General features: G+C 56.9%; 53 protein-coding genes, 2 tRNA genes and 1 pseudogene (2 of these 56 running past the window's edge). 27 read left to right on the top strand and 29 right to left on the bottom strand.

Translation table 11 applies throughout. The features are described 5' to 3' along the window. The 3 genes from ABWV79_RS01440 to fabI all read right to left on the bottom strand — a co-directional run. Positions 1 to 868, bottom strand: partial view of an aminotransferase gene (locus ABWV79_RS01440; RefSeq protein ID WP_353389957.1) — the 5' portion only. It extends 308 nt beyond the left edge of the window; 868 of the gene's 1,176 nt are visible here — the first part of the coding sequence; its start codon is at positions 866 to 868; the stop codon falls past the left edge of the window. A gap of 67 nt (positions 869 to 935) precedes the next feature. After that, the gene (gpt, locus tag ABWV79_RS01435) at positions 936 to 1,445 is read right to left on the bottom strand and encodes a xanthine phosphoribosyltransferase (RefSeq protein WP_170354285.1); all 510 of its coding nucleotides are present in this window, start codon (positions 1,443 to 1,445) and stop codon (positions 936 to 938) included. A gap of 5 nt (positions 1,446 to 1,450) precedes the next feature. Then, the gene (fabI, locus tag ABWV79_RS01430) at positions 1,451 to 2,257 is read right to left on the bottom strand and encodes an enoyl-ACP reductase FabI (protein ID WP_170354284.1); all 807 of its coding nucleotides are present in this window, start codon (positions 2,255 to 2,257) and stop codon (positions 1,451 to 1,453) included. Positions 2,258 to 2,393: 136 nt separating this feature from the next. On the opposite strand from fabI, the gene pdxH reads away from it, so the two are divergent. From pdxH to ABWV79_RS01410, 4 genes are all read left to right on the top strand, one after another. Beyond that, the gene (gene pdxH, locus ABWV79_RS01425; protein WP_170354283.1) at positions 2,394 to 2,999 is read left to right on the top strand and encodes a pyridoxamine 5'-phosphate oxidase; all 606 of its coding nucleotides are present in this window, start codon (positions 2,394 to 2,396) and stop codon (positions 2,997 to 2,999) included. Between the two features lie 142 nt (positions 3,000 to 3,141). Next, a complete protein-coding gene (locus tag ABWV79_RS01420; RefSeq protein WP_174821856.1) occupies positions 3,142 to 3,648 on the top strand; it encodes a cold-shock protein in 507 nt (168 codons plus the stop codon). A 6-nt stretch (positions 3,649 to 3,654) separates the two neighbouring features. Further along, on the top strand, positions 3,655 to 4,122 hold the full coding sequence (locus ABWV79_RS01415; RefSeq protein ID WP_353389952.1) for a DUF192 domain-containing protein: 468 nt from the start codon (positions 3,655 to 3,657) through the stop codon (positions 4,120 to 4,122). Between the two features lie 43 nt (positions 4,123 to 4,165). Further along, positions 4,166 to 4,242, top strand: a tRNA-Pro gene (locus tag ABWV79_RS01410). Between the two features lie 7 nt (positions 4,243 to 4,249). Here ABWV79_RS01410 and ABWV79_RS01405 read toward each other — a convergent pair. Continuing rightward, on the bottom strand, positions 4,250 to 4,660 hold the full coding sequence (locus tag ABWV79_RS01405; RefSeq protein WP_353389949.1) for a hypothetical protein: 411 nt from the start codon (positions 4,658 to 4,660) through the stop codon (positions 4,250 to 4,252). Positions 4,661 to 5,220: 560 nt separating this feature from the next. On the opposite strand from ABWV79_RS01405, the gene ABWV79_RS01400 reads away from it, so the two are divergent. Continuing rightward, complete coding sequence (locus tag ABWV79_RS01400; RefSeq protein ID WP_353389947.1) at positions 5,221 to 8,835, top strand: vitamin B12-dependent ribonucleotide reductase; 3,615 nt, start codon at positions 5,221 to 5,223, stop codon at positions 8,833 to 8,835. 300 nt (positions 8,836 to 9,135) lie between these two features. Here ABWV79_RS01400 and ABWV79_RS01395 read toward each other — a convergent pair whose 3' ends face one another. Further along, positions 9,136 to 10,680, bottom strand: a complete 1,545-nt coding sequence (locus ABWV79_RS01395) for a trimethylamine methyltransferase family protein (RefSeq protein ID WP_353389944.1) — start codon at positions 10,678 to 10,680, stop codon at positions 9,136 to 9,138. 414 nt (positions 10,681 to 11,094) lie between these two features. Here ABWV79_RS01395 and ABWV79_RS01390 point away from each other — a divergent pair, with 414 nt between their 5' ends. Continuing rightward, on the top strand, positions 11,095 to 11,613 hold the full coding sequence (locus ABWV79_RS01390; RefSeq protein ID WP_353389941.1) for an outer membrane protein: 519 nt from the start codon (positions 11,095 to 11,097) through the stop codon (positions 11,611 to 11,613). Between the two features lie 6 nt (positions 11,614 to 11,619). On the opposite strand, the pseudogene ABWV79_RS01385 reads toward ABWV79_RS01390, so the two are convergent. Next, a pseudogene (locus ABWV79_RS01385) lies at positions 11,620 to 12,807 on the bottom strand (pyridoxal phosphate-dependent aminotransferase). A gap of 258 nt (positions 12,808 to 13,065) precedes the next feature. Between ABWV79_RS01385 and cysS the strand changes: the two are divergent. The 3 genes from cysS to ABWV79_RS01370 are packed head-to-tail and all read left to right on the top strand — an operon-like array spanning position 13,066 to position 16,876. Continuing rightward, on the top strand, positions 13,066 to 14,463 hold the full coding sequence (gene cysS / locus ABWV79_RS01380; RefSeq protein ID WP_353389938.1) for a cysteine--tRNA ligase: 1,398 nt from the start codon (positions 13,066 to 13,068) through the stop codon (positions 14,461 to 14,463). Further along, complete coding sequence (gene cimA / locus ABWV79_RS01375; RefSeq protein WP_353389935.1) at positions 14,463 to 16,097, top strand: citramalate synthase; 1,635 nt, start codon at positions 14,463 to 14,465, stop codon at positions 16,095 to 16,097. The genes cysS and cimA overlap by 1 nt, the downstream gene beginning before the upstream one ends. Next, the gene (locus ABWV79_RS01370) at positions 16,094 to 16,876 is read left to right on the top strand and encodes a squalene/phytoene synthase family protein (protein ID WP_353389932.1); all 783 of its coding nucleotides are present in this window, start codon (positions 16,094 to 16,096) and stop codon (positions 16,874 to 16,876) included. The genes cimA and ABWV79_RS01370 overlap by 4 nt, the downstream gene beginning before the upstream one ends. Positions 16,877 to 16,880: 4 nt before the next feature. Here ABWV79_RS01370 and ABWV79_RS01365 read toward each other — a convergent pair whose 3' ends face one another. Next, positions 16,881 to 18,107: an MFS transporter gene (locus tag ABWV79_RS01365; RefSeq protein WP_353390780.1), complete on the bottom strand. Its 1,227-nt coding sequence runs from the start codon at positions 18,105 to 18,107 to the stop codon at positions 16,881 to 16,883. Between the two features lie 97 nt (positions 18,108 to 18,204). Between ABWV79_RS01365 and ABWV79_RS01360 the strand changes: the two genes are divergently transcribed. Genes ABWV79_RS01360 through ABWV79_RS01345 form a run of 4 tightly spaced genes read left to right on the top strand, consistent with a single transcriptional unit; the run spans position 18,205 to position 20,303 of the window. After that, on the top strand, positions 18,205 to 18,837 hold the full coding sequence (locus tag ABWV79_RS01360; protein ID WP_353389929.1) for a DNA-3-methyladenine glycosylase family protein: 633 nt from the start codon (positions 18,205 to 18,207) through the stop codon (positions 18,835 to 18,837). After that, a complete protein-coding gene (locus tag ABWV79_RS01355; RefSeq protein WP_353389926.1) occupies positions 18,834 to 19,499 on the top strand; it encodes an alpha/beta hydrolase in 666 nt (221 codons plus the stop codon). Before ABWV79_RS01360 ends, ABWV79_RS01355 begins: the two co-directional genes overlap by 4 nt. Positions 19,500 to 19,503: 4 nt before the next feature. Beyond that, positions 19,504 to 19,998 carry a GNAT family N-acetyltransferase gene (locus tag ABWV79_RS01350; protein WP_353389923.1) on the top strand — a complete coding sequence of 165 codons (495 nt, stop codon included), beginning with the start codon at positions 19,504 to 19,506 and terminating at the stop codon, positions 19,996 to 19,998. A 2-nt stretch (positions 19,999 to 20,000) separates the two neighbouring features. Beyond that, positions 20,001 to 20,303 (top strand): putative quinol monooxygenase, encoded by a 303-nt coding sequence (locus tag ABWV79_RS01345; protein ID WP_353389920.1) that lies wholly within the window; start codon positions 20,001 to 20,003, stop codon positions 20,301 to 20,303. Here the strand turns inward: ABWV79_RS01345 and ABWV79_RS01340 are convergent, their stop codons facing one another. Both ABWV79_RS01340 and ABWV79_RS01335 read right to left on the bottom strand, forming a co-directional pair. Then, positions 20,304 to 20,729, bottom strand: a complete 426-nt coding sequence (locus tag ABWV79_RS01340; protein WP_353389917.1) for a VOC family protein — start codon at positions 20,727 to 20,729, stop codon at positions 20,304 to 20,306. Between the two features lie 31 nt (positions 20,730 to 20,760). Then, positions 20,761 to 21,366 carry a pseudouridine synthase gene (locus tag ABWV79_RS01335; protein WP_353389914.1) on the bottom strand — a complete coding sequence of 202 codons (606 nt, stop codon included), beginning with the start codon at positions 21,364 to 21,366 and terminating at the stop codon, positions 20,761 to 20,763. 211 nt (positions 21,367 to 21,577) lie between these two features. Here ABWV79_RS01335 and ABWV79_RS01330 point away from each other — a divergent pair, with 211 nt between their 5' ends. Beyond that, a complete protein-coding gene (locus tag ABWV79_RS01330) occupies positions 21,578 to 22,165 on the top strand; it encodes an HNH endonuclease (RefSeq protein ID WP_170354266.1) in 588 nt (195 codons plus the stop codon). Here ABWV79_RS01330 and ABWV79_RS01325 read toward each other — a convergent pair. After that, entirely contained in the window at positions 22,135 to 22,620 is a 486-nt protein-coding gene (locus tag ABWV79_RS01325) for a disulfide bond formation protein B (RefSeq protein ID WP_209194561.1), read from the bottom strand. The two genes, ABWV79_RS01330 and ABWV79_RS01325, sit on opposite strands and share 31 nt — an antisense overlap. After that, positions 22,617 to 23,195, bottom strand: a complete 579-nt coding sequence (locus tag ABWV79_RS01320; protein WP_170752970.1) for a YqaA family protein — start codon at positions 23,193 to 23,195, stop codon at positions 22,617 to 22,619. The genes ABWV79_RS01325 and ABWV79_RS01320 overlap by 4 nt, the downstream gene beginning before the upstream one ends. A gap of 144 nt (positions 23,196 to 23,339) precedes the next feature. Here ABWV79_RS01320 and ABWV79_RS01315 point away from each other — a divergent pair. Next, positions 23,340 to 23,425, top strand: a tRNA-Leu gene (locus ABWV79_RS01315). 122 nt (positions 23,426 to 23,547) lie between these two features. On the opposite strand, the gene ABWV79_RS01310 is transcribed toward ABWV79_RS01315, so the two are convergent. Further along, positions 23,548 to 25,041, bottom strand: a complete 1,494-nt coding sequence (locus ABWV79_RS01310) for a BCCT family transporter (protein WP_353389910.1) — start codon at positions 25,039 to 25,041, stop codon at positions 23,548 to 23,550. A gap of 336 nt (positions 25,042 to 25,377) precedes the next feature. Between ABWV79_RS01310 and ABWV79_RS01305 the strand changes: the two genes are divergently transcribed. The 3 genes from ABWV79_RS01305 (at position 25,378) to ABWV79_RS01295 (ending at position 29,487) form a co-directional block, all read left to right on the top strand. After that, positions 25,378 to 26,346 carry a TAXI family TRAP transporter solute-binding subunit gene (locus ABWV79_RS01305; RefSeq protein WP_353389907.1) on the top strand — a complete coding sequence of 323 codons (969 nt, stop codon included), beginning with the start codon at positions 25,378 to 25,380 and terminating at the stop codon, positions 26,344 to 26,346. A gap of 103 nt (positions 26,347 to 26,449) precedes the next feature. After that, entirely contained in the window at positions 26,450 to 29,059 is a 2,610-nt protein-coding gene (locus tag ABWV79_RS01300; RefSeq protein ID WP_170354261.1) for a TRAP transporter permease, read from the top strand. Then, positions 29,056 to 29,487, top strand: a complete 432-nt coding sequence (locus ABWV79_RS01295) for a universal stress protein (protein WP_170354260.1) — start codon at positions 29,056 to 29,058, stop codon at positions 29,485 to 29,487. The genes ABWV79_RS01300 and ABWV79_RS01295 overlap by 4 nt, the downstream gene beginning before the upstream one ends. Here ABWV79_RS01295 and ABWV79_RS01290 read toward each other — a convergent pair whose 3' ends face one another. Genes ABWV79_RS01290 through ABWV79_RS01280 form a run of 3 tightly spaced genes read right to left on the bottom strand, consistent with a single transcriptional unit; the run spans position 29,488 to position 33,576 of the window. Then, positions 29,488 to 30,528, bottom strand: a complete 1,041-nt coding sequence (locus ABWV79_RS01290; RefSeq protein WP_353389903.1) for a lipocalin-like domain-containing protein — start codon at positions 30,526 to 30,528, stop codon at positions 29,488 to 29,490. Continuing rightward, positions 30,518 to 32,932: an ABC transporter permease gene (locus ABWV79_RS01285; protein WP_353389900.1), complete on the bottom strand. Its 2,415-nt coding sequence runs from the start codon at positions 32,930 to 32,932 to the stop codon at positions 30,518 to 30,520. The genes ABWV79_RS01290 and ABWV79_RS01285 overlap by 11 nt, the downstream gene beginning before the upstream one ends. Then, positions 32,929 to 33,576: an ABC transporter ATP-binding protein gene (locus ABWV79_RS01280; RefSeq protein ID WP_353389897.1), complete on the bottom strand. Its 648-nt coding sequence runs from the start codon at positions 33,574 to 33,576 to the stop codon at positions 32,929 to 32,931. The genes ABWV79_RS01285 and ABWV79_RS01280 overlap by 4 nt, the downstream gene beginning before the upstream one ends. 170 nt (positions 33,577 to 33,746) lie before the next feature. Between ABWV79_RS01280 and ABWV79_RS01275 the strand changes: the two genes are divergently transcribed. Beyond that, positions 33,747 to 34,181 (top strand): ion channel, encoded by a 435-nt coding sequence (locus ABWV79_RS01275; protein WP_170354256.1) that lies wholly within the window; start codon positions 33,747 to 33,749, stop codon positions 34,179 to 34,181. On the opposite strand, the gene cls is transcribed toward ABWV79_RS01275, so the two are convergent. From cls to ABWV79_RS01260, 3 genes are all read right to left on the bottom strand, one after another. Beyond that, complete coding sequence (cls, locus tag ABWV79_RS01270) at positions 34,178 to 35,590, bottom strand: cardiolipin synthase (protein ID WP_353389895.1); 1,413 nt, start codon at positions 35,588 to 35,590, stop codon at positions 34,178 to 34,180. The genes ABWV79_RS01275 and cls overlap by 4 nt on opposite strands. Positions 35,591 to 35,613: 23 nt before the next feature. Beyond that, positions 35,614 to 36,588 (bottom strand): HAD family hydrolase, encoded by a 975-nt coding sequence (locus ABWV79_RS01265; RefSeq protein ID WP_353389892.1) that lies wholly within the window; start codon positions 36,586 to 36,588, stop codon positions 35,614 to 35,616. A gap of 75 nt (positions 36,589 to 36,663) precedes the next feature. Next, entirely contained in the window at positions 36,664 to 38,250 is a 1,587-nt protein-coding gene (locus tag ABWV79_RS01260; protein ID WP_502949846.1) for an arylsulfatase, read from the bottom strand. A 221-nt stretch (positions 38,251 to 38,471) separates the two neighbouring features. On the opposite strand from ABWV79_RS01260, the gene ABWV79_RS01255 reads away from it, so the two are divergent. Beyond that, the gene (locus tag ABWV79_RS01255; protein WP_353389887.1) at positions 38,472 to 39,152 is read left to right on the top strand and encodes a Crp/Fnr family transcriptional regulator; all 681 of its coding nucleotides are present in this window, start codon (positions 38,472 to 38,474) and stop codon (positions 39,150 to 39,152) included. Positions 39,153 to 39,154: 2 nt separating this feature from the next. Here the strand turns inward: ABWV79_RS01255 and ABWV79_RS01250 are convergent, their stop codons facing one another. The 8 genes from ABWV79_RS01250 to ABWV79_RS01215 form a co-directional block, all read right to left on the bottom strand. Continuing rightward, positions 39,155 to 40,306 (bottom strand): hypothetical protein, encoded by a 1,152-nt coding sequence (locus ABWV79_RS01250; RefSeq protein ID WP_353389885.1) that lies wholly within the window; start codon positions 40,304 to 40,306, stop codon positions 39,155 to 39,157. Between the two features lie 77 nt (positions 40,307 to 40,383). Continuing rightward, positions 40,384 to 41,889 (bottom strand): VWA domain-containing protein, encoded by a 1,506-nt coding sequence (locus tag ABWV79_RS01245; RefSeq protein WP_353389882.1) that lies wholly within the window; start codon positions 41,887 to 41,889, stop codon positions 40,384 to 40,386. Next, positions 41,886 to 42,872, bottom strand: coding sequence for a vWA domain-containing protein (locus ABWV79_RS01240; RefSeq protein ID WP_353389880.1), 987 nt, complete (start codon positions 42,870 to 42,872; stop codon positions 41,886 to 41,888). Before ABWV79_RS01240 ends, ABWV79_RS01245 begins: the two co-directional genes overlap by 4 nt. Further along, positions 42,866 to 43,339: a DUF4381 domain-containing protein gene (locus ABWV79_RS01235; RefSeq protein WP_353389877.1), complete on the bottom strand. Its 474-nt coding sequence runs from the start codon at positions 43,337 to 43,339 to the stop codon at positions 42,866 to 42,868. Before ABWV79_RS01235 ends, ABWV79_RS01240 begins: the two co-directional genes overlap by 7 nt. Next, complete coding sequence (locus ABWV79_RS01230) at positions 43,336 to 44,283, bottom strand: DUF58 domain-containing protein (RefSeq protein ID WP_353389874.1); 948 nt, start codon at positions 44,281 to 44,283, stop codon at positions 43,336 to 43,338. The genes ABWV79_RS01235 and ABWV79_RS01230 overlap by 4 nt, the downstream gene beginning before the upstream one ends. Positions 44,284 to 44,292: 9 nt before the next feature. After that, positions 44,293 to 45,270 (bottom strand): AAA family ATPase, encoded by a 978-nt coding sequence (locus ABWV79_RS01225; protein ID WP_353389871.1) that lies wholly within the window; start codon positions 45,268 to 45,270, stop codon positions 44,293 to 44,295. A 111-nt stretch (positions 45,271 to 45,381) separates the two neighbouring features. Beyond that, complete coding sequence (locus ABWV79_RS01220) at positions 45,382 to 46,521, bottom strand: acetoin utilization protein AcuC (RefSeq protein WP_353389869.1); 1,140 nt, start codon at positions 46,519 to 46,521, stop codon at positions 45,382 to 45,384. Beyond that, positions 46,496 to 47,578: an AI-2E family transporter gene (locus ABWV79_RS01215; RefSeq protein WP_170751318.1), complete on the bottom strand. Its 1,083-nt coding sequence runs from the start codon at positions 47,576 to 47,578 to the stop codon at positions 46,496 to 46,498. Before ABWV79_RS01215 ends, ABWV79_RS01220 begins: the two co-directional genes overlap by 26 nt. A gap of 150 nt (positions 47,579 to 47,728) precedes the next feature. Between ABWV79_RS01215 and ABWV79_RS01210 the strand changes: the two genes are divergently transcribed. From ABWV79_RS01210 to ABWV79_RS01200, 3 genes are all read left to right on the top strand, one after another. Next, on the top strand, positions 47,729 to 48,595 hold the full coding sequence (locus ABWV79_RS01210; RefSeq protein WP_170354245.1) for a YihY/virulence factor BrkB family protein: 867 nt from the start codon (positions 47,729 to 47,731) through the stop codon (positions 48,593 to 48,595). After that, positions 48,592 to 50,490 (top strand): cytochrome c3 family protein, encoded by a 1,899-nt coding sequence (locus ABWV79_RS01205; RefSeq protein ID WP_353389865.1) that lies wholly within the window; start codon positions 48,592 to 48,594, stop codon positions 50,488 to 50,490. The genes ABWV79_RS01210 and ABWV79_RS01205 overlap by 4 nt, the downstream gene beginning before the upstream one ends. A 98-nt stretch (positions 50,491 to 50,588) precedes the next feature. Continuing rightward, complete coding sequence (locus tag ABWV79_RS01200; RefSeq protein ID WP_170751314.1) at positions 50,589 to 50,777, top strand: hypothetical protein; 189 nt, start codon at positions 50,589 to 50,591, stop codon at positions 50,775 to 50,777. A 2-nt stretch (positions 50,778 to 50,779) separates the two neighbouring features. Here ABWV79_RS01200 and ABWV79_RS01195 read toward each other — a convergent pair whose 3' ends face one another. From ABWV79_RS01195 to ABWV79_RS01185, 3 genes are read right to left on the bottom strand one after another with little or no spacing between them, the layout of a single operon-like run. Further along, positions 50,780 to 51,496: an RlmE family RNA methyltransferase gene (locus tag ABWV79_RS01195; protein ID WP_353389861.1), complete on the bottom strand. Its 717-nt coding sequence runs from the start codon at positions 51,494 to 51,496 to the stop codon at positions 50,780 to 50,782. Between the two features lie 49 nt (positions 51,497 to 51,545). Then, entirely contained in the window at positions 51,546 to 51,881 is a 336-nt protein-coding gene (locus ABWV79_RS01190; protein ID WP_353389858.1) for a hypothetical protein, read from the bottom strand. A 13-nt stretch (positions 51,882 to 51,894) separates the two neighbouring features. Then, the gene (locus ABWV79_RS01185) at positions 51,895 to 53,007 is read right to left on the bottom strand and encodes a Ppx/GppA phosphatase family protein (RefSeq protein WP_353389856.1); all 1,113 of its coding nucleotides are present in this window, start codon (positions 53,005 to 53,007) and stop codon (positions 51,895 to 51,897) included. A 241-nt stretch (positions 53,008 to 53,248) separates the two neighbouring features. Here ABWV79_RS01185 and ABWV79_RS01180 point away from each other — a divergent pair, with 241 nt between their 5' ends. The 4 genes from ABWV79_RS01180 to ABWV79_RS01165 all read left to right on the top strand — a co-directional run. Further along, the gene (locus tag ABWV79_RS01180; protein WP_170354240.1) at positions 53,249 to 53,545 is read left to right on the top strand and encodes a virulence factor; all 297 of its coding nucleotides are present in this window, start codon (positions 53,249 to 53,251) and stop codon (positions 53,543 to 53,545) included. Between the two features lie 26 nt (positions 53,546 to 53,571). Continuing rightward, a complete protein-coding gene (locus tag ABWV79_RS01175; protein ID WP_353389851.1) occupies positions 53,572 to 54,498 on the top strand; it encodes a methylenetetrahydrofolate reductase in 927 nt (308 codons plus the stop codon). Between the two features lie 9 nt (positions 54,499 to 54,507). Continuing rightward, the gene (locus ABWV79_RS01170) at positions 54,508 to 55,569 is read left to right on the top strand and encodes a methyltetrahydrofolate cobalamin methyltransferase (RefSeq protein WP_353389848.1); all 1,062 of its coding nucleotides are present in this window, start codon (positions 54,508 to 54,510) and stop codon (positions 55,567 to 55,569) included. 125 nt (positions 55,570 to 55,694) lie between these two features. Beyond that, positions 55,695 to 55,981: the beginning of a polyphosphate kinase 2 family protein gene (locus tag ABWV79_RS01165; protein WP_353389845.1), read on the top strand. The gene runs 541 nt beyond the window's last position; only the first 287 of its 828 coding nucleotides appear in the window; it begins with the start codon at positions 55,695 to 55,697; the stop codon falls past the right edge of the window.

Genomic DNA, 55,981 nt, shown 5'->3' with positions numbered 1-55,981 from the left:
CCGCAACCCACTGGGACAGGTTTTGCATCCCCCAGAGCGCCGCAAACTGTCCCATCTGGCCAGGGCAGATGGCGACTGTATCCAGAAACTTTTCGATTTCGGCCAAAAGGTCGGGGCTGGTCGCGATGGCACCGACGCGGTGGCCGGTCAGCCGATAGGCTTTGGAAAAGGAATACAGGTGAACCAGCGTTTTATCCCAGTCGGGTTGGCTGAACAGGCGATGCGGCGGACCGCTGCGGCTGTCGAAGTCGCGGTATGTTTCGTCGACCAGCAGCCGGATGCCGGTTTCGCGGGCGAGATCGTAAAAGGCTTGGACCAGATCGGATGGATATTCCACACCGCCGGGGTTGTTCGGAGTAACCAATGATATTGCGCGTGTTCGATCCGTGATCAGCGCTCGGGCGGCGTCGGGGTCAGGCAAAAGGTCGTCATTGGTTTGCAAGTCGACCGCCGTCACCCCGGCCATATCAAGCCACATTTTATGATTGAAATACCATGGGGTTGGCAGGATAACCTCATCCCCTTCATCAGTCAGCGCCGAGATTGCCGCGGCGAAAGCCTGATTGCACCCCGAGGTGATCGCCACCTGGGATGGTTGTACTTCGGCGTCATAGTGCTGGCTGATTTGTGTAGCCAGCGCCTCGCGCAGGTCAGGATTACCCAGAACGGGGCCATATAAATGCGCTGCATCTGTATTGACCGCGAAATCCGCCATTGCCTGACGCAAGGCCAGTGGCGGCGGGTCAACAGGGGCCGCTTGGCTGACATTGATCAGGGAGCGGTTTTCGGGGAAGTCCACGCCTTCAAGCCAGCGACGCGCCTCCATCACCGGAGGAGGAAAAGTGGCGCTGGTGCGGGTTCGTGTCATGGCGTGGCTGTTGTTTGCGAGGCATTGCCTCGCATTCCCAAGTGTTTTCGGCGGAAAAGGCTACGGATCAGTCCGTGCCTCGATATGGCTCGACATATTGTAGGGCCATATCCCAAGGGAAGAAGATCCAGGTATCCTGGCTAACCTCGGTGATGAATGTATCCACCATCGGGCGGCCCTTGGGCTTAGCGTAAACGGTGGCAAAATGTGCGTTGGGGTACATTGCACGCACCAATTCCAGCGTTTTTCCACTGTCGACCAGATCGTCAACGATCAGCACACCGGTACCATCGCCCATCAACTGAGCATCGGGGGCTTTCAAAACCTCCGCCTCGCCTTGTTCCTGGTGGTGGTAGGAGCGAACACTGATTGTATCGACGGTGCGTATATCAAGCTCGCGGCTGACGATCATAGCAGGCGCCATGCCGCCGCGGGTGATTGCGACCACAGCGCGCCACGCGCCGTCATCGGGGCCTTGCCCGTCCAGACGCCAGGCTAAAGCGCGGGAATCACGGTGAATCTGATCCCAACTGATATGAAAGCCTTTTTCGTGGGGTAGGCGGTCTTTGGCGCTCATCGGTGTTAACCCTTCTCAACGTCTGGTGCATCGACGGCCTTCATACCGACAATATGATAGCCCGAATCCACGTGCAGGTTTTCACCGGTCACGCCACTGCTGAGGTCGGACAACAGGTACAAGGCCGAATTGCCAACATCGTCGATGGAGACATTGCGACGCAGGGGCGAGTTATACTCGTTCCACTTCATGATGTAGCGGAAATCGCCGATGCCGCTGGCGGCCAGCGTCTTGATCGGGCCGGCCGAGATTGCGTTGACGCGGATACCGTCTTTGCCCAGATCTTCGGCAAGGTACTTGACCGACGCTTCCAGTGCCGCCTTGGCCACACCCATGACGTTATAATGCGGCATGACCTGCTCGGCCCCGTAATACGTCAGTGTGATCGCGCTGCCGCCGTCGGTCATCATCTTCTCGGCGCGTTGCATCACCGCTGTGAAAGAATAGACCGAAACGTCCATGGTGAGTTTGAAGTTGGCACGAGACGTATCCACGTACCGACCGCGAAGCTCGTTCTTATCCGAGAATCCGATCGCGTGAACTACAAAGTCCAGTTTGCCCCACTTTTCTTCAAGCGCCGCAAACAGCGCGTCAATCGACTCTTCGTCACTGACGTCGCAAGGCAGCACAATCTCACTACCAAGCTGAGCGGCCAGAGGGTCAACTCGTTTCTTCAGCGCGTCGCCCTGATATGAGAATGCAAGATCGGCCCCCGCGTCGGACAATGCGCGGGCAATCCCCCATGCGATTGATTTGTCATTGGCCAGTCCCATGATGAGGCCGCGCTTGCCGGCCATCAACTGATTTGACATGTTCGGTTCTCCGCCTGTCCTTCGCATTATGTCTGGATGGTTTATGCCATTGGATGGCCTGCATCAAGGCCGTGTGCTCTTGCTCGTGGCGGGTTCTGGCCGTAGTGTGGTTAGCAAGAGTTTCCAGGGGATGGAAATGAGTGAAAGAGACGGCATTTTTGCTGGCACCGATCCGTTTGAAATCGCGACTCGGTGGCTGGAGGACGCCAAGGGCAGTGAACCAAATGATCCTAATGCGATTGCCTTGGCGACCGTAGACTCTGAAGGGTTGCCCAATGTGCGGATGGTCCTTCTCAAAGAGATCGAGCGGGATGCGTTTGTGTTTTATACAAACTATGAAAGTGCAAAGGCAGCAGAGCTGGACAGCGCTGGCAAGGCAGCTTTCGTGATGCATTGGAAATCTTTGCGGCGTCAAATCCGAGTTCGTGGTACAATTACGCGTGAAACCGGGCCGCAGGCTGACGAGTACTATGCGTCCCGCTCACTCAAAAGTCGTCTTGGGGCCTGGGCTTCGAAACAGTCACGCCCCCTGAGCAGCCGATCGGCCTTGATGGCCGAAGTTGCAAAAGTTACGGCAAAACTGGGTCCGAACCCTCCGCGTCCGCCGTTTTGGGGCGGATATAGGCTGGAACCAAACGAAATAGAATTCTGGGCCGACGGTGCGTTTCGGCTGCATGACAGGTTCCAATGGCGGCGCGATCAAGCGGGCTCTGGGTGGCAAGTGCAAAGGTTGAATCCATGACTTTCGCGTATCGTGAAATGCAACACTCAGAGATCAAAGGGTTTTTTCGGCTTGAATTTGTGTGCCAATCCCATACACATCGGACCCTTAACAAATTGAAAAAACTCGCGATGGAAACACCGTGCCAGAAGATCTGAACAACATGTACCGCGTTCGCGGGCACGTAAAATGGTTCGACCCCGCCAAAGGTTACGGGTTCGTTGTGTCTGACGAAGGCGGTCCTGATATTCTGTTGCATGTGAACGTGTTGCGCAATTTCGGTCAAAGTTCGGTGGCTGATGGCGCCGGGATCGAGATCATGACGCATCGCACGGATCGGGGTGTCCAGGCAGTTGAAGTGATTAGCGTTGATCCGCCTGCGCGAGCCGACTCGATGTTGTTGGCGGACTTCGCGGAACTTGACCCGGTTGAGATCGCCCAAGCCCCACTTGAGGCGGCACGGGTAAAATGGTTCGACAAAGGCAAGGGATTCGGGTTTGCCAACGTCTTTGGTCGCGGTGAGGATGTGTTTCTGCATATCGAGGTATTGCGTCGGTCAGGTTTGGCCGACCTTCAACCCGGAGAAGCGCTTGCGATGCGTGTCATTGATGGAAAACGCGGACGTATGGCGGCTCAGGTCATGGCCTGGGAAGCGGCGCTGGACGACTGAATCACCATGAAAGGGCGGCTGGCGGTTCTGACGACTATTGCAGTTCTTTGGACGAGTTCAGCGTTTGCCGCATGCAGCCCCGACCGGGTTACACTAAAAAATGACAAATCCCAGGTCAGTTTCGATATCGAGCTGGCTGTAAGCCCTCAGGAAAGAGCGCGGGGTCTTATGTTCCGCGAGTCTTTGCCCCAACGGGCAGGGATGATGTTTATTTTCGATCCGCCTCAGCCCGTCGCGTTCTGGATGAAAAACACGCTGATTCCATTGGATATGATTTTTTTGGATCGCAGTGGGTCGGTCGTACATGTCCACAGCAACGCCATTCCTGGCGACCTGACTCCGATTGAGGGGGGAGATTCGGTCTATGCGGTCTTGGAAATCAATGCAGGGCTGGCCGAACGTTACCTGATCATGCCCGGAACTCAGATGCGGCACGAAGTTTTTTCACAAGGTCCTGCAATTTGGCCCTGTTAGGGCTTTTCAAATCAGAACAGCGCGTTTAGGAAGGCGCACGGTCCGGGGCGTGGCGCAGTCTGGTAGCGCACCTGTTTTGGGTACAGGGGGTCGTAGGTTCGAATCCTGCCGCCCCGACCACTTCTTCTTACAATGTTGGTGATCCCCCCATTGCCTGGTAGAGCGCACTTAGCGCTTTATCCAGAGTCTTGCTTTCGACTGGCACCTGCACAGGCGGGCCTGTCCTTTGGGGGACATTAAAAAACACCTCGGCATCGATCCGATAACCAGCAGTGTTTTTGGTCGATGTCAGGCGCATGACACTTTGAGGCAAGTCCTGCGGATATCCCTCGTAGTTGAGAATCAGATAAGCAGTCGTGTCCGGAGGCAAAAGCTCGGTGCATTCAAACACTTGATTCCCGACCCGTTCGAACTGCTCTCCTGGACCGCTACAGCTGACTTCAAACGTATCGAACAGACGCTTTGGATAGTCTTGAAACTGTGCGCTGCGGGTTGGAGTGGGCACATCTTGTGCTGTGCACGCCACGATCAGGCCCATTAGGGATAGGATTCCAAGCCTCGGTATCAATTCCTGTACCCTCGATCTGTCGTTTGGCGCGGTATGCCCGGATGTGCTTGTCCGATATGGGCCGTGCTGATTCTGTTTCAGTTTAAATACCTTAACGTAGGTTTATCAAATGCCGATAACTGTGCCGGAAATCACAGTTAATTGCGCGTTAGATTTAGTCGGCGGCTGACCAATACCGGTGGATGAACTTGTGGAGGAATCGGGAAACACCTCGTTTCACGAAGGCGTTACAATCCGGTCAACAAAAAAGATTTCAAAAATGACGGAAAAATGACGTTGACGATCTATGGCTGAATACGCCAGATTGTATAGGCCGAATGTGGTGCCACTAAATCTGGTAGAAAAACCGGTGTTGGGCACAGGGCGAGGGTCGGAAAGCACATAATAGTAACGTGCAGCCGTTTGGACGGGTTTGCGCTGCCGCAGGTAGCGCAGGGTTCGTTGCGCCCGAATTTTTTTGGCAGGTGGGCGATCCTTGATTTGGGGGTCAATCACTAAGGGACAAGTTGATTGAATCTAGGGCGGCGGACATGCAGATTGACAGGAAATTCACTAAATCGGGACAAGATGCCTACGCGGATTTGGACTTTGTGTCCGCAACGTCTGAGATTCGGAATCCTGATGGCACTATAGTCTTCCGGCTGGATGGTATCGAAGTGCCGTCAAGCTGGAGTCAGGTGGCCAGTGACGTCATCGCTCAGAAATACTTCCGCAAAGCCGGTGTGCCCACCAAGCTGAAGAAAGTTAAGGAAAAAGACGTGCCCGAATTCCTGTGGCGCTCGGTCCCGGCCGAGGGTGCAGAATTCGACGGAGAAACGTCCTCGAAACAGGTGTTTGACCGACTGGCTGGCGCCTGGGCTTATTGGGGCTGGAAGGGTGGCTATTTCTCGACCGAGGAAGACGCACGCTCCTACTTTGACGAGATGCGCTATATGCTGGCGACCCAACGCGCCGCGCCGAACTCGCCACAGTGGTTCAATACGGGCCTTCACTGGGCTTACGGTATAGACGGTCCTGCGCAGGGTCACCACTATGTCGACTATAAAACCGGCAAACTGACCAAGTCGAAATCCGCTTACGAACATCCGCAGCCGCACGCGTGCTTCATCCAGTCCGTCGATGATGATCTGGTGAACGAAGGCGGCATCATGGATCTGTGGGTGCGCGAGGCGCGCCTGTTTAAATATGGCTCGGGCACCGGGACCAACTTCAGCCATCTGCGCGCGGAAGGCGAGGCGCTGTCAGGCGGCGGCAAGTCCTCGGGTCTTATGGGCTTTCTCAAGATCGGCGACCGCGCCGCTGGCGCGATCAAATCAGGCGGTACAACCCGTCGAGCAGCAAAGATGGTAATCGTCGATGCAGATCACCCCGATATCGAGCAATTCATCGAATGGAAGGTGATCGAAGAGCAGAAGGTGGCCTCGATCGTTGCCGGATCGAAGATGCACGAGAAGATGCTGAACGGCATTTTCGAGGCCATCCGCTCTTGGGACGGCGCCGCCGATGACGCCTATGATCCGAACAAGAATGACAGCCTGAAAATGGCTGTGCGCGAGGCCAAAAAGGTCGCAATTCCCGAGACTTACATCAAGCGCGTGCTGGATTACGCGCGGCAAGGCCACGACAGCATCGAATTCCCGACCTATGATACGGACTGGGATTCGGAAGCTTACAGCTCGGTCTCGGGCCAAAACTCCAACAACTCGATCCGCGTGACCAACGCGTTCCTGACGGCCGTTGAAAAAGATGCCGATTGGGAGCTGATCAACCGGACCGATGGTAAGGTCGCCAAGACCGTCAAGGCGCGCGATCTGTGGGAAAAGGTTGGCCACGCCGCGTGGGCTTGCGCTGATCCGGGCATTCAGTTCCACGACACGGTAAATGAATGGCACACATGCCCTGAAGATGGTGAGATCCGCGGCTCGAACCCCTGCTCGGAATACATGTTCCTTGATGACACGGCTTGTAACCTGGCGTCGATGAACCTGCTGACCTTCCTCAAGGATGGTGAGTTCCAGGCGGCGGATTACATGCACGCCTCGCGTCTGTGGACTCTGACGCTGGAAATTTCGGTGACGATGGCGCAGTTCCCGTCGAAGGAAATCGCGCAACTATCCTATGACTTCCGTACGCTGGGTCTGGGCTATGCGAATATCGGCGGCCTTCTGATGAACATGGGCTACAGCTATGACTCGGACGAAGGTCGGGCGATCTGTGGTGCGCTGACCGCGATCATGACCGGTGTGGCTTATGCAACTTCGGCTGAGATTTCTGGGGAGCTGGGCCCATTCAAGGGCTATGAGCGCAACGCCGATCACATGCTGCGCGTCATCCGTAACCACCGCCGTGCGTCGCAGGGTGTGACCGAGGGTTATGAGAAACTGGCCGTTAAGCCGGTGCCTCTGGACCACGGCAACTGCCCAGACAAGCGCCTGATTGATCTGGCCATGTCGGCCTGGGATGAGGCGCTGAGCCTTGGCGAAAAGAACGGGTACCGCAATGCGCAGGCGACCGTGATCGCGCCGACCGGCACCATCGGTCTGGTGATGGATTGCGACACCACCGGGATCGAGCCGGACTTTGCTCTGGTCAAGTTCAAGAAGCTTGCGGGCGGCGGTTACTTCAAGATCATCAACCGCTCGGTGCCGTCGGCGCTGGAGAAGCTGGGCTATTCCTCGTCTCAGATCGAAGAGATCGTGGGCTACGCGGTTGGTCATGGCACCATCGGCAACGCGCCGGGGATCAACCACACGTCGCTTACCGGTCATGGGTTCGGCCCGAATGAACTGGCCAAGGTGGATGCGGCACTGGAAAGCGCGTTCGACATCCGGTTCGTCTTCAACCAGTGGACATTGGGCGAGGATTTCTGCACCGGCGTTCTGGGCATCCCGGCCACCAAGCTGAATGACCCGACTTTCGACCTTCTGCGTCACCTGGGTTTCACCCGCGCGGATATCGAAGCGGCGAATGATCACGTCTGCGGAACCATGACGCTGGAAGGCGCGCCGCACCTGAAAGAGGAACACTATTCCATCTTCGATTGCGCCAACCCGTGCGGCAAGAAAGGTAAGCGTTTCCTTGGGGTTGACAGCCACATCACCATGATGGCGGCGGCGCAGAGCTTCATCTCGGGCGCGATCTCAAAAACGATCAACATGCCGAACGACGCGACCATCGAAGACTGCCAGAAAGCCTATGAACTGTCGTGGTCGCTGGGTGTGAAAGCCAACGCGCTCTACCGTGACGGCTCGAAACTGTCTCAGCCTCTGGCCGCTGCGCTGGTCGAGGATGACGACGAAGCGGCGGAAGTTCTGGAAAGCGGCACACCCGCCGAAAAAGCTGCCGTGCTGGCCGAGAAGGTCATCGAGAAGGTCGTCGTCAAGGAAATCGTCCGCTCGCACCGCGAGAAGATGCCGGAGCGCCGGAAAGGCTACACTCAGAAAGCCATCGTGGGCGGCCACAAGGTCTATCTGCGGACGGGTGAATACTCGGACGGCTCGCTGGGCGAGATTTTCATCGACATGCACAAGGAAGGCGCTGGCTTCCGCGCGATGATGAACAACTTTGCCATCGCGGTCTCGGTCGGCCTGCAATACGGCGTGCCGCTGGAAGAGTTCGTAGACGCCTTTACCTTCACCAAGTTCGAACCGGCGGGGATGGTGCAGGGCAACGACTCGATCAAGAACGCGACGTCGATCTTGGACTACATCTTCCGCGAGCTGGCCGTCAGCTATCTGGACCGCACTGATCTGGCCCATGTGAAGCCCGAAGGCGCGACCTTTGACGATATCGGCCGAGGCGAGGAAGAGGGCGTCTCGAACGTATCCGAGATCAGTGAAACGGCGGCCTCCAAGTCATTGGAAGTATTGAAGCAAATCAGCTCGACCGGGTATCTGCGCAAGCGGTTGCCGCAGGATCTGGCCGTGTTCACACCGCAAGCAGATGCGACCGGGATGGCGGAACCTGCCGCCGTGTTCGAAGCCCCTGCTGAAACTGCAGTGGCGACCGGCATGGACGCCCGCACCAAAGCCAAGATGCAAGGGTACGAGGGCGATCCCTGTGGTGAATGCGGAAACTACACATTGGTGCGCAATGGCACCTGTATGAAATGCAACACCTGCGGTGCGACCAGCGGGTGTAGCTAAGGCAAACGCCCCGTCAGGCGGGGTGTAGGGACCTGGGCTTTCCCCCGAATGCCCGGTCCCGACGAATACGGAAGAAGGCGCCGAGACTTACCGACGATGCCTTTTTCCACTCGGCCGACATGCCCGTGTCGGCCGGGAACAGGGTGGGGCGGAATATTGCTCTTTCCCACTCTCTCACGGGACGGGTGCGCTCGTCCCATGCGCAGTCCAGGCCGCAGGCAAAAAAACACCGGGCGGTCAACGATATGAGCCTGGATGGCGAAACTAAAAGGGGGCCTCGGCCCCCTTTTTTTCATACACTTACGTTGGCAAGTGAATGTTAAATTTCTCGCGAAGGGCCGCGTCCAACATGGGATCGAACCGTGCGGGTGACGGCGTGGACAAGATTTCCTCTTTCCGGGCCGTGGCCTTGGCGATCAGATCAGGCTTGTCCAATTCGGCCCATTCTTTGGGAGACGTGCGGTCGCCATAAGTCGGATACACGTAGTCTGCCTGCATTCGGCTCAGCGTTGCATCGGTGCCGAGGTAATGGCCCGGGCCGCCCATGCAGACTTCGGCGATCTGGTCGAGCGCCAGTGTTTCATCCGTGACTTCGATCCCACGAACACAGCGCTGCGCCTGTCCAATAATGTCATCCCCTAGGATCAGGCTTTCAAAGCAGAAACCCAGCAATGAGGCGTGCATTCCAGCGGCCTCGTACACCATATTCACGCCAGACAATCCCGCCATGACATTCGAGCACATCTGCTCCCAGCCGGCCTGCATATCTGGCATTTTCGAGTCGGATGCGCCGGCCGCCGCGCCGCCGGGAAGATCATAGAACTGGTGCATTTGTCCGCACCCGGCAGTCAGCAGGGCTTGCTCGCCCGAGCCTATGGACATAGCGCCGGTTCGCAGGTCCAACCCAAACGGCCAGGTGCCAAAAACTGCAGGTGCGCCAGGGCTTACGGCATTTACATAAACCAGTCCGGCCAGGCATTCGGCGGTGGCCTGTGTGATTGCGCCCGCGATGGTCGAGGGGGCCGTCGCACCGGCCATACCTGCGGACAACAACAGTACCGGCATTCCAGCCTTGATACACTCCTCCATCACTTCGCAACTTTCGGTGGCGAATTTCATCGGAGGAACAACGAAACAGTTCGAGTTCGATACAAATGGTCGCTCGCGCCACTTGTCCTCTCCGCCCGCGATCATGTGCAACATCTCAACCGCTGGGGCGACATGGCTGGGCTCTGTGAACGACGTGCCGATGTGTTTGAACGTTCCAGAACAGGCGGCGTAGACGGTGTTCAGGTCCATCTCCAAGTTGTCCGTGATGTCACGACACACCATAGGGCGTTGAACGAAATGGATATTATCCAGTTGCTGACAAATCCGTGCTGCATCGTGCAGGTCTTGAACGGTCGAGTCCCGATACTCCCGACCATGGACGTCGACCATGCTGACAGCAGCGCCCGCGGTGCCATAGTGGACGCGCGTGCCCGACAGATCGAGATCCATCTGCCCATCACGGCTGTGCAGGGTCACGGAACGATTGGCATTGGCAATCGTGTCTTCGACCAGCGCCCGCGGAAAGCGAATGCGCCCGTCGTCGCCCAAGGTGCATCCAGCGCCGACCAGATAGTCAATCCCGCTTTGCGGCGCGTCCGCAAGCCCGATCGTTTCAAGCGCGGTCAGCGCGGCCTCGTGTATCTGTTCAACCTGCCGAGGGGTGAGCGCTTTCAGTGTTCCGCCTTCAAGGCCAGGGCGAACGGGGCGCAAGTGGTCGGGAAGGGCCGAGGCACGGGCCGCGCGACGTGCGGCGCGGCCGCCGCTGCGAGAAGAGGTACGGGATTGGTCGTTCATATCAAAGTCCGATTGGTGAGTTGCGAGTGGTCTAAGGGCGGTTCAATCCCGGACTGGTCGCCCTCGGGCCGCGCGACCACGATCCGCACCGATGGTGCGGCTGATCAGCCGGATCTTCCAAACGTCACTGTGCATGAGGCTCCTCACCTTGTGGCATGCAGTGTTCCAAGTCGGGTCGCCTCATTCTGTTCTGTTTGCGACTTCGATGACCAAAAGCGAAACAAACCTGAGTTTTTCGGCACATAGATTACCTTGGGTAAAGAAATTACCCGTTTGATCCGGAAATCTGTTATACTTCGGTCACTTATTTAGCAGCAGTTCGTGATCTCAATTGATTTTTAACGATTGGCTTCCAGTTGTATGGCACTCTGAAAAGAATACTCGAATGTTTTGATGAAAGGCTTTTGTAGTCTAATGAACCATCTGCTGCCCATCATTGTCGCGATGACACTGACCGGCGCCATCTCGGCTTTTGCCGAGGATTGGAGCGGGGCTTATGCAGGATTCAGCTTTGGTTATGCGGATGCAGATGGCCCGAACGGCGCAAGCGGTAGTGATTCTAGCTTCGGTCCTCATGTCGGGTATGACCACGATTTCGGGAATTTCGTTCTGGGAGGCGAGCTTGAGTATAATCGGCTGTCTTTGAATCTGGGCCAGAACGAAGGTAGCCTGGACAGCATGACCCGCGTGAAACTGCGTGGCGGGTACGATTTCGGATCTGCGCTTGGGTATGTAGTTGTGGGAGCCGCACGAGTGGATTCGTCGGTCGAAAATGACACAGCTGCGGTCTACGGAATCGGTGTTGCCTATCCGGTCACCGATAGATTTGTCATCAGTGGTGAGGCTTTAAGACAGAATTTTGACGACGTGACCCGTTCCGAAGGCGGCCTCGATTCCAACGTGTTCAATTTGAGAACGACCTTTCGGTTCTGACCACGGCTACTCTGCTGCATTCTGGTCAGCCAACTCTGTCGCGAAATCACATATGGTTTTTAAAGCAGACGCAAAGCGCACGTCCTCGATTGTCATGGCCACGCGAATATGTCCTTTAGCAGCAGTGCCAAAACTCTCGCCAGGCATCACCGCGATTCGACGTTTATCCAGCAGTGCATTTGCGAACTCTAAACCGCTGAGGCCGGTTGCACGCACGTCCAGCATCAGGTACATCGCGCCTTGCGCGGGCACTAAACCGACCGTGGTCTGCGCGCTCAGAATTTCGATTGCCAGCGTCCGTCTGCGGCGAAACGGAGCCGCGATGCTGTTTTCAAGTTTATCTCCGGCGGTCAGCGCAAAATGGGCCGCGTCCTGAACGAAGCCGGGTACGCCGTAGGTCGTGTGTGTGGCCAATGTGATCAGATAAGAGATCACTTTTTCAGGCCCTACGACCCACCCGCATCGAGAGCCCGTCATGGCATGCGATTTGGACATTGAGCCAACGACCAAAGTGCGGTCCGCCATATCAGGCAGGCTGCGGGGCGAGATGTGCGCTCCATCCCAAACCTGCGTGTCGTAAACTTCGTCGGAAATCAGCCACAGGTCGCGTTTACGGCAGACATCGGCCAGGCCCTCGAGGGTCTGGCGGGAATACACGACCCCGGTAGGGTTGTTGGGCGTATTGATGAGCAACGAAACCGCACCGTCAGAGGCGGCTTCGATCTGCTGGGGGTCTGGCTGAAAGGCTGCCTTGGCTGTGGTTTGAACCGCCCGGTCGATGGCGCCGGCGCCGCGGATCGTACCAGGGTAGGTGGCATAGTACGGGTCCAGGTACAGGCCGACATCACCCGGATCGCAAACCGCCACATGGGCCGCGAACAGAGCCGATTGACCGCCGGGTGTAATCAATACGTTCTTACGTGTGGTGGGAACACCGGTTCGCGTTTGAACGCGCGCAGCTACTGTATCGCGCAGCAGATCCGTACCGGGCACCAATGCGTATCACGTGTGGCCTTGTCGGGCGGATTGATTCATCGCACGCAGAATTGACGGGTCTGTGCGGATATCATGTTCCCCAATGGTCAGTTCGGTGACCGCAAGGCCTTCGGTAATCATCCGTCGGGCGCGGTAGAATACGTCCCACCCGTCGCCGTCGCCTCTGGTCAATTGCTTAATACGCCGTGACAGTTTCATGATGCGCCTCTGCCTGTTTTGTAGCCGAAAGGGCCAGAGCGTTTTGTGAATGTCAATTCGAGGCAGCGTGAAAACAGGGGCTTGGCGGAACAATGCCCGCATGATAACCAAACTCTATGAAACTGACGTTCTGCATCATTACCTGCTGCATTTCCTGCTGATTTATCAAGCGGGCCGGTTTCTTTCGTTTTCATCCCTGAGACAAGTTGCTAAGCCCGCGCCAACGCGAGACGCCATGCCGTTCTTAGGAGCCGACCGATGACCACGATCAAACTGCACAACACAAGGACCCGGACGAAAGAGGATTTCGTACCGATCAGTGCTGACAATGTGCGGATGTATGTCTGTGGTCCGACGGTTTATGACCGCGCCCATCTGGGCAATGCGCGGCCCGTGGTGGTGTTTGACGTGCTCTATCGGTTGCTGCGCCACACCTATGGCGCGGATCACGTGACCTATGTGCGCAATTTCACCGACGTGGATGACAAGATCAACGCGACCGCCTTGGCGCGTCAGAATGCCGGCGCGCCGGGCACATTGGAGCAACTGGTGCAGGAGCGCTCGGACGAGACGATCGGGTGGTATCTGCACGATATGGGTGCGTTAGGTGCGCTGGAGCCGAACCAGATGCCGCGTGCGACGCATTACATTCCGCAGATGATTGCGATGATTGAAGGGCTCATCGCCAAGGGCCATGCCTATGCTGCCGAGGGGCATGTGCTGTTCGCCGTAGACAGCTGGAAAGAGCGTTATGGCGTGCTTTCGGGGCGGTCGGTCGACGACATGATTGCAGGGGCGCGGGTCGAGGTTGCGCCCTACAAGAAGAACCCGATGGATTTCGTGCTGTGGAAACCGTCGAGTGACGAGTTGCCGGGTTGGGATAGCCCGTGGGGACGGGGGCGTCCGGGATGGCATATCGAATGCTCGGCCATGAGCTATGAACTGTTGGGCGAAAGCTTCGACATTCACGGCGGCGGCAACGATCTGATGTTCCCGCATCATGAGAATGAGATCGCCCAAAGCTGCTGCGCCCATCCCGAGGGCGAATTTGCGCGGGTTTGGCTGCATAATGAGATGCTGCAGGTTGAGGGCAAGAAGATGTCCAAGTCTTTGGGCAATTTCTTCACCGTACATGATCTGCTGGATCAGGGCGTTCCGGGTGAGGTGATCCGGTTTGTGTTCTTACAGACGCATTACCGCAAGCCGATGGACTGGACCGAGAAGAAAGCCCGCGACGCCGAGGCGACGTTGCGCAAGTGGCGGGCACTGACAGCGGGCATCGAGCCCGCCGCCAGCGCGGCCCCCTCGGTGATCGCCGCGCTGGGTGATGACCTCAACACGGCGGGGGCTGTCGCGGAACTCCACCGTCTGGCGGCAGAGGGTGACGCAGCGGGCCTGTTGGCCAGTGCGCAAGTTCTGGGGTTGTTGGAGCCTGAAATGGGCGCTTGGGCCGATACGGGCTCGGCAGATCTTTCTGGTCATGCGGCGCGTCTGGCCGAGGCGCGGGCCCAGGCGATGCAAAGCAAGGACTTCTCGGAAGTGGACCGGTTGAAGGCGGCCTATGTCGCAGCAGGGCTGGAAGTGCGGATGAGCAAGGACGGTGTGGAGCTGGTGCCGGGGGCCGGGTTTGACGCTGCCAAGCTGGAGGGTGTGTGATGTCGAAGGAACGGCTTTATCTATACGACACCACCCTGCGCGACGGGCAGCAGACCCAGGGTGTGCAGTTCTCGACCGCTGAAAAGGTGCAGATTGCCAAGGCTCTGGACGAGTTGGGCGTGGACTATATCGAGGGCGGCTGGCCCGGTGCGAACCCCACCGACAGCGCGTTTTTCGAGGTTGCGCCAAAGACCTCGGCCCGGTTGACGGCCTTTGGTATGACCAAACGGTCGGGCCGGTCGGCCGAGAATGATGATGTGCTGGCCGCCGTGATGAATGCTGGCACGCAGGCTGTCTGTCTGGTGGGCAAGTCTCATGATTACCACGTGACCCACGCATTGGGGACCACGCTGGAGGAGAATGTCGAGAATGTCCGCGCCTCAGTCGCGCATATCGTGGCGCAGGGGCGCGAGGCACTGTTCGATGCCGAGCATTTCTTTGACGGCTACAAGGACAATCCCGCCTATGCGGTTCAGGTCTGCCGGGCGGCTCTGGACGCAGGCGCGCGCTGGATTGTGCTGTGCGATACCAATGGCGGTGCGCTGCCAGCCGAGGTGTCGCGCATTGTGACCGAAGTGATCGCCGCAGGTCTGCCGGGCGATCGTCTGGGTATTCATACGCACAATGACACCGAAAACGCAGTCGCCTGTTCGCTGGCTGCCGTCGACGCAGGCGCGCGGCAGATACAGGGCACGCTGAACGGGCTGGGTGAGCGGTGTGGCAATGCGAACCTGACCGCTTTGATCCCGACCTTGTTGCTGAAAGAACCCTATGCCTCGAACTTTGATATAGGCGTCACCACACAGGCGCTGGCCGGTCTGACGCGGATCAGCCGGATGCTGGATGACATCCTGAACCGGGTGCCCAGCAAACAATCGGCCTATGTGGGGGCCTCGGCCTTTGCGCATAAGGCGGGGCTGCACGCCAGCGCGATCCTCAAGGATCCCTCGACCTATGAGCATGTAGATCCGGGGGCAGTCGGCAATGCGCGGATCATCCCGATGTCAAATCAGGCTGGGCAATCGAACCTGCGCAAGCGCCTGACCGAGGCGGGGCTGTCGGTGGAAAAAGCCGATCCGGCACTGGGGCGCATCCTTGACCGGATCAAGCAGCGCGAGGCCGAGGGCTATTCTTATGACACCGCGCAAGCCAGTTTCGAGTTGCTGGCGCGGGATGAGCTGGGGCAACTGCCCGAGTTCTTTGAGGTCAAGCGGTACAAAGTGACGGTTGAACGGCGCAAGAACAAGTACAACAAGATGGTCAGCCTGTCCGAAGCCGTGGTCGTGGTGAAAGTCGACGGCGAAAAGAAGCTGTCGGTCAGTGAGTCTCTGGATGAGGATGGCAGCGATCGCGGACCGGTGAACGCGCTTGCCAAGGCGCTGGCGAAAGATCTGGGGCAATATTCGCAGGTTCTGGCGGATATGCGGCTGGTGGATTTCAAGGTGCGCATCACCCAAGGCGGGACCGAGGCTGTGACCCGCGTCATCATCGACAGCGAAGACGGGCAGGGGCGGCGCTGGTCAACCGTGGGCGTCAGTGCGAACATAGTCGATGCCTCGTTCGAGGCTCTGCTGGATGCGATCCAGTGGAAACTGGTGCGTGATTGCGAGCCGCAGGCGGTGGTGGCCGAGTGAGCGTTGCCTTCGACGATGACGTGAAGGCCTGCGCCGCACTTGTGCATCGCGCTGATCCGGATCGGTTCATGGCGGTGATGGCGGCTCCGGTTGCGGTGCGGCCCAAGCTCTTTCCGATTTACGCACTAAATGCCGAGGTGGCGCGCGCGCCATGGGTCACGCAAGAGACGATGATCGCCGAAATGCGTCTGCAATGGTGGCGCGATGCGTTGCAGGAAATTGCCGAAAGTGGAACTGTGCGCCGCCACGAGGTTGTAACGCCCTTGTCCCGTGTGCTGTCGCCTCATCTGGCCGCGCAACTTGATGAGTATGTGGCCGTAAGGCGTTGGGATATATATCGTGATCCGTTCGAAGATCAGGCCCATTTCGACACCTATCTGGACCAGAGCGCAGGTAGCCTAATGGTTGCTTCTGCGCAGGTTCTGGGGCCAGCGGATGAGGGAGTTTTGCGCGACTTCGGCTATGCGGTTGGCGTGGCGAATTGGTTGCGCGCGATCCCCGAGCTTGAAGCGCGCGGGCGCATCCCATTGTTGGACGGCACACCTGACGGGGTGCGGGCGCTGGCGCAAGCAGGGTTGGACCGGTTGCGGCGGGCGCGGGTGAATGCGGCGATGGTGTCGGCACAGGCACGTCCGGCGCTATATTCCGGGTGGCAAGCCGAATGGGTGCTGCGTCGCGCCATTGCCAAACCGGATCGTGTGGCTGCCGGGGATATGGCGCAGGGGGAAATGCGGCGCAGGTTGTCCCTGATGTGGACGGCCGCGCGGGGGCACTGGTAGGCGATCAGGCGGCCTCGGGTTCCGTGGGCTTCAACACCAGCCACAACAGCGCGCCACCGGCCAAGGTCAACAGAGGGATCATGGCAAGGTTCACCGCCGTCCACCCCTCGACCGCCGAACCGCCCGAGCAGTTCATCAACCCGCCCGAAGCAAGCGAGGCAAAGGTTACGCCGCCGAACACCAGCAGGTCATTCAGGCCCTGCATCCGCCCGCGTTCATTCACGTCATGGGCAGAGGCCAGCATCGTAGTGGCCCCGATAAAGCCAAAGTTCCAACCGATACCCAGCAGGATCAGCGCGATGAAGAAATTGCCAAGCTCGACCCCTTGCAGGGCGACCACTCCGGCTGCGCCCAGAATGGCAAGGCCAAGGGCAACGATTCTCTCGACTCCAAAGCGGGCGATCAACTGACCGGTGAAAAAGCTGGGGATATACATGGCCAGAACATGCCCAGTCACCACATCGGCCGCGTCATTGGCCGAATAGCCGCAGCCGACAACCGCCAGCGGGGTTGACGTCATGACAAGGTTCATCAGCGCATATGACACCATCGCGCAGATGATCGCGACGGCGATGCGCGGGGTTTTCAACATCTCAAGCCGGGTGCGACCTTTGGGTGCGCCCTCTGCCATTTTTGCCGGGGTCGGGATGTCGAGAAAGAAGAACAGGACAGAGCCGATCACATTCACCGCAATCACCGCCATATAGGTGCCGAGGAACGGGATCACATAGGCAGTTGAGGTAAGCTTGACGATCTGTGGCCCGATGATCGCCGCCGCAAGCCCTCCAGCCATGACATAGGAAATCGCTTTGGGGCGGAAAGCGTCCGATGCCGTATCGGCGGCGGCAAAGCGGTAAAAGCCGTGTGCGCTCATATAGATACCGGTCAACAGGCTGCCTAGCAGAAAGATGGGGAATGACCCCAGATACAGGCCGTAAGCCCCGACCAGACCGCCAAGCGCACCTGCAGTTGCGCCCACCAGAAAGCCAACGCGCCGTCCCCAGCGCTGCATGATGGCCGAGATCGGCGTGGCCGCCAGCATCGACCCTAGCACGATCAGTGAGATCGGAAGGGTCGCCAGACAGGCATTGGTCGCCAGCGACTCGCCCGCCAACCCGCCGACGATAAAGATCATCGGCATCTGTGCGCCCAGCATCGCTTGCGCGGCCACCAGAACGGCGACGTTGCGTTTGGCTTGGCTGTCATCGGGGGTAGTGGCGGTCATCGTCATGCGCCCATGGGTATCCGCGAAAAGCATGTCGCACAAGCGGGTTGCATATGCGTCAAAGCAGCCTAACGTGTGCGCAATCAAACAGCCTGAGGCCAGCATGTCCGTCGGACGTATCATCGAAACCAACGACTGTGTGCGTGAGGGGGCCGAGTGGCTGGGCAATGCCTGCCCGCGCATGGCCTATGCGCTGGATCAGGTGGGACCGTTGCCCCTGCGTCGCAAGCCTGACGGGTTCGCGCAACTGCTCAGCGCGATTGTCAGCCAGCAGGTCAGCGTGGCCTCGGCCAATGCGATCTGGAAACGGTTGCAGGACGCGAAACTGACCGGCCCGCGCAAGATCATGTGGGCCACCGATGATGACCTGCGCGCCGTTGGGCTGAGCCGTCAGAAAATTCGCTATGCCCGCGCGCTGGCCGAAGCGCGTATTGATTACAGGGCGTTACGCGATTTTCCTGACGCGGATGTGGTCGCCGTTCTGACCGAAGTTCCTGGCATCGGGGTCTGGACCGCCGAGATCTACGCCATGTTCTCGCTGGGCCGCGCCGATGTGATCGCACCGGGCGATCTGGCGCTGCAAGAGGCCGCGCGTATCCTCTACGATCTGCCCAAGCGCCCGACCGACAAAGAATTGCGGCAGATGGCCGACGCTTGGTCGCCCTGGCGGTCGGTTGCGGCACGGGTGTTGTGGGCCTATTACCGAGTGGCAAAGGAACGAGAAGGGATCAGATGACTCGAGTATTGAATGCGCTCCGAAAAGAGCCGGTTTCGGGCGACACGCGCTCGGTCGTGGTGTTTGTGCATGGCTATGGCGCCAACGGGGCCGACCTGCTGGGGCTGGCCGATCCACTGGGTGAGCATCTACCTGACACGCTGTTCGTGGCGCCCGACGCGCCCGAGCAAATCCCTGGTATGCCCAACGGATTTCAATGGTTCCCGATCCCGTGGATCGACGGCTCGTCCGAAGAAGAGGCGCGTCGCGGTATGGAGATGGCGGTCGAGGATTTCAACGCCTTCCTTGACGCGCTGATGGTGGATGAGGACGTGCTGCCCGAACAGGTGGTGCTGTTCGGCTTCAGTCAGGGCACAATGATGAGCCTGCACGTTGCCCCGCGCCGCGAAGACCCGGTGGCTGGGATCGTCGCCTTTTCGGGCCGGTTGCTGGAGCCTGATCTGCTGCCCGATGAGGCGGTCAGCCGGATGCCGATCCTTCTGGTGCATGGAGACGCTGATGACGTGGTCCCGCCGCAATCGCTGCCTGAGGCGGCCGAGGCGCTGCAGGCTGCCGATTTCAAAGAGGTTTACGCCCATATAATGAAGGGCACCGGCCACGGTATCGCGCCTGATGGCCTGAGCGTGGCGTTGGCCTTCATGCGTGACAAGCTGAGCCTTTGATCCAATGATCGCAGTCCGGCCAATGATGCCCGAGGATGTGGCAGCCGCGTGCCGGATCCTCAACCAGATTATCGAGATCGGGGGGACGACTGCGTTCGAGACCCCGTTCTCTGAGGCACTTTTTGCGCAAAGCTACCTGGATGGGCCGGACAAGATTTGTTGTCATGTTGCGCTGGACCGTGATGGCGAGGTGGCCGGTTTCCAGTGGCTGGGATCGCATGCAAAATTGCCTGACGACTGCTCCGATATCGCCACTTTTGCGCGCCGCGATCCGGTCCTGAAAGGTGTTGGGCGCGCTCTGTTTGCCGAAACCTCGAAACATGCGGCGGCTTTGGGGTTCAGCGCGATCAATGCCACGATCCGGGCCGATAATCGGCAAGGGTTGAGCTACTACGACACGATGGGTTTTCTGGACTACTCGGTCGCTTATGGCGTTCCCCTTCGTGACGGCACACCGGTTGATCGGATTTCCAAACGGTTTGAATTGAGAAAGGGTTAGGAATGCTGGTCGTTACTGGAACGGTTGAGGTCGCGCCGGAAGGCATTGAACAGGCGGCAAAAGCCGCGCAGGAAATGGTGGCGGAAACGGTAAAAGAACAGGGCTGTAACGTCTACGAATTCAGCCAGGTTCTTGGGCATTCCAACCGCTTCCGAGTGTACGAAGAGTGGGAAAGCCAAGCTGCGCTTGAGGCGCATATGGCCACGCCGCATATGGCCGTGTTTCAGGATGCTTTGGGTGAGGTTGGGGTCACATCCGCAGATATTTACCGCATCGTAGGCGGCGAAAAACAGCCGCTTCGGTAATCAATTCCAAAGGTGGGGTTCTGTGAACTCCACCGAGTTGCCCGCCGGATCGCGCACGTAAAGCGAGTGCGCGCCGTTCGGCCAGTCGAACTCGGCATCCAGGGGTACGTTCCAGTCCAGCAGGTGTTTGCGCATCACCGCGATCTGGTCGCGGGGCATGGACAGGCAGACATGGCCAGGTCCGCGCGCTCCATGAGGGGGCACGGGCAGGTCGGGGTTCAGCGGCGGTTTCTCGGTCTCGTCAGCGTTGAAGATCAGCAGAACCGTCGCGCCCACGCGATAGAACACATGCCGGTCGGTAACCCGCTGGATTTTTTCCAGCGCCAGAACCTCACCATAGAATTGTTCGGCCACGTCAAGGTCATCGACGTACAAAGCGGCCTCAAGAATGCCCTGCGGGGTGGGGATATCCGACGTGATTTTCATGGCCTAAGTCTATCACAAACGGAGGTTTTTGTCACCGACGTGGTCGGCGGTCACGTTTACGCTGAGGGGCCGCGTTGATCGCGGGTTCGGGCAGGCTGTCCCATTGGCCGGGATCCAGCCCATCCAGCGTCCAGTCGCCAATGCGGGCGCGGATCAGGCGCAGGGTCGGGTGGCCCACAGCCGCCGTCATGCGCCGAACCTGCCGGTTCTTGCCTTCGCGCAGGGTTAGCTCGATCCAGCAATCGGGCACTGTCTGACGTTCGCGGATCGGAGGGGTGCGCGGCCAAAGCCCATCGGGTTCGTCCATCATCCGGGCCTTGGCGGGGCGGGTCACGCCATCTTTCAACTCGACCCCGTCGCGCAGCGCCTTTAGCGCGGCGGCGTCGGGCAGGCCTTCGACCTGTACCCAGTAGGTTTTGGCCATCTTGTGCTTAGGGTCGGCGATATGCGCCTGCAGCCGCCCATTGTCGGTCAGCAGCATCAGCCCTTCGCTGTCACGGTCCAACCGCCCGGCAGGATAGACGCCCGGTAGGTCGATGAAATCCGACAGGGTGCTGCGCGGTGTGTCCGCATTCGCCCGGTCGGTAAATTGCGGCAGCACGTCGAAGGGTTTGTTGAATCGAATAAACCAGCTCATGGTCTTCGCCATAGCGCGGCGGAAACTGTCGTGCAACCTGTGGATAACTGTCATGTGCCTGTTACGCAGGCAGCTTACCCATTCCCCGAGATATTGTGGATACTCAGGGCTTGTCAGAGTTTTAACACGATATATAGTTAACTTAAGGCCGGGGCGGGTGTTCCCCGCTCTGATGTCAAACGGGCAGAGCAGAGCGAGGAGCGATTCTGATATGGACGCAGACTTCAGGACCGAATTTGTCAGGGAACCCGGTGCGCTAAAGCATCATCCGGCACTGGTTTTGAACGCCGATTATCGCCCCTTGTCTTACTATCCGCTGTCCCTTTGGCCATGGCAGGAGGCTGTGAAAGCCGCCTGGCTGGATCGGGTGGACATTGTGGCAGAGTATGACGAGGTCGTCCGAAGCCCCAGCACTGAGATCCGAATACCGTCGGTTGTTGTGTTGAAAGACTATGTAAAACCCAGAAAGCGCGTGGCCTTCACGCGCTTTAATTTATTTCTAAGGGATGAATTCCGCTGCCAGTATTGCGGCAGCCGGGGGGATCTGACGTTTGACCACGTGGTGCCGCGTGCCGCTGGCGGTGTGACCAGCTGGCAGAATGTGGTGGCGGCGTGCAGCCCGTGCAACCTGCGCAAAGGGTCGAAATCGCTGCGGCAGGCAGGAATGACCCTGCGCAAGCCGCCGCGACAGCCCGATGCTGAAGCCTTGCGCAATGTCGGGCGGAAGTTCCCGCCCAACCACCTGCATGACAGCTGGATCGACTTTCTTTACTGGGATGCCGAGCTGGACGAGTTCTGACGCCAGGCCAGCATCCAGAATACAATCAGCACAGTCGAGATTACGCCGTTCCAGGCGGCCATGGACAATCCGAACATCTCCCACGGGATGTCATCGCAGCGTACAAGGGGCGCGGTCATGATCTGGTCGAACAGGTCCTGAGTCGATAGTCCTCCGATATCACCGGAAGTGCAGCTTGAGGGGCCTTCCCACCACCCTTGCTCGACCCCGGCGTGGAAAAAGCCGATAGCCGCAGTGGACAGCGCAGCTAGTGCTCCGACGAGGGGTAAAAAGTTCAAACGCGGCAGCGCCAGAGCCAACGCGCCTACAACAAAAGCTACGGCATGAGGATAGCGCTGCCAAATGCACATTTTGCAAGGTGCCATACCGCCAAGGTATTGAAATGCCCACGCCCCCAGCAGCAACGCGCCAGAGCCGCCGGCAGCGACCAAAATCAGTTGAGCTCTTCGTGTCATATGTATTTCACCACAAGAAAGCCGCCGAACAGCAGGATTATGAACAACGTGAACATCAGGCCCAGTCGCTTTTCGATGAAGGCGCGGATCGGCTCTCCAAAGCCCCACAAAAGACCCGCTACAATGAAAAAGCGCAATGCACGTGCCAGAATCGACGTCGCAATGAATGTGCCCAGAGGCATGCCGGTCCAGCCCGACATAATGGTGATGACCTTGTAAGGAAATGGGGTCACGCCCGCCGCCAGCACAGCCCAGAACCCGAAATCGTTGAAACGGGTGTTGAATTCCTCCATCGCGTGAGCCTTGCCCATGGATTCGAGGATGGGCTGACCGAGGCTTTCATAGAAAAACGCCCCAATCGCGTATCCAAGCAACCCACCGAGCACCGATGCGACCAACGCAACTGTCGCGATCAACCACGCGCGTGACGGTCGCGCCAGGATCATCGGAATCATCAGCACATCGGGCGGAATCGGAAAGAACGAGCTTTCAATAAAGGCCACTACGGCCAATGCCCACAAAGCGTGCGGGTGTTCGGCCAGACGAATAGTCCAGTCATAGAGTGATCGTATCATTCGGCGCCAAAATCCCGGTCAACAGATGGGTTAGCCAAATCACGCGGTCATCCTAGGGTCAACTGCCGCCGGAAAAACAAATGACGATGGGTTGTTTTTTGCCTCTGGACCTTCCTGAACTTGGGCGCTAATCCAGTGTTCGTGGCCCAAGTGGCGGAATGGTAGACGCAGGGGATTCAAAATCCCCCGCCTTCACGGGCGTGAGAGTTCGAGTCTCTCCTTGGGCACCACATCTTCCGGTAAGCAAAGTGTATTGGCGATCCTTAAGGGTCCGGTCGGAGGCTGAGCCAGACCAGAAAGCCGATGAACAGGAACACATTGATGTTTAGAAGCGTGTCAATCAGGGAAGTGCTCATGGGCGGTCCTCGCGGGCCAGTGATTTGATCAGGCAGATAACCAGTACCGGAACGATGAAAACAAAGGCTATGGCCGACAAGGCTATGATCGACCGGACAAGCCCAATGTCACCGACAAATATCATCGCCAGCCCTAAAGCTCCGAGAATCGCCCCCCAGATTGTGCGTATGCGGGGCGAGGGGTTCTCGTCCCCACCGGTTCCGATCATCGCCAAGGTGAATCCGGCGCTGACCACACTGGTAATGACGAACAGAAATGCCGCCAAAACCGTTGCGGCCCTCGTCACGCCGTCCAATGGAAACCGTTCCAGCAGAGCAAAGGTCGTGGCGTCCAGATTTTGCGCGTTTATCGCAGACAGTTCTGCGTCTTGGCGCAGGGCGTCGTAAAAGCCTAAGCCTCCGAAGATTCCGAACCACAAGATCGAAAACAGGGTGGGTGCGACGATAACGCCTACCAGAAACTCACGAATGGTTCGCCCGCGCGAAATACGAGCGATAAAGATGCCTACAAAGGGAGACCAAGCTAACCACCAGATCATGTAGTTCAGCGTCCAGCCCTGAAACCAGTCGACGATGATATCATCGAAAAACTCGGCGGTCGAAAACCCGGCGGGTAGAACTTCGAACAGGTACCGGCCAAACCCGGCGACGATGTCGTTCATAAGGAACGATGTTGGGCCAAGCAGCAGCAGATAGATCATCATACTGACAGCAATCAGCATCGCGGCGTTTGACAGCAGCGCCATCCCGTCGCCAAGGTCCTTGCGCAGCGGTATAATGAACGCAACACAAAGCGCGACAAAGACCGGTATCGTCAGGGTGTCGGGGTTTTCAACTCCGATCAGGCCCGCCAACCCTGTCTGTATCTGGAAAACCCCCATGGCCATTGACCCGGCCAACCCCACAGCGATCGCAACGATTGATAAAAGATCGAACAGCCAGCCCAGGGACCGGGTCCAGCGCATATCGCCAAAAGTATCCAGTACTGGTGCGCTCAACAGCAAGGCCCTGCCTTTGCGATAGGCGAAATAGGCGATGACCAACGCCACGATTCCGTAAATGGCCCATGCGTGAAACCCCCAGTTAAGGTAGGTGACGAACATGGCGTAGCTGGCCGCTTCCGGCTCGTCGCGGTATTGCCGCAGTACTTCGAAGTGGGTCAACGGCTCGGCAGCTCCGTAAAATAACAGGCCGACGCCCATCCCGGCGGCAAAAAGCATAGCGATCCAAGCCGGGGTGGAAAATTCGGGCGTATCCGTGTCTTTGCCCAACCGAGTGTTCCCGAACCGGGAAAAGGCTAGAAAGAGCGCGACGAACAGCAACCCGCTGACCTCGAGCATGATAAACCAGCCGCGGCTGTTGAATTGAGTCGCCACTGCGGCAGCGGCCAATTTGCCCAGCCCTTGCGGGTCGGCTAGCCCCCAAACTGCGATGGCGGCACTTAGGGCAAGCGCAATGGCCAGCAGCGGGCTGAACGATGTTTTGTTCACGGCTTTTCGCCCTTTCTACTCCGTGTTTGAACGAACCAACCAAACCATTCCGTTAGGACCGGCCAATGGCTGAGTTTGAAGCGGTATACACTCAAATTCGACCGATGGGGAAACTTTGGCAAATTCCGTCATATATGCGGATTGAGGACGTTACGTCACGTGCAGGGGTTGACAAGATTAGTGTCTGAATGAAACGTCGTCTAAGTTGGGAGATTTTGGAATTTCAGATGTTTGACCCTGTTGCATGATAGGGTGGCTTGCCGTACCGGCATGGTCCCAGATGGGGGGCCGCTGACATGTCTCTCATCCACAATAAGAGTTTGGGAGTTCTCAAAAATGAAAAACAGCAGCAAGCTAAGCCTTGGCGCGTTTGTCACGGCAGCCATGATGGCTCCGGCGGCTTATGCGGAAGAATTCATCACCATCGGTACCGGCGGTGTGACTGGCGTGTACTACCCGACCGGTGGCGCGATCTGCCGTCTGGTGAACAAAGGACGCAAAGAGCATGGCGTTCGGTGCTCGGTCGAGTCAACCGGCGGATCGGTTTACAACATCAACACCATCCGCGAAGGCGAGCTGGAGTTCGGTGTGGCCCAGTCCGACTGGCAGTACCATGCCTATAACGGCACTTCGAAATTCGAAGATGCTGGTGCGTTTGAAAACCTGCGCGCTGTGTTCTCAGTCCACCCCGAGCCGTTCACTGTTGTGGCGCGTGCCGATTCCGGCATCAGCAGCTTTGAAGACCTTAAGGGCAAGCGCGTGAACATCGGCAACCCCGGTTCCGGTCAGCGCGGCACCATGGATGTGGTTCTGGACGCCATGGGCTGGACGATCGATGATTTCGCCCTGGCATCCGAACTGAAAGCAGCCGAACAGTCGGCAGCCCTGTGCGACAACCAGATCGACGCGATGATCTACACCGTGGGCCACCCGTCGGGCTCGATCCAGGAAGCCACCACCGCCTGTGACTCTGTTCTGGTCAACGTAACCGGCGACGCGATTGAAGGCCTGATCGACGGCAACTCGTATTACCGCACCGCGACCATTCCGGGCGGCATGTATCGCGGGTCGGACGGTGACACCACGACCTTTGGTGTTGGCGCGACTTTCGTGACCTCGGCGGATGTGTCGGAAGACGCGGTCTATGCGGTTGTCAGCTCGGTTTTTGAAAACTTCGACGATTTCAAAAAGCTGCACCCGGCTTTCGCCAACCTCAAGCCTGAAGAAATGATTTCCGACGGTCTGTCGGCTCCGCTGCATCCGGGCGCCGAGAAGTACTACAAAGAAAAAGGCTGGATTCAATAATCCAGACCTGATGCGGAGTGCCTTCGGGCGCTCCGCTACCCAAGCCCGGCGTAACCGGGTAGCGAATAAGGCCAAAAAGGTCGCATGACGGGGAGACATCCTGATGAGTTCCGACACCCAATCCAATCGCCCTCTATCCGAAGAAGAGCTACAGGAGCTTGTAGCCTCGTCCGATGCAGGGGGGCGTAATCCGGTTGGCAGTGTCGGGATTTTTCTGGCTGTCGTTGCAGCGCTTTGGTCGGTGTTTCAGGTCGTTCTGGCCTCGCCGATTTCCAACGTGGCTCTGCCGGGCAGTGTGGTGAACAACTCGCGCCAGATCCATCTGGCTTTTGCGATGTTCCTGGCCTTTGCGGCCTATCCGGCACTGAAATCCAGTCCGCGAAACTACATTCCCATTCAAGACTGGATCATGGGCGCTCTTGGGGCGTTTGTGGCGCTTTACGGGTATTTCTTCTACGACAAAATCGTAAACGCCGGTGGTCTGGCGGATGATACCGACAAGTGGATCGCGCTGGGTGGTCTTTTGCTGCTGTTCGAGGCCGCACGCCGCGCGCTTGGCCCGGCTATGGCAATCATCGCGACGATCTTCCTGCTCTATGTGTTCTTTGGTTCCTCGGAATGGGTGCCCGAGGTGATCCGCTGGAAGGGCGCAAGCCTGAAAAAAGCCATGAGCCACATGTGGATCACGTCCGAGGGCGTGTTCGGAATCGCGCTTGGTGTGTCTACGAAATTCGTTTTCCTCTTCGTGCTGTTCGGCGCATTGCTGGATAAGGCCGGGGCAGGGAATTACTTTATCAAGATGGCCTTTGGCGCTCTTGGCCACCTGCGGGGTGGTCCGGCCAAAGCGGCAGTTGTTGGGTCGGCCGCAACCGGCCTGATTTCGGGCTCGTCGATTGCGAACGTGGTGACCACCGGCACCTTTACCATACCACTGATGAAGCGGGTGGGCTTTTCCAGTGAACAGGCGGGTTCGGTCGAGGTGGCGAGTTCGGTGAACGGACAGATCATGCCGCCGGTGATGGGGGCTGCGGCCTTCCTGATGGTGGAATATGTGGGCATCTCCTATGTCGAGGTGATCACCCACGCCTTCCTGCCCGCCGCGATTTCCTACATCGCGCTGGTCTATATCGTTCACCTCGAAGCCGTGAAGCGCAACATGCCCACGCTGGGCAATCGCGAGGTGCATCTGGCGCGGACCGTTGTCGGGATGCTGTCCTTTTTCCTAGTGTTTGCAGGGCTGTGCTATAGCTCACAATTCCCGGTCGAGGCGGTCACGGCGTGGGCTCCGTCTGCGGCGGGGCTGATCCTTAGCCTGATTGTGTGTGCGGTCTATGTGGTCCTTCTTTATCTGGCTTCTCAGGTCCCGGATCTGGAGCCGGACGATCCAAATGCCAAAGAGGTAGAGCTGCCCGTTATCGCCGAAATTTACAAAGCGGGTCTGCACTATCTGCTACCGATCATCGTGCTGGTCTATTTCCTGATGATCGAACAGAAATCGCCCGGGTTGTCGGCGTTCTGGGCCACCGCGCTGCTGTTTGTAATTCTTGTGACGCAGAAGCCGCTCAAGGCAATCTTCCGGGGTCAGAGCAACCTTTACGACACTTTCATCGACGGCGTGGCCGATCTGTGGCAGGGTCTGATCGACGGCGCGCGGAACATGATCGGCATCGCGCTGGCCACCGCCACGGCGGGCGTGATCGTGGGCACCGTGACGCTGACCGGCGTGGGGCAGGTGATGGCCGATCTGGTCGAGTTCCTGTCGGGCGGCAACCTGATCCTGATGCTGGTGATGGTCGGCCTGCTCAGCCTGATTCTGGGCATGGGCCTGCCGACCACTGCGAACTATATCGTCGTCAGTTCTTTGATGGCCGGAGTGGTGGTTGAGCTGGGCGCACAAAGCGGGCTGATCGTGCCGCTAATCGCCGTGCATCTGTTCGTGTTCTATTTCGGTATCATGGCTGATGTGACGCCGCCTGTGGGTTTGGCCAGCTTCGCTGCAGCCGCCGTTTCTGGGGGGGATGCGATCAAGACAGGCTTCACCGCGTTTTTCTACAGCCTGCGCACCGTAGCGCTGCCATTTGTGTTCATCTTCAACACGGATTTGCTGTTGATCGACGTCACTTGGGTCGAGGGCATAATCGTCGCTATATTCGCGACCATTGCCATCCTCGTCTTCACTGCGGGGACAATGGGCTATTTCCTGACCCACAGCCGTATCTATGAAAGCATCGCGCTGATCGCTGTGGCTTTTGCACTGTTCCGACCGGACTACTTCATGGACCGGATCGCGCCTCCGTACACATCGGTCGAACCGGCTGCTTTGGTCGAAACGATCGGCCAAACCCCACCGGGAACCGAGATGCGACTGGTCGTTGCCGGCCCCGATTTTGACACGCTTGAGATGACTGATACCACGGTCGTCGTGACCGTCGGCGACGAAGAGGGCGGCGAAGCGCGGGTTGAAGCTTTGGGGCTGTTGCTGATCCCAGAGGATGGGTTGGTCAAACTAGAAGAACCCTTGTTCGGTGCGCCGGTTGCCGATGATCTGGACATCTTTGACTATTACGGGGATGAGGCGGTCCGTCTGACCTCGGTCAGTGTTCCGTCCAGCCAGCCTCCGAAACAACTGATCTATATCCCGGCGATGATATTCCTGGGTCTGATCGCCTTCCTGCAACGTGGCCGTGCCACCAGACAAGAGGTGCCCGCATGACAAACTCTGTCCTCTGTGCCGTTGACATCAGCAATGGTGATCTGGATGTCCATGTCCTCAAAAAAGCGGCTGCCTTAGCCCAGATGGAAGACGCGCAGCTTGATGTTGTAACTGTTCTGCCGGATTTCGGCGAAAGCTGGGTGTCCGGTTTCTTTCAAGCCGATTTCCATGAAAAAGCGTTGGAAGAAGCGCAGACGAAACTGACCGATATGTGTGTCGCGGCGCTGGGTGCGGAACGGAACGAGACTGTTCGCCATGTGGTTGCAACCGGTACAGCCTATCAGGAAATCCTGAAAACGGCCGATAGTGCCGGGTCAGATCTGATCGTGATCGGAGCGCACAAACCGGATTTCAAGGACTACCTTCTGGGTCCGAATGCGGCACGGGTAGTGCGACACTCTAACGTCTCGGTTTTTGTCGTTCGCTAGTCAGTATCCGGTCATTTCAAGGTAGCCACGACCGCTGTGGCTGCCAGTGACGGTAACCGGACCCTCCCAATATTCAAACATCGTCGCCATCCAGGAATCCGGTGTCATAGCCGATACCTCGACATCAAGATCGCGATCCGGCAGCGTGACCTGCCACTGAATGGGCACATCACGATCAGCCACCCGCGCCGTGTCCAACGGACGGACCCGTACAGCACCATCGGGCAAAGAGGTGGTTGTACCGTCCGGGGCAATCCACGTGGCGGCGGTAAAGTCCCCACGGCCCCCCCTTAGGCGGAAGGCCATCAGCTTGTCACCGTCATCGAAGCTGAGGGAAAACCAATCCCACCCGGTCTGGTCGGCGGCCAGCGGCTGCGATGACCATTCGCGGTCCAGCCAGGCTTGCCCCGTGACAGCGATATCGCCGTCAGGCAGCCGCAGCGTCCCTTCAACGGTGTAGAAAGGTTGCGAGTAGTAGTAACTGGCTTGCCCGTCTGCTGATTTGACGGAATACCCGCCGTTTCCGTGGAAAACCAACGGACCCTGCGCGTCGAGGGACACATCATACCCAAAATCCACCCCCTGAGCGCGGAGGTTCAGGCGATCCAGATCGTCTCCCTGCATGTACCATTCATCGATCCACGCCACGAACGGGTCGGCTGTGACGCCCGCCTGACCAATACCGCCACGCGACAGGCGCTCTGCAAAGTAATGCGCTTCGGGTGTGGTGACAGCTGCGTGGCCCATCCAGATTTGAGGGCTTTGCCACCCTTCGACTTCGTTTGGTCTGAGGGCCGATCTGAACAGGGTCCATTGCAAACCATAGCTGCGCCCATCCTCTCCGGTCAGGTTTGCCGTTAGATACCACCATTCGATCCGGTATGACGGGTGCGGACCGTGATCTTGCGGAAAGCTGAAATCATAACCTTTTTGAGGTACGTCGAACCCTTCTGCCGAGCCGCCCAAACCGGCGTAGCCTTGGCTCTGTGCCATGCTTGGCAACAGCAAAGTCAGTATCAAGAGGACATATTTAACGCTCATTGGCGAACACCCTTAAAAGGTCGGCGGGCGGCAGTCGTAACAGGCGAAGTGCAGGCAGAGCAGCCGCGATGAGAGCGGCCACAAGGGTGAGCACCAGAAGATAGACCCAATCCGATGGAAACAGATACATCGGCAATCGCCAGCCGAAGGCCTCGACATTTATGACCGCCAGTAGGGTCCATGCCAACGCCAACCCAAGCGGCAGCGCGAAAACCGCCGTCAGCGCCGCAAGCAACACGCTGCGCAACAGCTCTAGCCGGGCTAGACGCGCTCGTGTTAACCCCAGCGCCCAGATCGGCGCAATTTGCGGCAAGCGCTGCGTCCACAGTGTCAGCAGGCTTGTCAGAAGCGCAAATCCCGCGACACCAAGTGTCAGGATGTTCAGCGCCGAAGTGACGACGAATGTTTTTTCAAAAACCGCCACGGATTGCGCCTTCATCGCCGCCTGTTGAACGACCGACCGCGATGGCAGATCAAATCGGTCACGCAAGGTCTGGGCCAGTTCCGTTGCCCGATCTTCAGGGACTCGGATGCCAAAGCCACGGATTTTCGCCCCGGGGGAGATTTTATCAAGGCGATCCATCGAAACGATGGCTTGTCCGGTGGGGTTGCCATAATCAGAATACACCCCTGCTATGGGCAAACTGAGGTTCGCGCCAAGGCTTAGAACGTCACCCGGCCAAAGGTCTTCGCGCCGGGCCAATTGTTCATTGATCAAGATTGCAGTTCCACCCATCACACGGTCCCACGTTTCTGATGAAGACGCGATCAGGGGCCATTTTTCGCGATAGGTCTGATCGTCGACAACGCCGTACAAAAACAAAGGTCCCGAGCTATGGGACAGCTCCACGTTGCGAATAGGTAGTAATGCGTGCACTTGTGGGGCAAGCCATTCGGCAATCTCTTGCGCCTGTTGTTGATCGGAAGGTGTCAGGTACAGTTCGGACGTCAGGCGTTGATCCAGCCATCCGGTAAAGGTCAGTCGAAAGCTGGACACCATCGTGCCCACACCGACATTGGCAGCCAGGGCCAGCAACAGGGCCATCAAGGCCAAGGACAGACCGGGAAGCTGAGCGCGCATGTCGGACCATACCCATTGGGCGATCGGGCCTGTTGCACGGCGTTGCAGCACTTGCAGCGCGAGGGATAACAACGTTGGCAAAATGAGCGCGGCACCGACCAGACAGCCGGCGACCATGGCAAAACCGCTTACCAGGCCTCCGACCAGAAGGTGCGCTGCGACACCGCCGAGGATCGCCAAAGCGCCCGCAATAGGGGAAAGCCACCTGTCTGACGAAGCTACACGCCACGTCTGAAGCCCAGCGCCCGACAGCAATGGCATTCGGGACAAGCGGAACAGGGCTTGCCCGCTGGCAAGCAAGGTGCCACCGACGGCCATCGCAAGGCCCGCCAGAACCCATTCAGGTTGCAAGGCGATCTGGCCACTCACAGGTGCCCCGTACAAACCGCGCAAAGTGGCTGCTACATCGGGCAGCAAGGCGCCTGCAATGAAGAACCCAAGCATCAGGCCAAGGATGCCTCCGACGATGGCAAAAAGGGTCAGTTCCGCCATGATCATCCACACCAGTCGCCGCATCGAGACTCCAAGTGCCCGTAAGGTGCGGATCATTGCGCGCCGCTGAGCAAAGGCAAGTCCGACCGTACCGTGGACGATGAACAGCCCAACTGCAAAGGACAGCAATCCAAAAGCTGTCAGGTTCAGATGGAAACTGTCGGTCAGTTGGGCCGTGTCCAGTTGCGAGGCTGCGTCTATCCGTTCCAGAGACGGAGCGACGACGGCAAGATCTGGCAAGTTGCGCGGTTGGTTCGGTAGGATGATGACACGGGACAAAAGACCGGGGCGGTTCAGCAAAACCTCGGCCACACCTATATCTGTCAGGATCAGGTCTGATGGAAGGTTATCGGTCACCACTATTGGTGGCAGGTCTTGGGTTCCAGTTAGCAACGTTGCCAGCTCAGGGTGTACCAGCAATCGGCCCGGAGCGGTCAGTATCTGGGCCGGATCAGGAGGAGTTTCGCCTTCCTCCATCTGGGTGACTGCGGGCAGGGCAGGGTAGCTAAGCATATCGACACCCAGCACCCGAACCGTGCGGCCGTTTATGCGCATCGAGCCCTCCAGCGCGGCGGCCACTTGCCATCCTGCACGCCTCAGCTCGGTGTAGCGCGCTAAGGGAAACAGGCCCGAGGGCTCTTGAAGGGTATCGAATTGCCCCAGAGCCAACTGGTTGTTCGCCCTTTGATAACTGGCCCTGGCTTCGGCATTGATGGCTTGTACAGCCGACCACAGCGCTGTTGCCAGCGCGATCCCGATCAGAAGGGTGGCGAGTTGTATTCGATGTGCGCGCCAATGGGACAGCAGGGCCTGAATAACGGCTTGCGTCATGCTATGCGACCACCTCTGAGATGCGCGCGCTTGTCCAGCCGGTCTGCAATCTTGCTTGAATGTGTCACCAAAAGCAGAGCGGTCCCTGTCTCGGAGACCAGCGACAACATCAGGTCCAGAACATTCGCGCTGGCGGTTTCGTCGAGATTGCCCGTCGGTTCGTCGGCAAGCAGCAGCTTGGGTCGAGACGCCAGCGCGCGCCCGATAGCGACGCGTTGTTGTTGTCCGCCCGACAGGGTCTCGGGGTAGCGATCCAGAAGATCAGACAGGCCCAACCGGTCGGCCAGATGGGCGTTCCAGTCTTTATCCTCTTGCCCCGCAAGCCGGGCGTGGAAGGATAGGTTTTGCCTGACCGTCAAAGACGGAATCAGATTGAACTGCTGGAAAACAATCGACAGGCTATGCCGGCGTAGATCGGCCCGGCCGGGGTCGTCGAGCGACGACAAACCTGTGCCATCCAACGTGATCTCTCCGTCTTCGAAACTGTCCATCGCCGCCGCGAGGTTCAGAAGGGTGCTTTTGCCGCTGCCGCTTTCACCGGTCAGCGCCAAAGTCTGGGCCGTGTCCAAGTCAAGCGAAACACCCTGAAGCACCGGACGTCCTCCGGGATAGGATTTTCGAACATTCTCGATTTTCAGCAGCATTCTGATCGCTCTCTTACCGTGCGCCACAATGTGGACCCAACGCAGCCGGAGTCCAGCGCTGACACGGATTCGTTTCCATTCGTCGCAGCGGATCACGCAGGGTTGTCCCGATGGGCCTAACCAGTCATTGTTGCAGAGCTTTTTCAGAAGGCAAAACGAGATACGGACACATGACCTTACTTGAACAGATCGTATGGGGCAGCATCTATCTTGGGATTTGCTTCGTTTTGGAAATCATTCTGCTGACATGGTGCACGCAGGTAATCCGCATCTTTGCGTTGCGACTGGAGAACAGCAAAAGGTTTTTCACCATTGCAGCTCCGTTATGTGTGGCACTGGTGTTTATCGTCGCGATCCATACGTTTCAGGTTTGGCTATGGGCGGTGGTCTGGATCCTGGGGGATATTCTGCCCGACTGGAACACAGCGCTGTATTTCTCGTTGGTGACGTTCACGACGCTTGGGTATGGCGACATCGTCTTGGGCGAACCTCTGCGTATCTTCGGTGCTTTCGCGTCGGTGACAGGTTTGTTGGCCTTTGGTCTGTCCACAGCCTTTATGGTGGCCGTGATGACGCAGGTCTTCAAAGAAGAGCTTATGGGTTAAAGGATCGGCGCAAACAGGCGCGCCAGGGGCGATCCGAACCGGATATAAGCGCGCTGGTCGGGCAGGTTCCGTTCAAGCTCATAACTGTTGTCAAAATCGTTCTTAAGCATTTCGGCGACGGCCTCGGAGGCCCGGCTGTCAAAAAACAGGGCCATCGCTTCGAAATTCAGCCGGAATGAACGGTTGTCCAGATTTGTCGTACCCACGGCAGCAAGAGTGTCGTCCACCACGAACACCTTTTGATGCATAAACCCGTCCGTGTAGCGAAAAACACGAGCACCGCAGTCCCGGATTTCGTCGAAATAAGCAAAGGCAGCCAGCCATGGAAGGCGGTGGTCAATGACTTCGGGGACCAGAATGCGCACATCGACGCCGCGCAGGGCAGCATGTTGAAGGGCCGTCATCACATCGATATCTGGAACGAAGTATGGCGAGGCGATCCACAGGCGTGTTTTGGCCTCGGCGATGGCGGCAAAAAACATCATGGCTCCGGTCTCGGTTTCGTCGCCTGGGCCGGTTGCCACAAGAAGGGCGTTCATGTCTTGATCAGACTCCGGCCCTGCCCAGACCAGTTCGTCAATCAAGTCTTCTTCATGCGCCCAGTGCCAGTCTTCCGTGAAAATCAGTTGCAGCTGGCGGACAATGTGGCCGGTCATCCGGATATGCGTGTCCCGCCAATGACCAAAATGCTTGTCCTGGCCCAAATACTCGACACCGACGTTGTGACCGCCGATGAACCCGATCTCACCATCAATAATCACTGTCTTTCGGTGATTGCGATAGTTCAGCTGAAACCGATGCTGGGGGCCGCGGCGATCACGCGGGTTGGCGATTTCGACACCTGCATCGCGCAACTTGTCCAAATAGGCTGTCGGCAAACTGTAGCTGCCAACCGAGTCCGTCATAAAGCGAACACTGACGCCTCTTTCCGCTGCAGCGATCAACTTGGCTTGCAAACGCTGCCCCAAAGCGTCGTCGCGAACGATATAGAACTGAATAAGAACGTAGCTGCGCGCTGCGTCAATGGCCTCGAAGATCGCATCGAATGTGGCCTGTCCGTCGACCAGCAACTGTGCACCGTTGCCGCGCGACACAGGCAGATGGGCCAAAGCCTCGAACGGCTTTGGGTTTATGTTCATCGTTTTGGGGTCGGGTTTAGAAAAATCAGCGAAGGTCTTGATCCCCTCGACCACGCTTTCGCTTTGCTTGCGCGCGATGCGGTAGCCCCGAAACCGGTGATGGCCCAAAAATAAATACAGCGGGACACCAAAAACAGGGGCCGAAATCAGAAAAACCACCCAACCGACGGCCCCTTGTGGTGTTCTTGCTGTTTGAGCCGCGCGTAAAGCAAAGATGGCCGCCGTCACGTAAAGGCAAAAGACGGCAACAGAAACAAGCAGTGTCCACATCGTGTTAGCGGCCCTTCTTCAATCTAGTCGGAGCCAGTGTAGACGCGTTTCCAATCCTCGGCCATATCTACGATCACCCAACCCATATCCGGCCCCTTGTCCAACCCGTCCACCAGTTTCCCGATTGGACTTTCACGGTCATAGGCCCATTCACGCGCCGCGTCTGTATGATGGATCAACACTCCTAGCCTTGGTCCGTCTCCGGCAGTTGTCCATTCAAGCATTGCGAAATCTCCGTCGGAGTTGCCCGCGGCAAAGATCGGCCGCCGCCCGATAGTGCGTTCGATGTTGATGGGCTTGCCTTCTTTGTCGTCGATGAAGGCGATGCCCGGCGATTTGACGATAGCCGGTTTGCCATCCAACGTTTCGTAGGTCGAAGCAGAATAGGTACCCAACACCTGTTCCGGCGGAATGCCATAAGCTTCTTCGGCGAAGACACGCATGAAATGCAACCCACCTCCGGACACGATATAAGTTCGAAATCCTTCATCTCTGAGGTAGCGAAGAAGCTCCACCATCGGTTGATAGGTCATCGCATCATAGTTTAGGCCGGTTTCAGGATGTTGTGCGGTGTTTAGCCATTCCTCGACCGCCACCTGGAATGCGTCGACGCTCGTACCAGAATGCGACGCGTTGATCACTTTGATCAGCGCGTCATGCCCACCTTCAGCGATGGCTTGCACATCGCGTTTGGCGGCGGCTTCTAGAACAGGGCTGCTCAGAATGGTCGGATCTGCTTCAGCCATTTCTGACAGACGGTCCATTGCAAAAATGAGCTGAAAATAGACAGGCTGTTCCGCCCAAAGGGTGCCGTCATTGTCAAAAACGGCAATTCGGTCGGCCGGTGTTACATAGTCCATCCCCTGGGGGTCAGTGACAGAGCGTACAAAATCGATAATGCGGGCCTTGGATTCGGCATCCTGCCAACTGGGCAGCGGATCAGCATAAGCAAAAACCGCGGAAATCGAGAGAAGCCCAGAGAGAAGAACGGCTTTCATGATCAATTCCTTATGTTTGAAAATCGCAAGGGGCCGTTGTTGTTGAAACGGCCCCCTGAAGTCTTGCTGTCGACATTAGTTGTTTGTCGGAGTGGCCAATTTTTCCATCACCTGATCCAGATTGAAGCTGGCAGCTTTCTGGCGTGGAGGGAACTCTTGGAATGTTGCCAAGAAGTTACCGACATATTGCTGGGCAGGTACCAAGAAGTACGCTCGATCCAGCAGCCAGTCGTAATAGGTGTTGGACGTCCGATAGGCGCGTTCATATGGGTCGCGACGCAGGTTGATAATCAGAGGGATACGAAGCTCTGTCCACGGTTCGATCCATGCGCGCAGGGTTGCCCATGCTTTCTGCTCAAGGAAGATCAGCTTCCAATCATCAAAACGCAGTGCCGTAAGGTCGCCATCATCCGAGAAATAGAAGATTTCACGACGTGGGCTTTCAGCCGCCTCACCAGTCAACAACGGTAAGATGTTGTATCCATCCAGATGCACTTTGTAGTCACGGCCCATAGCAGCCGAGCTATATCCGGCTTTCAGCTTTTCTTTGATATCTGCGTCACCGGCGACCGCCAGATAGGTTGGCAACCAATCCATGTGATGCACGATCTCGTTTGTGACGGAACCGGCTTCGATTTTGCCAGGCCACCGCACCATCGACGGCACGCGCCAGCCACCTTCCCAGTTGGTGTTCTTTTCACCCCAGAATGGCGTTGCGGCCGCGTCTGGCCACGTGTTCATGTGCGGGCCGTTGTCGGTCGAGTAATGCACGATCGTGTCGTCGGCGATGCCAAGCTCATCCAGTAAATCCAGCAATTGGCCAACATGTATGTCATGCTCGATCATACCAGCAGTGTACTCGTCTGCCACACCGCCAAAGATCTCGTTCGCCTGGGCGCGCATTTCGTCTTTGACATGGGTTCGGAAGTGCATGCGAGTACCATTCCACCAGACATAGAAGGGTTGACCCTGTTCGTTCGCGCGCTTGATGAAATCAATTGCCGCAGCGACCGTTTCTTCGTCAACCGTCTCCATACGCTTTTTAGTTAGCGGGCCGGTGTCTTCGATTGTTCCATCGGCTTTGGACTTAATGACGCCTCGGGGACCGTAGGCTTCGCGGAACGTGCGACCGTCAGCAAGAACAGCATCACCGGGGTAGTCTTCATTTTCCGGTTCTTCTTCGGCGTTCAAATGATACAAATTTCCGAAAAACTCATCAAAACCGTGGTTTGTGGGAAGATGTTCGTCCTTATCGCCAAGGTGGTTTTTTCCGAACTGCCCGGTTACATAGCCGTGGTCTTTCAAAAGCCCAGCTATGGTGGGGTCTTCGACCTGCATACCCAAATCGGCACCCGGCAAGCCAACTTTTGACAATCCAGTCCGGAATACCGACTGACCCATAATGTAGGACGAGCGGCCGGCCGTACAGGATTGTTCGCCGTAATAGTCGGTGAAGATCATGCCTTCCTTGGCTACACGGTCAATATTCGGAGTTTGATACCCCATCAGTCCCATGGTGTAGGCTGAGATGTTGGACTGGCCAATGTCATCGCCCCAGATCACCAGAATATTGGGCTTTTGGTCTTGCGCCCAAGCTGGCAGCGCCAAGGCCACGGCGAAAGTCGCCACAGCAATCCGGCGAAGCCCAATTCGCCAATTCATGGTCGTCAAACGTGGTGGTGACATGGTTTTCTCCCGATCTATATGGGTCGAAGGACCCAAAGAGTCTTGTTGAAAAAAAAGGTTCAACATAATGAAATTGAACCATTTTAGAAAATTTGCTCGACCTTTTGGCAGAGTAGCTCGTGAAGGAATCGAACTCTTTTACTGTATGGTAAAAGGTGGACTTTAAATTTATCATATGATCACATTGGAAATTACTAATGTTTGATAAAGTTAATAATATGAACCTCTTGCGGGAAGCCACTTGGTTTGCCGAGCGCTCGCAATGTTTCCAGGAAGATTTATTGAACTGCGGGATGGTGCGGGCGTTTGAAACTGGTGAAACGCTTTACCATCACGGTGATCCGGTCAATGGGCTGTACGCTGTGTTGGATGGTGGGGTTTTGTTGGCCGTTCCTGCAGATGATGGACAGGACTTAGTCTTTCACCGCCAAGGAGTTGGTTTCTGGTTTGGTGATCTGGCAATGTTCGCGAACTCATTCAGATTGATGAGTGTCGTGACAACTTGCGAGACCACAGTACTGTTTTTTCCAAGTGCGCGGATCAATAGCCTTGTACAGAAACATCCGGACTACATCCGAGATTTCTATGCATTGACCCACTACAATATGCGGACTGCTTTGAGGGTTATTGCCAACCTTCTTGTAACCGGGGCCGAGAAAAGGGTGGCTCTTCGGTTGCTTCATCTGGACGAGGGAACGTCCAAATACGATGGCTGGATCATAGTATCTCAGGAAGAATTGGCAGAGATGGTGGCTGTTTCCCGTCCTACGCTACACAGAAGCCTTCACCGATTAGAGGATTTGGATTTAATTGAAATCGGTTACGGCCGCATCCTGATAAAAGACAGGGCGGCCCTGTTTTCAAATTGCCAAACCTGAACTCAAGGATTTAGCGGCGGAAGTACCGTCGGTTTACGCTTTGTGCTCTTTGACAACGAGCCGATAGCCGCGATGGCACCTGGCCAATCCGGCTCAGCACCCGATTTCGTTGCAGCGTATCTTGTTGCGGATATCGCAGCCAAGTGGCGTTCTAAAACACTGGTGTCGACCGTTTCCACCGTGCGCGACTTCCATAAATCCAATGCTGAATAGGCTTTTGACAGGTCCTGTTCATTTAGCGCAGTTCTTAGTTGCGCTAACGCGAACTCCGGCGACGCATTGTAGATTTGTGCTTGCACCTTGCGCCTGCGTCGATACCACGGAACCATCAAACGAAATACGGCAGCCAAGACTAACGTAAAAAATATAACGTAGGGAGTGACCTGCAGAAGGTTCCGTATGTCAAATTGTTGCTTGGCTGGCCCCGTCAATTGCAGGTCTATTGCTGGTACCTCGGCTGTTTCAACACTGTCGGATTCAAGGTTATACCAACGCAAGGTTACAGGCGGCAGCGTCGTATTTCCTGCTGCTTGGGCAAGATAAACCACCTCGTCAACGCGCTGGCCCGAAAGGATCCCACGGTCCTCGGATTCCGAAAACCGCGGGTCTTTCGGGTAAGCCTTCAGCAGCGGATCGTCCAAATCCGCCAAAAGCGGGGGTATTAGTATTGAGCTGGTTCCATAAATATTTGCCGTTAACTTGCGCGTAATGGCGTCTCCAGCATGTAGTTCGGAAGGCCCTTCGATGTCTTGGTTTAGTTCAAAGCCGTTGGCGATGATCAGAGGGTCCAACCCTTGTGCGCCTTCCGGCACTTCGACTGACAAAGAGATTTTCGGAAGCGTTACGGTGCTTTGCACGGGCTTGTTCGTGTCAGGATCCGCAAAAGTGACTTCGACATCTTGCTCGCCAAAATCCAATTGGCCGGGTGTCAAAGGGTAAAGTCGATAACTGCGCTGGACCCCGGACCAAGTTTTACCATCTACTGTGTCACTTACTGGGCCCGAGGCGCGCTCAGGCAAACGAACCAGTAGATTTTCTTGTTCAAGGGACGGAAACACCGGCGGGGACGGCATGAAGGTTGGAACAAGAACTTTCACACGAACCAGGGCGGGTTGGCCGACGATAACACTTTCTTCTGGAACTTCGACAGACACGCGTGGTTCACCGGAGCTTTCCGATTGTGGTAGCGCGACTGATGGAGCGACCAAACATATGAGAAAAACCAAGTATCTCATTGTTTTTGAGCCTGATTGTCCAGAAGGAAACGGTTGCGCAAGAAATCCTGCATATCAGTGTCAATCGCACTGATCCATTGATCCGCTGGCAACGGAGCAGACCCGTCTACCAGCGCTTGGGCGGTCGTATCTTGGCCGCGTCCATCCTCATTATCGAAAACGGTGTCGTCCGCTCCGATACCTGCTTCTTCTCCGGTGTCGGACTGCTCTCTGGTGGTTTCAACATAAGCAAGAATAGCCTGTGAAACTTCAAGGTTGTGTTGTGCCTCAGGCCAGCCTGGTCGCCTCACCAGAGCAGTTTCGAACGCGGAAATTGCAGGCCGGTATTCTCGGTTTCGAATTCTTGCCAAGCCTTCTGCAAATGCGGCCTCTGGGGTGTTTAACTGGGTCAAAACGGTGATCGCCTCGGGGTATTTTCCCGCTTTCAACAGTGCATAACCTTGGTGGTACGGGTCTTCGAATAGGTCAGCAGCCTTTGCAAACTCTTTGTTATTCAGCGCGATTTGCCCCTGTTGATCCGGTGTCAGGAACCAATCTCGCCAACCTTCGGCCCGGGCTGGACCTGACGGAGAAGCTAAGAAGCAAGACAGCAATACCCACTGTATTACCCAACCGCGCCTAAACCACAGCAGGCACAACAAGGCCGCGGGCCAAGCAAAAATCCACCCCTGATCGCGCCATTTCACAAGGTCGTTGTCGTCCAGCGCGCTGGAATAGGCAGACCTGATAAACCTTTGTAATTGCCTGATGTCTTGATCATCGTTTGAGAATTGAACAACTTGTGCACTTTCACGATTGTCCAATTGAACGACTGTGTCACCCTCAGGAAGCATGGTCAGAAACAAAAGCTGAGTTTCGGTTGTTTTCATGATTTGCAGCTGGGATGGTGCTATATCATCCAAGACAAAAAGGATGGCTCCTGGCGTTGTGTTGCCTTGCAGTATGTCTTCGCCAATTGCCAAAGCGTCAGCGGCTGAGTCCCCGTCTTTGGGCATGACTGCCGGTTCCAAACCTTCAAGCAAGGGGCGTAGGATATTGGCGTCCTCAGTCAAAGGGGCTACGCGGTGCGGTGACCCGGCATAAGCCACGAGCGCGGTCTGAGCACCGGCGCGAGCGTTGATGAGATCGGTGATTTTGAACTTTGCGCGCTCTAATCTGGAGGGCGTTAAGTCAGAATTCTCCATACTTTCCGCTACCTTCAGCGTAATTACTAAAGGAGCGGTATCAGCAATCAATGGGTTTTCCATTCGAGACCAGGTCGGGCCTGCCGCAGCCAATACAATAAACGCGCTCGCTATCATCGCGACGTCAGCTGGGTAAACTCCGCGGGTTTCTGCAGCGCCAACCCGCAACGCTTCTGCAAGGTGCGGGGCGATACTTTCCGAGAAATCCTGTTTCTGTGATTTCTTGGGGCGGGTTATCCCCCAAAGAAAGAGGACTGGGATAAGAAAAAACAGCCAATACGCTCGAATAAAATGAAATTCCGCCAGTGCCTCAATCATTGGGGCCACCTGCGGTGCTGAAAAACGCTGAGATAGGTTGAGATCGCAAGAATCACAATCACCGCGGCCAACATCGGGTATTGACCGAGGTTTTCCCTTTGGCGGAAACTTTGCGTTTCTACGATCCTTGGGTTTTGCGCATCGATCTGCCGGTAGACATCGGTCAGGGCTTCTTCATCATCTGCAAAAAAGTACTGGCCACCCGTGCGTTCCGCGATATCCTGCAATGCCTGAAGATCGACACGGTCTTCTCCGGTCGCGCTCGGATCGCCGACGCCAATCGTGTACACGGCAACCCCTTTCTCGGCCGCAATGGCGGCTGCATTGATCGGGGCCATCCTGCTGGATGTGTCGGCTCCGTCGCTTAGGACGATCATCATACGCTGATCAACGTCGCTGGATTCGAACGTACGAATGCCCAAGCCAATAGCGTCACCAAGTGCGGTGTTGGGGCCTGCCATTCCAACCGCGGTCTGATCAAGAAAGCCGTTTAAGCTTTTGGTATCCTGCGTAAATGGGGCTTGTATGAAGGCTCTGGTGCCGAAGACTATCAAAGCCATTCGATCACTTTCACGTTCGGATATGAAAGTGCGCATGACATCTTTCACAGCCTCTAACCGTTGTTTCGGTGTGCCGTCGGTTGACGTGAAGTCTCGCTGATCCATTGATCCTGAAATATCGAGCGCCAGAACAACGTCGCGCGCGGATTTTTCGAGTATTATCGGGTCAGCCAGTCTTTCAGGTCGCGCAAGTGCCAGTACCAGAAGAAACCAGATTAGTATGATTGTTAGCTTGGGTAGTCTGGCGCGATTGCGTATCGACGAACCGGACCGCGGCTCTATGCCACTCGCTTTAGCCACCCGGCGGAAAAAAGGTATTCGGATCGAAGCCGCTTTTTCGCGATATGGCGGAGCGAACCAATAAACGACCGCAGGTACCGGTAAAAGAAGGAAGGCCCAAGGCGCAGCGAAGGAGATTACCATGACACTCCTTCAACACGATGTGTTTTTATCCATTTTTTCGCAATTTCAGCGACTTCTGGATCATTCCTCGTCGCTTTGTAGGGCGCTTCGGTAAGAACATGTCCTAGGGCATCAGGAAAGACCGCAGCCGAAGATCGGTTCAGGAAATCAATCCACTCTCGACCATAGAGACCTGCGACCAGCGAGCGCGGATATACCGCCAGTGCCGTTCGGCGCAAAACGTCGGCAATTTGGGCTACATCGCCTTGAGCGTCGTCAATATTTGCTAGAGCCAATCGGCGGTATGCATTCAACTTGCGGCGCCGACGTATCAGTAGCGCCGCGCAAAGAACTGCAAAGATTAGTAAAACCGCCAAAATTAACCACCCCACGGTTTGCGGTGTCATCGCGATCACCTGTGGCTCTGGCGCGGGTTTCAGCATGTCCAGCAGCTCGACAAGGGACTTGCCTTCGACGTCGGCACTCATCTCGGACCTCCGCCATGACCGAACAGTTTCAGAAGTTGTCCCAGCGCTGGTTCAGCAGTTGTCAACGGAACGATGGGGAACCCATATCTTAGGGACCATTTGGACAACTGGGCCAGCCGATCTTCCATAGCCTCTCGGATTCGCTTTGCCAGATCGGGGGTCGAGCCATCGATTTCGATCTGCTGTTCTCCATCCGAGACGGTCAGCCTTGCCTCGGTCGGAACTGTATGTGCGCTGGGATCAGAAATGTTAAACAGGATCAGGTCGTTTGCGTGTGACAGTCTGCGAAACAGGCTTTCCGAGTTCTGGTCCACACCGTCGAAATCAGAAAATACGCAGACTAGCGCATTGGTGTGAGCGATACGCGCTGCCTGCTTCAAAACTTCGTTCAACGTAACGGACGTTTCGAACCGCAAATCTGCATTCAGATTGCAGTTCATGGCTCCGACGGAAGTTAGAAATCGCATAAGCGCCGCCGCACGTCTTTGAGGGCGGTGTTCTGCTAGACCAGTGTCACCGAACACAATACCTCCTACGCGGTCGCCCTGCGCCAAAACACGATGCGCTGCGATTGCTGCTGCCTCTGCGGCCACAACAGATTTCATGAATTCCTTGGTTCCGAAAAACATCGAAACCCTTTGATCAACCAACAACAGGACAGGGCGGTCACGCTCTTCGGTGTAAACGCGGACGTGGGGGGCACCTGTTCTGGCGGTAACTTTCCAGTCAATAGTTCGAATATCGTCGCCGGGCAGGTAGTTGCGCAGTTCTTCAAAATTAAGACCGCGTCCGCGCAATCGCGAGGAATGCCGCCCGTTCAGGATCGAACGGGCTGGTTGTTTTGGCAGCAAGCTAAGCCCGGTAGACCTGTCACCAAGTTGCAGCAAGTGCTGCGCAGTCACATGGATGCGGGGATCAGAGGGATATGTGGCATTTCGGGCCACGGCGCCAGCTTAGGGCAGGGCCACAAGGCGAAGAATTTCTGCGACAACATCGTCAGCCGTTTTCGCCTCGCCTTCGGCTTCGAAACTAAGTGTAATGCGGTGTCTGAAAACGTCATGCGCGATGGCCCGGATATCAGCAGGGTCCACATAGTCGCGCCCGTTCATCCAGGCGTGCGCACGCCCGCATTTGTCGAGTGCCAGCGAAGCGCGCGGGCTTGCACCTATCTCAATCCAGTTGGCCAAGTCCTCGCTGAACTTGTCTGGTGTTCGTGTCGCTTGCACCAGATCGGCCATATACCTGTCCATTGCGTCTGACACATGTATTTGTCCAATTTCCGCCCTTGCGGTGAACACAGCGTCTTGAGGGATCGGCGCAGGAGCTTCGGTTCGGGATGAAGAAGCGGTGGCGTTGTCTTCACCGCGCACAAGCCGAATGACCTCGACTTCGTCTTCGACGAGTGGATAAGTGATCTGTACGTGCATCAGGAAGCGGTCCATCTGCGCTTCGGGCAGGGGGTAGGTCCCTTCTTGCTCGATGGGGTTCTGGGTTGCCATCACTATGAATAACGGGTCCATCGTGTGGGTCGTACCCGATACCGTGACCTGACGCTCTTCCATGGCTTCAAGCAACGCGGCCTGAACCTTTGCCGGCGCTCGGTTAATTTCGTCCGCCAGAACAATATTGGCAAAGATGGGGCCCGGCTCGAAGCGGAATGTTCCGCCGTCAGGTGTTTGTTGAAACACTTCAGTTCCGGTGACGTCAGACGGCAAAAGGTCTGGAGTAAACTGAATTCGGCTGAACTGGGCATCCAAATTACGGGCCATTGCTTTGACGGCCCGGGTTTTCGCCAAGCCTGGCAAACCTTCGATTAGCAAGTTTCCGTTCGCCAAAAGTCCGATCAACAGGCGGTCGATCACGTCGGACTGGCCGATAATAGACTGCCCCATCCGAGATTTCAGATCATTTATTTGATTGTGTGCATTCATTGCTTATTCCAGTTGAATCTTCATGCTGCAGGGATGCAATGGGGATAGTAACGGTTGCTCGGAATTGCGCTGTGCTAGCATCAGGTTAGCAGCCCGCTGCGTTTCGTTCCACTATGGAATTCTTGCCCTGATGCGAGTCAGACTAGCGGACAATTCAGAACGAACTGGTCCAAGGTGTGGCTTGTCCCGAAGCGTTTTTACCCAGTGTTCGGGCGGCTGTTTTCCCCCTCCGCGGCTCCATGTCAGGGATTTGAGGATAATCTGCGCATTTGCATCCAGAGCGTCCGGTATTTCATACCCATTTAGCGTTGCCCAAACGCCGCTCCATAGGCGGGCAACTGACCACGGGTTGTAGCCGCCGCCACCTAAAACAAGGAACCGCGGCGCCAATTTCTGCAAACTCGACACTGCCCTCCAATGCGCATTATTGGACAAGGTCAAACGCGAGAGGGGATCTTCGGCCACAGCATCGGCACCGCATTGAAGAAGGATGGCTTGAGGGCGAAACGCAGCGGCGGCTGGTAGTATCAGCTCTTCCAGGATGGCAAAGAATTCGTCGTCATTCAGGCCCCGAGGGACGGGCAGGTTGAAAGCCGCTCCTCCCGCAGTGTCATCCAGTGTTCCACTGAATGGCCAGCGGCGCTCTTCATGAATTGATATCATTCTGACCTTAGTAGAACCGTGGAACGCAGCCTCGACTCCGTCGCAATGATGGGCGTCGATATCGACGTAGACTATCCGGCTCAGTCCGTAACGGATGAGGGACTGAATCGCCAAGACAGGATCATTGAGGTAGCAAAACCCGTTGGCTCGGTCGGATAGACCGTGATGAGTGCCGCCGGCAGGGTTAAAGACAATACCGCCATCGCGGATTAGTTCCGCACCCAGCATCGAACCACAGGCAGCGGTGGCTGGTCGACGATACATCTCGGGGAAAACCGGGTTGGACAGGGTGCCCAGCCCGTGTTTTTGTCGGGTTTCGTCTGATACGAATTGCGACGCCTCTGCCTTTTGCAGCGCATCGATGTATTCAGGCGTATGAAACGCGTGCAGCGCCTTTGGTTTGGCGCAGGGGCTCACGCGATAATTTTCAGCCTTTAGCCAGCCCAACGCGCGACACAGATCAATGACTGTTGAAACGCGGGGAATCGCTAGCGGATGTTTCGCACCGTAGGTGGACTTCCGAAAGATTTCGGCACCAATGAACAGAGGGTGCTGCATCGCTTCAGGTTTCTGTGTTGCCCTGATCATCCCAAATCCGACCGTCCAGCGACATCAAAACCGCGATTGGGCGCAAGGCGGGGATATGGCTGAATACGATCAGGATGCAGACCGTTAAAGGCACACTCAGGAACGCCCCTATCATGCCCCAAACTGTTGTCCAGAAAGTCAGAGCCAGGATCACGAGGAAGGTCGACATATTAAGTGACCGGCCCAGCATCGCCGGGTCAAGGAAGTTGCCGATAGCGAACTGAATCGTCCCGCAACCGAATACGATGATCAGGAAAGGGCCGATGGTTTCGAATTGAACCAATGCAATCATGGCCGGAAACACCACGGCAATAATCGACCCGATTGAGGGGATGAAGTTCAGTGCAAATGTCAACACGGCCCATGTTTCGGAATATTCTAGACCAAGAACTCGGAACACCGAGTAACTGATCCCCGCCGTAATTAGACTGATGAAGGTTTTCACGCCCACATAGCGTTGCAGGCTGAACGAGATCGCATCCAACACCGCAGCGAACTCGGCACCGGTTTTTGGGTTCCCGGCGGCTAGCCGGATTTTCTTGCGAAAGGCCAGTCTTTCGGCCATCAAAAATGCGACGTAAAGGCTGATCAGGAAGAATTGGTTCAGCAGTGATGTGGCGCTGCCCAGTAGTACGCGCGCGACATAGGTCATGTCGATATTGATCAGATTGTCGCGTATGAAGGTTGTTACATTGTTGCCCACAAGTCCGGTGATCCGATTGACGGCTCCGTCGAATTGGCTTTCGTAGTCGCTGATCGAGCGTGCGAACTGCGTCGCCTGACTGCCCAGAATATACATGATCATGAACAACCCTGCCAAAACCACGGTAACGCCTGCAATATTGGCTAACCAGACAGGCGCGCGGGTCAGGGCGATCACACGGTCGCTAAGCGCTATGATCAGAACGTTGATCAAGAGGGCCATGGTCAACGGGATTAAAAACGCCGCCCCCGCATAAAGCGCAAGCACTGTCAGTGTCGCCACAATGGCCGCGTCGCGCACGACCGCCAATTTTAAACGTGGCGAGGACGTGGAGTTTTCTGGATCCAGGGTCATTCAGCTGCCTGTGACGTTGCAGGTTGGATTACCTTGATCCTGCACAGACCGGAAAATTATGCAATGCATCCAGATGTTTGGGTAAGTTAATTTGCCCATTTTGGGGTTTTGACGGTTCTGTGATCGCGTTGGGCGGGTTAGGCTTTGATCATGATTTCTCAAGTGATTCCTTCGCTGAGTCGCCCAATCCAGGCTTTGTGGCTGGCTATTGGACGGTTCGGTGGCAAAAACGGCCTTGTCATGAGCAGCCATGTCGCCATGTCGTTGATGTTGGCACTGTTCCCATTTGTTCTGTTCACAGTGGCATTGGCCGGGTCCTTGTCACAAGGTTATGTCACCGAAGAACTGATCGAATTGATCTTTGGCGCATGGCCCAAGGATGTAGCCGATCCCATCGTATCCGAACTTCGCGCAGTGCTAGAGCAATCGGGGTCGGGCGTGATTACTTTGGGCGGCCTTTTGGCGATCTTCTTTGCCTCGAACGGGGTGGTTGCTGTCAGGGCGGCTATGAATCAGGCTTATCATGATCAAGACAGTTGGCCATTCTGGAAAACGCGGCTGCTGTGCCTTGGTCTGGTGATCATCGGTGGGGCTACAATTCTGGCTATCGCTGCAGTCGAGGTCATCTTACCGGTTTACACCAAACTGGTTTCGGAAAAGACAGATGTAAACGTATCGCATTGGTTGTCCGTGGATCGCCTGCGCTGGACGTTTACCGTCGCCGTTCCAGCGGGAACTGTCTTTTTGGCGCATTTGATCCTGCCGACACGGCGTCATTCCTTGTCACAAATTCTGCCTGGGGTCTTGTTGACTTTGGCGCTTTGGGCCGCGGGCGGATGGGGCTTTTCAATATATATCAGCCAATTCGCATCCTACAGCGCCACCTATGCTGGTTTGGCCGGAGCGATGGCTGCCCTGATCTTTTTGTATCTCTGCGCAGCGATCCTGATATTGGGCGCGGAATACAATGGCGCGCTCATGGATTTGCAAGTTGGCGATGATGGGGACCAACCGTGAAAGCTCTTTGGATTATCCTTGGGCTGATGCTGCCGACCTTCGCCGCAGCCCAGGTGCCCGTCTATGTCGGTTCCGATCAATGCAAAGAGTGTCACGAGGCTGAGGCCGCGGAGTGGTCGCAATCTCATCACGCCTTGGCTTGGACAGATGTGGAGGACGGTCATGTTGTTGCGGATTTCAATGGTACGCAGTTCGACCATGATGGGATGTCTGTCCGTTTCTCCGATGACGGCGAACTGCGCGCCAGGGTCACGGAGAAAGACGGGGTATCAAACGATCACACGGTACACTCGGTAGTCGGTATCGAACCCCTGCAGCAATACCTGTTCGAAACCCAACCGGGGCAATTGCAAAGCTTTGATGTCGTTTGGGACACTGAAGAAAACCGTTGGTTCCACTTATACCCCGATCAGGACCTGCCGCCCGATGATGGGTTGCACTGGACCGGCCCCTATAAAAACTGGAATGCGCGCTGTGCCGAGTGTCACGCCACTGGCTTTGACAAGAACTATGACGCGGGAACGCGCTCATATGCGTCTACCCAGGCGGAAATCGGGGTTGGATGTGAAGCATGCCATGGGCCAGGCTCGGCGCATATTGACTGGACGAACGGGCAGGGGGGCAGCCCCGACCTGACGGAATATGGCTTCACGATGGAATGGGGCGCGGGGCAGACTGAGGCTGAGATACAGCAATGTGCCGGTTGCCATTCCCGCCGCGAGGCGCATGGGGATGGCAACCCGTTGCCGGGCACGGCGTATCACGATGCCTACAACCTGGCGGTTTTACGGCCGGGGCTCTACCACCCGGATGGCCAAATTCTGGACGAGGTCTACGTCTATGGCTCATTCCTGCAGTCGCGAATGTACGCGCAAGGGGTCGGCTGCATGGATTGCCACGAGCCACATAGCGCGATGCTTAAGGCCGAAGGAAACGGGCTGTGTACGCAATGCCATTCGGGTGCGGGGAATGACCGCTTTCCGACCCTCGCCCGCGGAGAATACGACACGTCTGCGCATCATAACCATCCCGATGGCAGCGCAGGGGCACAGTGCAAATCGTGCCACATGATTGAACGGGTTTACATGGGTGTGGATGGCCGTCGCGATCACAGTTTTCGCGTCCCGCGTCCCGATCTGGCACTGGGTCAGGATGCCTGCACCGATTGCCATACGGATCAAAACCAATCCTGGGCTGCCGCACAAATAGCCGATTGGTTTCCGGAATCGTCTCACCGTGGTCCCCATTATGGAACTGTATTCAACGCTGCAGTGACGGGGCAGGCCGAAGGACCATCGGCGCTGTTGGGTATTGCGGGTGATCAGACGCAACCGGGTATTGTCAGGGCGACAGCTGCATATCTATTGCAGAACTACGGCTCGGCCGAAGTTGCTGCACAGACTGCAGGGTTGCTGTCTGACCAAGATCCTTTGGTCCGTGCGAACGCTGTGGTGCTGCAACGTTCCGCCGAGCTCCGCGATCAGATTGAGCGGCTGGAACCTTTGTTGTCCGATCCGTTGTTGAACGTGCGTATTGCTGTCGCCAAAGAGCTTCTGACCATTCCGCAACAAGCCCTGACCGCCGGGCAACAGTCAAAGGCTGGTCAGGCGATGGCAGAATGGCAGGATGCCATTGCCAATCGGCTGGACTTTCCAGAAACCCATATGGTGCTGGGCGGGATGGCTTTGACCTTTCGGAACGCGCCAGCGGCCGAACGCGCCTTTCGCGAGGTGATACAACTGGATCCACAGAGAGCTGAGGCATGGCCCATTCTGGTGCAACTGGTCCAACTCAACAGCGGAACTGAAGCGGCTCTGGACGTCCTAAGCCAAGGGTTGGACCGGGTACCCGATCACCCGGATCTGCTGCAACTGCAAAGGCAGTTGATCCGCTAAAACGGCACCGCTTCGCCCGGTTTCGGCCATTTTAGCGGCAAATTTCACCTGTAACAGGACGGGGCGGGTAGAAAACCCGTCGTGTTAAAAGGTGCTCCATGTCCGACAAACCGGTCCATACGTCGCAACTGCAACGGCCACTTTCCCTATCCCAACGGATCGAGGATCTGCGAACGCGCAAGCCGGAATACTTGAACCATGGTGAGGCGCTGTTGATGCAGGGGATTGCTACGGCGTCACTGCGTCAACAGGTACTGGCGGGTGATTTTATTTCGCTCGAAGATTAAGGTCAGCCACGAAAGCCTGTTGCTACAACAAATTTTTCGGAACTGTCCGACCGTGAAGCGGGCGGTTTTACGTTGGCGACCTTGTTGAACTTCTGTTTTAGCAATTTTTGCAAGTCGCCTTCTGCGCCCCCGGCAAGCACCTTGGCCACAAAGGTTCCACCTTCCTCAAGGACATCAAAGGCGAAATAGGCGGCGGCCTCGCACAACGCCATGATACGCAAATGGTCTGTCTGCTTGTGCCCAGATGAGGCTGCGGCCATGTCCGACATGACCACATCGGCCTTGCCGTCCAACCACTCTTTGACCTTGTCGTCCGCGTCGTCTTCCATGAAGTCCAAAACGTGGGCGATCGCACCTGCGACCGGTTCGACCTCTTGCAGGTCCACACCCAGAACTGTTCCGATGCGCTTACCGCTTTTCTCACCTAGCGCATTCACTCGTTTGACGGCGACCTGCAGCCAGCCGCCGGGAGCACAGCCCAAGTCAACGACACGAGCGCCGGGGACCAAAAAACGGAATTTGTCGTCCAGTTCCAATATTTTGAACGCCGCGCGCCCCCGGTACCCCTCGGCCTGCGCACGCTTGACATACGGATCGTTCAACTGCCGCTCGAGCCAGCGGGTCGAGCTGAGTTTGCGTCCTCGGGCGGTCTTTACCTTAACCTTCAGATCGCGTTGTCCGCGTCCCGAGTTGCTTTTTCCAGTCGGTGTTTTGGCCATGTGTGGTCTCCTGAAGACTGGGGGCGTTTACCGGCTTGGTCTAGGGTTATCAAGTTGATCCTGTCGGTGCGTCCATCAATAGCAGATCGGGCCAAGGAGAAGAAACACCAAAGCCCAGCCAGCCCAGACAGTTTGCCCCCGTGGTCAAAACGGAGGACTTCGGAACTTCAGGGTGCGAAACCTCGTTCAAAAACGCCAGCGCATCCAGACCTTGGTTGTAGGGCACTGACAGCGCAATTCCCCCTATGGCCAGAGCATAATGCGGTAGGGTGTTTGCAATCTGAAAACCGGGGCAGAACACGTCAAATCCGGCTGCTTCCAGACAACAAATAGTGGTTGCTGCGGTCGATGTGCGATAGGCTAGGGCAACGACGGTCAGCGGCATCGAAGATATGGTCCTAAAAAGGTCCGTCTTCCAACACACCGTCCGCGCTCATTTGCGCGTACAGCAGACCTTCGCGCAGTCCGCGATCGGCTACCGAAAGACGGTCGGTGGGCCAGCAGCGCAGCAACGCCTGCAAAATGGCCGAGCCCGACATGATCAAAGCCTGTCGGTCATCGCCGATCCTTGGGTCACGGCGCCGCCCCTGAGGACCAAGCTCCAGATACCCGCGTATCACCTTGTCAATCTGATCGCTGGTCATACGCAGACCGTCCACTTTGGTTCGGTCATAGCGCTTTAATCCCAGATGTGACGCGGCAACAGTTGTAACCGTTCCGCTGGTGCCAACGATCTGGAAGCCCTCCCGTGTTTGCTCGTCCTTGTAAGGGGCAAAATCTGCAAGGTTTTCCTCGAAAAACCAGCTCATAAGCGCAAAGCGGGCCGAGTCGTCTTCGACATCGTTGAACTGATCGCGCAGGGTTGCGACACCCAAGGGAACACTGATCCAGTCCACAACTTTGGCAGACGGAAAGGGGTTTTCGGCGGTTTGAAACCCGTGATGCAGTCGCATGATCGCTGCGGGCCTATCGCGGCGCAACACCGAAGAAAGGTCGATCCACACAAGTTCTGTCGAACCGCCGCCGATATCAACGACCAGCAACTGCTCGGTCTTGGTCGACACAAGCGGCGCGCATGAGATAACGGCCAGACGGGCCTCTTCTTCGGGCTTGATGATCTCAAGGGTCAGGCCGGTTTCCCGTTTGACCTGTCGGATGAAATCGCGCGAATTCTTTGCGCGGCGGCATGCTTCGGTGGCGACCAGTCGCATCCGTTTGACTTTGTTACGTTTCAGCTTTTGCTGGCAGATGCGCAATGCCTGAATGGTGCGCGCCATCGAAGACCGAGACAGCCGTCCGGTCCGTTCGAGCCCCGCGCCAAGCTGCACGGATTTCGAGAAACTGTCGACCACATGAAAGCCGCTGCCCTTGGGCTGGGCGATCAACATGCGACAACTATTTGTACCCAGATCCAGCGCTGCGTATAGCGCATCGGGATCGGGCCTTGCCGGCGCGGGGCTTTCGACCGCTTTCGGGAACGCGCCCGCACCTTTGGGACGCTTGGGCGCCATTCGTAACGCCCTCCGATTTTCGAGTTACCCCGACCATAGGTCGCGTGTTCTGATCGCGCAAGACACTCATTATAGTGATGAGAATTTTGATATGCGTGAACGTTGAACTATTCGTTACAAACCCGCTATCCCATCGTGAGCCAAAAGGTCGTTTGAAATACGCCTTGTGTCGAAAACCGACCGACGTGTGCCCATATAGAAGTCTAGAACCGGTCCATCTGGTTAGGAGGAATCAACAGCGATGCCTGACGTCACCATCGTATACTGGCGCGATATTCCCGCCCAAGTCATCGTCGGCAAAGGCCGGCGGGGCGCAAAGCGGCAATTGGAGGAGCGGTTCGAGCAAGCGATCGACCGGGCGGCCATGAAGGTGAACGCCAAGGATAGCGATGCCTACCTGGCCGAATGGCGCAAAGCCGAGCCTTTTGCGGTTGAGGGCGATCCGTCCGACATCGCCGAGGCCGAGGCAGCGCGCTTGGAAGCTGAATATGATCAGGATCGCATCAAAGCTCTGATCGCGAATGATGGTTGGGCATGAGCCCGAGATCTTTATGGGAGGCCACGATGGCTCTGTTGAACTTCAAGAAACGTGCTGCCGTCGAAAACGGCCCTGTGAACCCGACCGTCGAAGCCTTTTTGAAGGGCTACTCGATTGAAGTGATGCCCCGCACTGCCGAAAAGGTCGAAGACTTCAAAGCGCTGCTGCCCCAAGGCACCCGCGTCTACATCGCTCATATCGAGGGCGCGCCTATCGAGGACATGGTCAAGACGGCCAAACGTCTGGCCGATGACGGCTATCCGGTCATGCCGCATTTTCCTGCGCGGATCATCAAGGACGCAGCCACGCTGGAAAACTGGATTTCGATGTATAAAGGCGAAGCAGGTGTTGAGCAGGCTTTGCTGCTGGCTGGCGGTGTCGAAAAACCACATGGCGATTTCGAAAGCTCAATGCAGTTGCTGGAATCTGGCCTGTTCGACAAAGCTGGTTTCAAACGCCTGCACGTGGCTGGCCACCCCGAAGGCAACAAGGACATCGACCCTGACGGCTCGACCAAAAATGTCGATGACGCGCTGCGCTGGAAACAGAAATTCAGCGAAACGACGGATGCCGAAATGGCGCTGGCCACGCAGTTCGCCTTTGATGCCAAGCCGATAATCGCATGGGCGGATGGCTTGAAAGAGGCGGGCATCGACCTGCCAATCCATATTGGTATCGCGGGCCCGGCCAAGCTGCAGACCCTGATCAAGTTCGCCATCGCGTGCGGCGTTGGCCCCTCGCTTAAAGTTCTGCAGAAACGTGCCATGGACGTGTCCAAGCTGCTGCTGCCCTATGAGCCTACCGATGTTCTGACCGAGCTGGCCAACCACAAGGCGGCCAACCCCGATTTCAATATCACCAACGTACACTTCTTCCCGCTGGGTGGCATCAAGACCAACGCCACCTGGGCGATCAATAACGGTGGCGCTTCGGCAAAGCCTGCAAACTCCTAAGGAACGGATATGACCCGTACAGTCGTAGAATCAAAAACAAAAACCGCCGTTCTGGGCTTTGATGAACCCTTCTGCGTGATCGGTGAACGGATCAACCCCACCGGCCGCAAGAAACTGGCTGCGGAACTGGAAGCGGGCGATTTCTCCACTGTCGAGAAAGACGCCATCGCGCAGGTTGCAGCAGGGGCAACCGTTCTGGATATCAATGCGGGCGTCGTCTATAACTCGAACCCCAACCCGAACGAGACCGAGCCGCCGCTGATGACCAAGATCGTCGAGCTGGTGCAGGGTCTGGTCGATGTGCCGCTATGCATCGACAGCTCGGTTCCTGGCGCGCTTAAGGCGGGCCTTGAGGCGGCTGAAGGCCGTCCGCTGCTGAACTCGGTGACGGGAGAGGAAGAGCGCCTGGAGCTAGTGCTGCCGCTGGTCAAGAAATACAACGTGCCGGTTGTGGCGATCTCGAACGACGACACTGGGATTTCCGAAGACCCGGATGTGCGGTTTGCCGTGGCAAAAACCATTGTTGAACGGGCTGCCGATTACGGGATCCCCGCCCATGACATTGTGGTTGACCCGCTGGTCATGCCGATCGGTGCGATGGCAACCGCTGGCCAGCAGGTGTTTGCGCTGGTCCGTCGTCTGCGCGAAGAACTGGGCGTGAACACCACCTGCGGTGCGTCCAACATCTCGTTCGGTCTGCCCAACCGTCATGGCATCAATAACGCGTTCCTGCCGATGGCGATGGGCGCTGGCATGACTTCGGCGATCATGAACCCGGTGGCCTTGCCGGTTGGCCCCAAGAAACTGGCTGAAAAGAAGGCCGAGGTTGAAGCCAAGGGCATCGTTCTGCCAGCGGATATGGACGATGAGACCTTCTGCCAGTTGTTCGGACTGGGCTCGACCCAACCGCGTGCTGGTAAGGAAATGGAGGCCATCCGCGCCGCCAATCTGTTGACCAACAATGACCCGCATGGCGGGGCGTGGATCAAATTCAATAAGTCGCCTGAAGAAGCCGCTGCAGCCGGTGGGGCAGGTGGCCGTCGCGGCGGTGGCCGTCGGCGCCGCGCCTGATCTGTCGGGAACGACCTTCAAGGCCGGGCCAAGTGCCCGGCCTTTTTCGTTTTGACACCGATCAAGGCTGCTTTCGGTCGTTATTGCGACACTGCCCATGATTATTACCAGATCAGGGCATTGAAATGACCAAACACTTTCCTCCGAAACTGGCCGAGGCCGATCTGTCGCTGCGGTTGGGCAAGAAAGAATATTTCGAAGAGCTGGTCGATCTGCAGGCGCAGCTGGCACTGATTCAGCAGGCATTTCTGTTTCACGGGCTCAAGGGCGTGTTGGTGTTCGAAGGCTGGGACGCGGCGGGCAAGGGCGGCACGATCCGCCGTATCAGTCAGGCTTTGGACCCGCGCAGTTTCAAGGTCTGGCCCATCGGGGCGCCGCGCAATTACTATCTGAACCGTCACTATCTCCTACG

Origin of the sequence: Ruegeria sp. HU-ET01832 (genome assembly GCF_040371315.1) — a bacterium.
Classification (GTDB): domain Bacteria; phylum Pseudomonadota; class Alphaproteobacteria; order Rhodobacterales; family Rhodobacteraceae; genus Ruegeria; species Ruegeria lacuscaerulensis_A.
The sequence above is the reverse complement of the archived record's forward strand: the minus strand, read 5'-3'. Positions and strand labels throughout refer to the sequence as shown.

What these genes read in the sequence shown, in the direction of transcription:
- ABWV79_RS01215 (WP_170751318.1), bottom strand. Translation starts at nt 47,578, where the DNA reads ATGACCCTGGATCCAGAAAACTCCACGTCCTCGCCACGTTTAAAATTG.
- ABWV79_RS01330 (WP_170354266.1), top strand. Translation starts at nt 21,578, where the DNA reads ATGGACGCAGACTTCAGGACCGAATTTGTCAGGGAACCCGGTGCGCTA.
- ABWV79_RS01190 (WP_353389858.1), bottom strand. Translation starts at nt 51,881, where the DNA reads ATGCCGCTGACCGTCGTTGCCCTAGCCTATCGCACATCGACCGCAGCA.
- ABWV79_RS01235 (WP_353389877.1), bottom strand. Translation starts at nt 43,339, where the DNA reads ATGAGTGCCGACGTCGAAGGCAAGTCCCTTGTCGAGCTGCTGGACATG.
- ABWV79_RS01365 (WP_353390780.1), bottom strand. Translation starts at nt 18,107, where the DNA reads ATGACGATGACCGCCACTACCCCCGATGACAGCCAAGCCAAACGCAAC.
- ABWV79_RS01350 (WP_353389923.1), top strand. Translation starts at nt 19,504, where the DNA reads ATGATCGCAGTCCGGCCAATGATGCCCGAGGATGTGGCAGCCGCGTGC.
- fabI (WP_170354284.1), bottom strand. Translation starts at nt 2,257, where the DNA reads ATGTCAAATCAGTTGATGGCCGGCAAGCGCGGCCTCATCATGGGACTG.
- ABWV79_RS01200 (WP_170751314.1), top strand. Translation starts at nt 50,589, where the DNA reads ATGTCCGACAAACCGGTCCATACGTCGCAACTGCAACGGCCACTTTCC.
- ABWV79_RS01300 (WP_170354261.1), top strand. Translation starts at nt 26,450, where the DNA reads ATGAGTTCCGACACCCAATCCAATCGCCCTCTATCCGAAGAAGAGCTA.
- ABWV79_RS01180 (WP_170354240.1), top strand. Translation starts at nt 53,249, where the DNA reads ATGCCTGACGTCACCATCGTATACTGGCGCGATATTCCCGCCCAAGTC.
- pdxH (WP_170354283.1), top strand. Translation starts at nt 2,394, where the DNA reads ATGAGTGAAAGAGACGGCATTTTTGCTGGCACCGATCCGTTTGAAATC.
- ABWV79_RS01240 (WP_353389880.1), bottom strand. Translation starts at nt 42,872, where the DNA reads ATGGTAATCTCCTTCGCTGCGCCTTGGGCCTTCCTTCTTTTACCGGTA.
- ABWV79_RS01405 (WP_353389949.1), bottom strand. Translation starts at nt 4,660, where the DNA reads ATGGGCCTGATCGTGGCGTGCACAGCACAAGATGTGCCCACTCCAACC.
- ABWV79_RS01360 (WP_353389929.1), top strand. Translation starts at nt 18,205, where the DNA reads ATGTCCGTCGGACGTATCATCGAAACCAACGACTGTGTGCGTGAGGGG.
- cls (WP_353389895.1), bottom strand. Translation starts at nt 35,590, where the DNA reads ATGTGGACACTGCTTGTTTCTGTTGCCGTCTTTTGCCTTTACGTGACG.
- ABWV79_RS01260 (WP_502949846.1), bottom strand. Translation starts at nt 38,250, where the DNA reads ATGAATTGGCGAATTGGGCTTCGCCGGATTGCTGTGGCGACTTTCGCC.
- ABWV79_RS01400 (WP_353389947.1), top strand. Translation starts at nt 5,221, where the DNA reads ATGCAGATTGACAGGAAATTCACTAAATCGGGACAAGATGCCTACGCG.
- ABWV79_RS01285 (WP_353389900.1), bottom strand. Translation starts at nt 32,932, where the DNA reads ATGACGCAAGCCGTTATTCAGGCCCTGCTGTCCCATTGGCGCGCACAT.
- ABWV79_RS01245 (WP_353389882.1), bottom strand. Translation starts at nt 41,889, where the DNA reads ATGATTGAGGCACTGGCGGAATTTCATTTTATTCGAGCGTATTGGCTG.
- ABWV79_RS01340 (WP_353389917.1), bottom strand. Translation starts at nt 20,729, where the DNA reads ATGAAAATCACGTCGGATATCCCCACCCCGCAGGGCATTCTTGAGGCC.
- cysS (WP_353389938.1), top strand. Translation starts at nt 13,066, where the DNA reads ATGACCACGATCAAACTGCACAACACAAGGACCCGGACGAAAGAGGAT.
- ABWV79_RS01210 (WP_170354245.1), top strand. Translation starts at nt 47,729, where the DNA reads ATGATTTCTCAAGTGATTCCTTCGCTGAGTCGCCCAATCCAGGCTTTG.
- ABWV79_RS01170 (WP_353389848.1), top strand. Translation starts at nt 54,508, where the DNA reads ATGACCCGTACAGTCGTAGAATCAAAAACAAAAACCGCCGTTCTGGGC.
- ABWV79_RS01185 (WP_353389856.1), bottom strand. Translation starts at nt 53,007, where the DNA reads ATGGCGCCCAAGCGTCCCAAAGGTGCGGGCGCGTTCCCGAAAGCGGTC.
- ABWV79_RS01325 (WP_209194561.1), bottom strand. Translation starts at nt 22,620, where the DNA reads ATGACACGAAGAGCTCAACTGATTTTGGTCGCTGCCGGCGGCTCTGGC.
- ABWV79_RS01390 (WP_353389941.1), top strand. Translation starts at nt 11,095, where the DNA reads ATGAACCATCTGCTGCCCATCATTGTCGCGATGACACTGACCGGCGCC.
- ABWV79_RS01320 (WP_170752970.1), bottom strand. Translation starts at nt 23,195, where the DNA reads ATGATACGATCACTCTATGACTGGACTATTCGTCTGGCCGAACACCCG.
- ABWV79_RS01305 (WP_353389907.1), top strand. Translation starts at nt 25,378, where the DNA reads ATGAAAAACAGCAGCAAGCTAAGCCTTGGCGCGTTTGTCACGGCAGCC.
- ABWV79_RS01420 (WP_174821856.1), top strand. Translation starts at nt 3,142, where the DNA reads ATGTACCGCGTTCGCGGGCACGTAAAATGGTTCGACCCCGCCAAAGGT.
- ABWV79_RS01195 (WP_353389861.1), bottom strand. Translation starts at nt 51,496, where the DNA reads ATGGCCAAAACACCGACTGGAAAAAGCAACTCGGGACGCGGACAACGC.
- gpt (WP_170354285.1), bottom strand. Translation starts at nt 1,445, where the DNA reads ATGAGCGCCAAAGACCGCCTACCCCACGAAAAAGGCTTTCATATCAGT.
- ABWV79_RS01395 (WP_353389944.1), bottom strand. Translation starts at nt 10,680, where the DNA reads ATGAACGACCAATCCCGTACCTCTTCTCGCAGCGGCGGCCGCGCCGCA.
- cimA (WP_353389935.1), top strand. Translation starts at nt 14,463, where the DNA reads ATGTCGAAGGAACGGCTTTATCTATACGACACCACCCTGCGCGACGGG.
- ABWV79_RS01295 (WP_170354260.1), top strand. Translation starts at nt 29,056, where the DNA reads ATGACAAACTCTGTCCTCTGTGCCGTTGACATCAGCAATGGTGATCTG.
- ABWV79_RS01225 (WP_353389871.1), bottom strand. Translation starts at nt 45,270, where the DNA reads ATGAATGCACACAATCAAATAAATGATCTGAAATCTCGGATGGGGCAG.
- ABWV79_RS01355 (WP_353389926.1), top strand. Translation starts at nt 18,834, where the DNA reads ATGACTCGAGTATTGAATGCGCTCCGAAAAGAGCCGGTTTCGGGCGAC.
- ABWV79_RS01255 (WP_353389887.1), top strand. Translation starts at nt 38,472, where the DNA reads ATGTTTGATAAAGTTAATAATATGAACCTCTTGCGGGAAGCCACTTGG.
- ABWV79_RS01345 (WP_353389920.1), top strand. Translation starts at nt 20,001, where the DNA reads ATGCTGGTCGTTACTGGAACGGTTGAGGTCGCGCCGGAAGGCATTGAA.
- ABWV79_RS01220 (WP_353389869.1), bottom strand. Translation starts at nt 46,521, where the DNA reads ATGATCAGGGCAACACAGAAACCTGAAGCGATGCAGCACCCTCTGTTC.
- ABWV79_RS01335 (WP_353389914.1), bottom strand. Translation starts at nt 21,366, where the DNA reads ATGAGCTGGTTTATTCGATTCAACAAACCCTTCGACGTGCTGCCGCAA.
- ABWV79_RS01415 (WP_353389952.1), top strand. Translation starts at nt 3,655, where the DNA reads ATGAAAGGGCGGCTGGCGGTTCTGACGACTATTGCAGTTCTTTGGACG.
- ABWV79_RS01265 (WP_353389892.1), bottom strand. Translation starts at nt 36,588, where the DNA reads ATGAAAGCCGTTCTTCTCTCTGGGCTTCTCTCGATTTCCGCGGTTTTT.
- ABWV79_RS01275 (WP_170354256.1), top strand. Translation starts at nt 33,747, where the DNA reads ATGACCTTACTTGAACAGATCGTATGGGGCAGCATCTATCTTGGGATT.
- ABWV79_RS01290 (WP_353389903.1), bottom strand. Translation starts at nt 30,528, where the DNA reads ATGAGCGTTAAATATGTCCTCTTGATACTGACTTTGCTGTTGCCAAGC.
- ABWV79_RS01280 (WP_353389897.1), bottom strand. Translation starts at nt 33,576, where the DNA reads ATGCTGCTGAAAATCGAGAATGTTCGAAAATCCTATCCCGGAGGACGT.
- ABWV79_RS01175 (WP_353389851.1), top strand. Translation starts at nt 53,572, where the DNA reads ATGGCTCTGTTGAACTTCAAGAAACGTGCTGCCGTCGAAAACGGCCCT.